Below are 53,877 nucleotides of genomic sequence, written 5' to 3' on the forward strand. Positions count from 1 at the left end.
GGCGGTCATAGCGTGGGGGAAACGCCCGGTTCCATTCCGAACCCGGAAGCTAAGGCCCACAGCGCCGATGGTACTGCAGCCGGGAGGTTGTGGGAGAGTAGGTCGCCGCCGGACATTCTTTGAGGGAGGGCCTCGCACCGTTGGGTGCGAGGCCCTTCCCGCATTTCTGGACTGCTTTCCCCGCAAGGACGGTCTGCCACAGGCTCCGGGCACTAGCCTGGTCCCCTGAGGACCCGGCCGCGAGGCCGGCACATGAGGAACAGAGACCGCGTTCCCGCGGACCGTCGCGGCGTGACGCCCAGGAAGGACACCATGGCTGAGGACACCCCCCGAGAGCGCCGCGAGGACCGCGGATCCGAGGGCCGCGGGCCCCGTGGTGGCGGTGATGGCCGGCGTCGTGGTGGTGACCGCGACGGACGTCCTCGCAGCGGTGCCGGTGACCGGCGCCGCTCCGGCGGGCCTCACGAGGACCGGCGGCGCGGCCCGGGCCAGGGGGTCGGACGCCCCGAGCGCCGCGGTGCGCCGACGGGCCCTCGTCGCGAGGACCGCGCCGAACGACCCGCGCACAATCCCGGTGACCTCCGAGCGGCGAATCGTGCGGACCAGGAGCGCTCTCCGGACATCGACCCGGACGTGACGGGCCAGGAGCTCGACCGCGGCACGCTCAAGGAGATCAACGGCCTTGACGAGCGTCCTGCCAGCTGGGTCGCCAAGCATCTCGTGATGGCCGGCCGCTACCTGGACGTCGACCCGGCGCTGGCGTTCCAGCACGCCCTCGCCGCGTCCCGCAAGGGCGGCCGCCTCTCACGCGTGCGCGAGGCAGTCGCGCTCACCGCCTACGCGGCGGGGGAGTACGCCGACGCGCTGCGCGAGTTCCGCACCTACCGGCGTATGACGGGCGATGACACCCACATCGCCGCGCAGGTGGATAGCGAGCGTGCCCTCGGCCGCACGGAGAAGGCCCTGCAGCTGGCCGCCGAGGTGGATGCCTCGCGTCTGGACCGGGCGGCGCGGGCCGAGCTGGCCATGGTCGTCTCCGGCATCCGCGAGGACGCCGGCGACCTTCAGGGTGCCCATGAGGCCCTGCAGATCCCGGAACTGGACCGGCGGCGCGGCTACCCCTTCTCTCCCCGGCTGTTCCAGCGCCAGGCCGACGTGCTGCTCGCCCTGGGGCGCCGCGACGAGGCTCGGCTGTGGGCGCGTGCCGTGCGCGTCGCGGAGAAGGCCCTCGGCGTGGGCGGGTTCGCGGACCCAGAGATCATCGACGTGGACACCGAGCCGGTCGAGGACCCCCGGAACCGCCGCCCGTCCCCCCGCGAACGGCGCCACGAGCGGTATGCGGCCGAGGCCGGTGCGGAGCCGACGGCGGACGGATCCCCGGCCGAGGAGCCGGAGGCCGCCGCGGAGCCGACCTTGGTGCCCCGACAAGAGGCCGTCGCGGAGCCGCCGGCCGCCGTCGACACGCCGGACGAGGTCGACCCGAACCAGCTGTCGCTGTTCGACGACCTCGAGGCCCCGGAGGCAGACGAGCGGTGAGCACCACGTTCTTCGACGGTCACGACGGGCTGCTGTGCGACCTGGACGGCGTCGTGTACGCCGGAGACGGTGCGATCGCCGGGGCGGTCGAGACGCTGTCGACGCTGCAGGAACGCGGCGTGCCGGTCGGGTTCGTGACGAACAACGCCTCTCGCGCGCCGGAGTCCGTGGCCGAGCATCTCCGCACGCTCGGGGTGCCCGCGGAGGCGGGGCAGGTCTTCGGCTCCGCACCGGCGGGCGTCGACCTGCTCGAGGAGACGCTCGGCCGCCGGACCGGCCGGGTGCTCGTGGTCGGCTCGGCGTACCTGCGCGCCGTGGTCGAGGAGCGGGGCTACGAGGTGGTCGCGTCCGCGGCGCAGTGTCCCGACGCGGTGATCCAGGGCTTCGACCCCGGTCTCGGCTGGGCCGATCTGGCGGAGGCCGCGTACGCCGTGCGCGCCGGGGCCACCTGGGTCGCCACCAACCTGGACACCTCGATCCCGCGCGCGGAGGGGATCGCCCCCGGCAACGGGGCCCTCGTCGAGGCGGTGGGCCGGGCCACCGGCACCGCGCCCGTCGCGGCGGGCAAGCCCGAGCCACGACTGTTCCGGACGGCGGCCGACGCCCTCGGCCTGGCCCGTCCCCTCGTGGTCGGCGACCGCCTGGACACGGACATCCGCGGCGGCAACGCGGCGGGGTTCGACACGGTGCTCGTCCTGACCGGCATCGACACGCGCGAGACCGCGGCCGCCGCCCCCGGGCCAGACCGGCCGACGTGGGTCCGTGCGCACCTGCCCGCTCTGCTCGCCGGCGGGGCCGAGGCCTCCGCGGACCCACGGCGTGGCTGAGACCGCACGCGCCGACGTCGCCCTGGCCGCTCGGGGCCTGGCACGCTCCCGCACGGAGGGCGCGGCGCTCATCCGCGCGGGACAGGTGCTCCTCGACGGCCGCCCGGTGCGCCGGCCCGCCGACCGCGTGGCCGCCGACGCCACCCTGCGCCTGCGCGACCCGGGCCCGCGGTACGTCTCCCGTGCGGCCCACAAGCTCGTCAGCGCACTCGAGGCATTCCCGGACGTGGGCGTGGCCGGCCGCCGAGCGCTCGACGCCGGGGCCTCCACCGGCGGATTCACCCAGGTCCTCCTCGAGCGGGGCGCCGAACGGGTGGCCGCCGTCGACGTGGGCCACAACCAGCTGGCCCCGCCCGTCCGGGCCGACCCCCGCGTCCTCGTGCGCGAGGGGCTCAACATCCGCGACCTCACGGCCGAGGACATCGACGGTCCGGTGGACCTGGTGGTCTCCGACCTGTCCTTCATCTCGCTGCGCCTCGTCCTCGCCCCGCTCGCGAGCGTGTGCCGACCCGGCGCCGAGCTACTGCTCATGGTCAAGCCCCAGTTCGAGGTCGGGCGGCGCGCCCTGCCGCGCTCCGGTGTCGTGACCGATCCCGACGCCCGCCGCCACGCCGTCGTGGGTGTGACCGCGGCCGCGCTGGGCGCCGGCCTCGCACCGCGCGGCCTCGCCCGATCCGGCCTGGCCGGACAGGACGGGAACGCCGAGTTCTTCCTGCGGCTCCGCCGTCCCGACGCCACCGCGGCCGACAACCCGGCAGGCGGGACGAGCCCGGCCCCGCCCGCCGGCGAGCGCGCCGCCGGGTGGGTCCGGGGCGCCCACATCGACTGGTCCTGACCCCCGACCGGGGGACACCGCCCGTCCGCGGGCGCGGGGCCACCGGTTCGCGCGTCCGGTCTCGTGGCTATCCTGGATCGCAGTGCCCGGCACCCCGGCTCGCGGAAGGAACCATGCCCTACACCCCCGGACGTCGTGTCCTCGTCCTGACCCACACGGGCCGTGAGGACGCCATCAGCGCGGCGCTGCAGGCCACCCGCATGTTCGCGGAGGAGGGCCTGGTCAGCGTCATGCTCGAACAGGACGTGGCCGCCATCCGCGCGGCCGCGGGGGACCCTCCGGAGTTCGCGCCGGAGGCCCTTGGGGTCGACTGCGAGCTCGAGGACATCACCCTCGGCCTCGTCCTCGGCGGCGACGGCTCGGTGCTGCGGGCGGCCGACTTCGTCCGCGGCCACAACGTGCCGCTGCTGGCGGTGAACCTGGGCCACGTCGGCTTCCTCGCCGAGTCCGAGCGCACCGACCTGCACCGCACCGTCCAGGCGATCGCCTCGGAGTCCTACGTGGTGATCGAGCGCATGGCCCTGGACGTCGTCGTGCACGTGGAGGGCCGCGAGGTGGCCCGCACGTGGGCCCTCAACGAGGCCTCCGTGGAGAAGTCCCACCGGGAGCGGATGCTCGAGGTGGTCGTCTCCGTGGACAATTCACCGCTGACGGCCTTCGGCTGCGACGGCGTCGTCCTGGCCACCCCCACCGGCTCCACCGCCTACGCCTTCTCCGGCGGGGGCCCCGTCGTGTGGCCCTCCGTGGAGGCCCTGCTGTGCGTGCCCATCAGCGCCCACGCCCTGTTCACCCGCCCCTTCGTGGTGGGTCCGCGCTCCACGATCGGCGTGGACGTGCTCACCCGCACCCGCGAGACCGGTGTGCTGTGGTGCGACGGCCGGCGGACCGTCGAACTGCCGCCGCAGGCCCGGATCGAGGTGTCCCGTTCGGCGGAGCCGGTGCGCCTGGCCCGTCTCAACCCGACGCCCTTCGCGGAGCGGCTCGTGCGCAAGTTCCGACTGCCCACGGACGGCTGGCGCGGCCCCGTCACCGCCCAGGAGCGGGCGGGCGTGCTCCGTGCGGTGGAGACCGTCGAGCCGCGGCACGCGGGGCCGCGTCCCGACGTCGTCGAACCGGCCACCATGCCGCTGTCGGTGCTCTCGCCCGCGGACATCCAGCGTCACCGCGACCGCGGGGCGCGTCATCCCGGGGAGGACGCATGATCGACCATCTGAGGATCTCGGGGCTCGGCGTGATCGGCGAGGCCACCGTCGACCTGGACCCCGGCTTCACCGTCGTCACCGGCGAGACCGGCGCCGGCAAGACCATGGTGGTCACCGCCCTGGGCCTGCTGCTCGGCGCTCGCGCCGACGCGGGCGCGGTCCGCCGGGGCTCGTCCCGTGCCGTCGTGGACGCCGGCGTCCGCCTGCCCGAGGCGCACGCCGCGCTCGCCCTCGCCGAGGACGCCGGGGCCGTGCTGGACGAGGCCGACGAGGGCGTCCGGGAGCTCGTCCTGAGCCGCAGCGTCACGGCGTCCGGGGAGGGGACCCGCTCGCGCGCCGCCGCCGGCGGGCGGACCGTGCCCGTCGGCCTGCTCGCCGAGATCGGGGCGACCCTCGTGGCCGTGCACGGCCAGAACGACCAGGTCCGCCTCCAGGGCGCCGACGCCCAGCGGCACGCCCTCGATGCGTTCGGCGGCGCCGAGCTCGCCGCGGCCCTGCGCGCCTACCGCGCGGACCACGCCGCCTGGACCGCCGCGCGTCGGGAGCGCGAGGAGCTCACCGCCCACCGCCAGGAGCGGGCCCGCGAGGCCGAGGCGCTCCAGCGCTCGCTCGAGGAGATCGACCTCGCCGAGCCGCGGGAGGGGGAGGACGAGGAGCTGCGGGCTCTCATCCGTCGGCTCGAGGACGTCGAGGAGCTGCGCGCCGCCTCGGGGGAGGCGCACGCCCGACTGGCCGGCCCCGACGTGGACGCGATGGACGAGACCCCCGGCGCCGTCAGCCTCGTGGAGGCGGCGCGGCAGGCCGTGCTCGCCGCCCCCGGCGACGACCCCGACCTCGCCGCCGCGGCCGCACGCCTGGCCGAGGCCGCCGTCGTGCTCACGGACATCGCCGGCGACCTGGCCCGCTACACCGCCGACCTGGACGCCGACGCGGCCTCCGACCTCGACGCGGCCCAGTCGCGGCTGGCCGAGCTCACGCGACTGCAGCGGCTCTACGGGCCGGAGCTCGCCGACGTGATCGACTGGGCCCGGACCCAACGTCCGCGCCTGGACGAGCTGCAGGGCGACTCCGGCCGCCTCGAGGAGCTCGAGGCGGAGGTCGACCGGCTGGACGCCGCGCTGCGCGAGCGGGCCGCGACCCTCACCGCCCTGCGCACCGCGGCCGCCGAGCGGCTCGAGACCGCGGTGACCGAGGAACTGCACGCCCTGTTCATGCCGGACGCCTCGTTCCACGTGGGACTGACGCCGGTCGCCGGGGACGGTCTCGGCCCGTACGGCGCTGAGGACGTCACGCTCGCCCTGCGCCCCCACGCGGGCGTCGAGCCCCGGCCCCTGGGCCGCGGCGCCTCCGGCGGCGAGCTCTCCCGCGTGATGCTCGCCCTCGAGGTGGTCCTGGCCGCCACGGACCCGGTGCCCACCTTCGTGTTCGACGAGGTCGACGCCGGCGTGGGCGGTGAGGCCGCCGTGCGGATCGGGGCCCGCCTGGCCCGGCTCGCCCGCCACGTGCAGGTCATCGCCGTGACCCACCTGCCCCAGGTCGCCGCCTACGCGGACCGGCACGTGCGGGTGGAGAAGAACTCGGACCCGGCCGCGGGTGTGACCACCTCCGACGTCGTGACGCTGACGGCCGACGAACGGGTCGAGGAGCTCGCCCGCATGCTCGCCGGGCACGGGGACTCCGCGGCGGCCCGCGAGCACGCCCGGGAGCTGCTCGAGTCCTCCGCCCGCGAACGCGGCTGACCCGGTCCGCGGACGCCGCCCCGACATGAAAGGATCGCCCCATGCCTGAGATCCCCGCGTCCGCGGGACGCTCGCCCCTGCGCGACCTGCACGTCCCCCGCCCGGTGAAGAAGTCGAAGACCGTCTACGAAGGCCGAGTGTGGGACATCGCCCGGGAGTCGTTCCGCCTGGACCCGGCGGACAAGTCCCAGGATCCCCTGACCCGGGAGCTGATGGTGCACCCGGGCGCCGTGGCGATCCTCGCGGTCCGCACCAAGCTCACCACCACCGGCCCCCGCGAGCAGGTGGCCCTCGTCCGCCAGTACCGCCACCCCGTGGGCATGGAGCTGTGGGAGATCCCGGCGGGCCTGCGGGACGTGGACGGGGAGGACCTCCACCAGGTCGCCGTCCGTGAGCTGGCCGAGGAGGCCGACCTGCGCGCCCGCGAGTGGCACACCCTCGTCGACTACTACACGACCCCGGGCGGCTCCAGCGAGGCGATCCGCGTGTTCCTGGCCCGTCAGATCGAAGAGATCCCCGACGGCGAGCGGCACACCCGGCAGGACGAGGAGGCCGCCATGCCGCTCGTGTGGGTCGGCGTCGACGAGGTGACCGACGCCGTCCTGGATGGGCGCGTGCACAACCCCTCCACGGTCGTGGCGATCCTCGCCCTGTGCGCCCACCGCGCCCAGGGGTGGCGGCGCCTGCGCCCCGTGGACGCCCCCTTCGTCCCGGACCGCCACGGCCCCGGGGCGGACTGGCCCGCGTGAGCACCGACCCGGCCGCCCGGGGGAGCGGCGAGGCCGAGGCCCGTGGGAGCCGTGGGGGCCGGGGCGCGGAGTCCGCGCTCGCGGCCCCGTTCCGCCGCCACCTGGAGCACCTGGCCGTCGAGCGGGGCCTCGCCGCGAACACGCTGGCCGCCTACCGCCGCGACCTCGAGCGCTACCGCCGCTGGCTCGAAGCCCACGGGGTGCGCGCCCCCGCCGACGTCGACCCCGGCCACGTCTCCGGCTTCCTGCGGGCGCTGGGCACCGGCGAGGACGGCGGGCGGCCCCTCGCGGTCCGCTCGGCGGCCCGCGTGCTCGCGGCCGTGCGCGGCCTGCACCGGTTCTGGGCCCTCGAGGGACTCACGCCCGCCGACCCCGCCCGCGACGTCCACCCGCCGAAGCCGGGCGACCGCCTGCCGAAGGCGCTCCCCGTGGAGCAGGTGACGGCGCTGCTGGAGGCCGTGCCCGTCGACACCCCCGCCGGACTGCGGGACCGCGCGCTGCTCGAGTTCCTCTACGGCACCGGCGCCCGCATCTCCGAGGTGGTCGGCCTCGACGTCGACGACGTGGTGGGGCTCGCGCAGACCGGGGACGACGGCGGCCAGCCCGTGGTCCGCCTGTTCGGCAAGGGGTCCAAGGAGCGCGTGGTGCCGATCGGCTCCTACGCGGCCGCCGCGCTCGACGCATGGCTGGTGCGGGGACGGCCCACGATCATGACGGGAGTCACACGCTCCACGCCCGCCCTGTTCGTCAACGCCCGCGGGGGCCGGCTCTCCCGGCAGTCCGCGTGGGCCGTGCTGAAGCGGGCGGCCGAGCGCGCCGGCCTCGAGGCGGACGTCTCGCCCCACACCCTGCGCCACTGCTTCGCCACGCACCTGCTGGCCGGCGGCGCGGACGTCCGCGTGGTCCAGGAGCTGCTCGGGCACGCGTCCGTGACCACCACGCAGGTGTACACCCTCGTCACCGTGGACTCCCTGCGCGAGGTCTACTCCGCCGCGCATCCGCGCGCGCGCTGAGCCCCGCACCTGATACGCTCAAAATCCGTGGTGAAACGAACTTCTCGTACTCAGACGTCCACGCGCGTCACCCGTCACGTGTTCGTGACCGGCGGTGTCGCCTCCTCCCTCGGCAAGGGGCTCACGGCCTCCTCGCTCGGCCACCTGCTCAAGGCGCGCGGGCTCAGGGTGGTGATGCAGAAGCTCGACCCCTACCTCAACGTGGACCCGGGCACCATGAACCCGTTCCAGCACGGCGAGGTGTTCGTCACCGAGGACGGCGCCGAGACGGACCTGGACATCGGCCACTACGAGCGCTTCCTCGACGAGGACCTCGACGGCCTGGACAACGTGACCACCGGCCAGGTGTACTCCACCGTGATCGCCCGCGAGCGCCGCGGCGAGTACCTCGGGGACACCGTCCAGGTCATCCCGCACATCACCGACGAGATCTGCCGCCGGATGCGCCTGCCCGCGGAGCCCCGCGGCGACCGCCCCGCCCCGGACGTGATCATCACGGAGATCGGCGGCACCGTCGGCGACATCGAGTCGCAGCCCTTCCTCGAGGCCGCCCGCCAGGTCCGCCAGGACGTCGGCCGCGACGACGTCTTCTTCCTGCACGTCTCCCTCGTGCCGTACATCGGCCCCTCGCAGGAGCTCAAGACCAAGCCCACCCAGCACTCCGTGGCCGCCCTGCGCTCGATCGGCATCCAGCCGGACGCGATCGTGCTGCGCTCGGACCGGGCCGTCCCCGACGATGTCCGCGGCAAGATCGCCCGCATGTGCGACGTCCCGCAGGACGCCGTCGTCAACTGCGCCGACGCCCCCTCCATCTACGACATCCCCCGCGTCATCCACGACCAGGGCCTCGACGCCCACGTGGTGCAGTCCCTGGACCTGAAGTTCAAGGACGTGGACTGGACCGCGTGGGATGCCCTCATGGACGCCGTGCACCACCCGGAGCACGAGCTCACGGTGGCGCTCGTGGGCAAGTACGTGGACCTGCCGGACGCCTACCTGTCCGTCACCGAGGCGCTGCGCGCCGGTGGCTTCGCCCACCGGGCCAAGGTGGGCATCCGCTGGGTGGCCGCGGACGAGTGCGCCACCCCCGAGGGCGCGGCGGTGGCGCTCGCGGACGTCGACGCCGTGTGTGTGCCCGGCGGCTTCGGCGTGCGCGGGCTCGAGGGCAAGCTCGGCGCGCTGCGGCACGCCCGCGAGCAGCGGATCCCGACGCTGGGTCTGTGCCTGGGCCTGCAGTCCATGGTCATCGAGTACGCCCGCAACGTCCTCGGCCTGGAGGACGCGGACTCCACCGAGTTCGACCCGGAGACCGCCTCGCCCGTGATCGCCACCATGGCCGAGCAGGAGCAGATCGTGGCCGGCGAGGGGGACCTCGGCGGCACCATGCGCCTGGGCGCCTTCCCCGCGACCCTGCGCCCGGGCTCCGTGGTGGCCGAGGCCTACGGCACCACCGAGGTGACCGAGCGCCACCGCCACCGCTACGAGGTGAACAACGCCTACCGCGACCGCCTCGAGGAGGCCGGTCTCGCGATCTGCGGCACCTCCCCGGACGGCGCCCTCGTGGAGTTCGTGGAGCTGCCCCGGGACGTGCACCCGTACTACGTGTCCACGCAGGCCCACCCGGAGTTCTCCTCCCGGCCGACCCGCCCGCACCCGCTGTTCGCCGGCCTCGTCGCCGCCGGCCTGGCCCGCCGCGCCGACGCGGCGGCCCGGCGCTGAGGGGCCGACGACCGGCCCGACACAGTGGTCACGACACGCCGTCGCCGCGCCCGGCACGCGGCGTGTCGTGACCACTCTGCGAGGGCGTCGCACCGATGACGACACGACGACGGCGGGCCGCCCCACCCGGGGCGACCCGCCGTCGTCGTGCACGCGGCACCGCGCCGCGAGCGAATGGGGCGACGTGTCGGAGGTGATCTGCGTCTACACCTCCGACAAGTCGCCCCGACCGCCCCTCACGAGGCTCAGCCCGCCGGCAGCTCCCGCTGCTCGGGGCCGTCGTAGGCCGAGAGCGGGCGGATCAGCGCGTTCGCGGCGCGCTGCTCCATGATGTGGGCGGTCCAGCCCGTGATGCGCGAGGCGATGAACAGCGGGGTGAACATCTCCGTGTCGAAGCCCATCAGGTGGTAGGTCGGGCCGGCCGGGTAGTCGAGGTTCGGCTTGATCTGCTTGGCCTCGTCCATCGCGGACTGCAGGCCGTCGTACAGCCCGAGCATCTCCTCGCGGCCGTAGTGCTCGATCATCCGGTCCAGCGCGGCCTTCATGGTGGGCACGCGGGAGTCGCCGTTCTTGTAGACGCGGTGGCCGAAGCCCATGACCTTCTTCTTCTGGGCCAGGGCGTCCTCCATCCACGCCTTCGCTCGGGCGGCGGCGTCCTGGCGGGACTCCTCCTTCCGGATGCCGATCTCGTCGAAGGTGTGCATCACGGCCTCGTTGGCGCCGCCGTGCAGGGGGCCCTTGAGCGCGCCGATCGCACCGGTCACGGCCGAGTGCAGGTCGGAGAGCGTCGAGGTGATCACGCGCGCGGTGAAAGTCGAGGCGTTGAACGAGTGCTCTGCGTACAGCACCATCGAGACGCGGAACGCGTCCACGACCTCCGGGGCGGCCTCCTCGCCGAACGTCATCCAGAGGAAGTTCTGCGAGTAGTCCAGGTCCTCGCGCGGCTCCACCACGTCCTGGCCGCGCCGGCGGCGCTGGTCGTAGGCGACGACGGCCGGGAACGCCGCGAACAGGGCCTGGGCCTTCTCCAGCTCGGCCTCGGGGGAGGAGTCCTCCGCCTTCGGGTGGTTCGCGCCGAGCACGGACACGGCGGTGCGTCCGACGTCCATGGGGTGGCAGTCGGTGGGCAGCAGGTCGATGGCCTGCTTCACCTTCGGGTCGAGGGCACGGTGCGCGCGCTCGAAGTGCTCGAACGCGGCCAGCTCCTCGTCCGTGGGCAGCTCGCCCGTCCAGAGCAGCAGCGCGACGGCCTCGAACGAAAGCTGCGCGGCCAGGTCCTGCACGGGATAGCCGCGATACAGCAGGGAGTTCGTCTCCGGGTTGACCTTGGAGATCGCCGTGGTGTCCACGACGACGCCGGCCAGGCCCTTCTTGATCTCGGTCTCGGTCATGGTGTCCCTCCTCGGGGAGTGGGGCCCGCCCGCGCACAGGCGGGCCCGGTGACGGGTCAGAGGTCGGCGTGGTTGGCGCCGATGTCGAGCGTGGGCACGTCGAAGTTGAAGATGCCCGTGTCGAAGGCGTTGTAGCCCTCGTAGTCCACCAGCTCGTAGAGGCGGGCGCGGGTGAGCATCTGCTCCACCTGCGACTGCTGGGTGCCCTCCTCCTTGATGGCGTCGAGCACGCGCTCGGCGGCGCCCATCGCGGAGCGCAGCAGGGTGACCGGGTAGATCACCATCGCGACGCCGGCGTCGGCCAGCTGCCGGCGGGTGAACAGCTCGGACTTGCCGAACTCGGTCATGTTCGCCAGGACCGGGACCCCGAGGGGCTCCAGCTCGCGACACACGGTCTCGAACTCGCCGATGTCCTTCAGGGCCTCCGGGAAGATCGCGTCCGCACCGGCCTCCACGAGCGCCTTCATGCGGGCGATCGCGGCGTCCAGGCCCTCCACGGCACGCAGGTCGGTGCGCGCCATGATGAGGAAGTTCGGGTCCCGGCGGGCGTGGACGGCGGCGGCGATGCGCTTGACCGCGGTGTCGAGCTCCACCATGTTCTTGCCGTCGAGGTGGCCGCACCGCTTGGGGTTGAACTGGTCCTCGATGTGGCAGCCGGCCAGGCCGGCGTTCTCGAACTCCTGCACCGTGCGGGCCACGTTCATCGGCTCGCCGAAGCCGGTGTCCGCGTCGATGAGGCACGGCAGGTCCGTGAGGCGGGCGATCTGCCCGCCGCGCACGGCCACCTCGGTGAGCGTGGTCAGCCCGACGTCGGGCAGGCCCAGCTCGTTCGCGAGCACGCCGCCGGAGATGTAGACACCGGGGAAGCCCTTCTCCTGGATCAGCTTGGCGGACAGCGGCGTGAACGCGCCCGGGAACTGCTGGGCGCCGCCCTGCTTGAGGGTCTCCCGCAGGTCGATCCGCTTCTGTTCGGCCGTCTTCGTCGAGTACAGCATCAGAACAGGCCCTTCGGGGCGGCGGCGAGGTCGGCCTCGGACAGGAACGCCGGGTCTGCCAGGATGTTCAGCTGGTCCAGCTCGCCGGGCTGCAGCTCCGCCACGCGCTCGGCGGCGGCCAGGAAGCGGTCCTGCTCCTCCTTCGAGACGATGCCCTCGGCCAGGGTGCGGAACTTCTGGATGTACTGCTCGCGGGCGAACGGCCGGGCGCCGAGCGGGTGGGCGTCGGCCACGGCGATCTCGTCGGTGATGACGGTGCCGTCCTTGAGGGTGATCTCCACCGCTCCGCCGAACGCCTTCTCCGCGAGGTCCAGCGAGTGGTAGCGGCGGGTCCACTCCGGGTCCTCCACGGTGGTCACCTTGTGCCACAGGGCCACGGTGTCCTCGCGCTGGGCGCGCTCGGGGGCGTAGGAGTCCACGTGGTGCCAGGAGCCGTCCTGCAGGGCCACGGTGAAGATGTAGGGGATCGAGTGGTCGAGGGTCTCGCGCGAGGCCGTCGGATCGTACTTCTGCGGGTCGTTGGCGCCCGAGCCGATCACGTAGTGGGTGTGGTGCGACGTCTTGATCAGCACCGACTCGACGTTCGCCGGGTCGGTGGCCTCCGGGTGCTCCCTGTGGAGCTTGCGGGCCAGGTCGATCCAGGCCTGGGCCTGGTACTCGGCCGAGTGCTCCTTGGTGTACGTGTCCAGGATGCCGCGCTTGGGCTCGCCCTGCTCGGGCAGCGGCACCTCGTAGGAGGCATCCGGGCCGTCCAGCAGCCAGGCGATCACGCCGTCCTCGCCCTCGTAGATCGGGACGGGCGAGGTCTGGCCGCGCATGGCGCGGTCCACGGCCTCGACGGCCATCTTGCCCGCGAACGCCGGGGCGTGGGCCTTCCACGTGGAGATCTCGCCCTTGCGGGACTGTCGGGTGGCGGTGGTGGTGTGCAGGCCCTGGCCGATGGCCTGGAAGATGGTCTCGGTGTCCAGGCCGAGCAGGGTGCCGATGCCGGCGGAGGCGGAGGGGCCGATGTGGGCCACGTGGTCGATCTTGTGGCCGTACAGGTTGATGGACTTCACGAGGTCCACCTGGATCTCGTAGCCGGTGGCGATGCCGCGGATCAGGTCCTTGCCGGAGCGGCCGGCATGCTGGGCGACGGCGAGGATCGGCGGGATGTTGTCGCCCGGGTGGGAGTACTCGGCGGCCAGGAACGTGTCGTGGTAGTCCAGCTCGCGGACGGCCACGCCGTTGGCCCACGCGGCCCACTCGGGGGAGACCTTCTGCTCCACACCGAACACGGAGGCGCCCTCGCCGCCGGTGGAGACCGGGTGGGACAGGGCCTGGGCGCGGGCGGCGACGATCGGGCCGCGCCGGAGCGAGGCGACGGCGACGGAGGCGTTGTCGATGATCCGGTTGATGATCATCTCCTCGACCTCGGGCAGCACCTCGACGCCGTCGACGGCCACCTCGGCCAGCTTCCAGGCCAGCTGGTCCTTGCGCTCGAGGTTCTCCTCGGAGCGGTGGACGCGCACGTGATGGTTCTTCATGGTCGGTCTCCTTCGGTGGGGGTCAGCAGGGTCGGGGTCTCCTCGGCGCGGCCGCGCCGGGTCAGATGGTGGAAGGCGTGGTGCAGGTGGACCCGCGTGGTCGCCTCCGCGAGGTCCGCGGCGCCCGAGCCGACGGCGTCGGCGATGTCCGCGTGCTCCGCGGCGGAGGCCGCGAGGCGGGCCGGGTCGTCGGCGGCCAGTCGGCGCAGGCGCGCCAGGTGCAGGCGCAGGGTGCGCAGGGTGGAGACGAGGTAGGGGTTCGCGGCGGCCTCGTCCAGCCGGCTGTCCAGCTCGGCCGTCATCGCGTAGTAGTCCGCGGGGTCGGTCCCGCCGCGCAGGGCCGCCTCGGCCTCCTGGAAACGGCCCGCGAGGACCGTGAACCGCTCGGCCGCCTCCGGGGTGGCCCGCTGCGCGGCCCGGCGCGCCAGGAGGGACTCGAGGGCGATGCGCAGGTCAAACAGCTGGTCCGCCTGCTCGAGGGACAGGTCGGCGACGACGATGCCCCGGCCCGGTGCCTGCTCGGCCAGGCCGTCGGCCACCAGGCGGGAGAGCGCCTCGCGCAGAGGGGTGCGCGAGATGCCCAGGCGCTCGGCCTGCTCCACCTCGCCCAGGCCCGCGCCCGGAGGGAGGGACCAGTCGAGGATCTCCGCCCTCAGGGCCTGATACGCCCGCTCACTCGCTCGCATGCCGCCAGTGTATACACAACAGTCCCGCCGAGGGCAGGGGTGTGTCCGACACTCGTGCCGGGCGACGCCGTCCATGGGGAGCGTCGTCCGGCGTGCGGGGGCTGAGGGATGCGTCCCCGACGGGGGACGCCCGTGTTCCGCCGCGCCTCCCACACGGGCCGAGAAATGTATACAGATCCCTTGCCCCGTGTGATCCACGGCACTACGCTGGGCGCATGGCGACCCACGATGCCCCCACCGAAGACCGCCCCTCCGGCGCGTACGCCGACGCCCACGCCCGCTCCCTCCGCGACCCCGAGGGGTTCTGGCTCGACGCGGCGCGCGCCATCGACTGGACCGTCGCGCCCACGCGCGCCCTCGACGACTCCGCCGCGCCCCTGTACCGCTGGTTCCCGGACGGCGAGCTGAACACCGCCTTCAACTGCCTGGACCGGCACGTCGAGGCGGGCCGCGGGGACGCCGTCGCGCTGATCCACGACTCCGCGATGACCGGCGAGGTCACCCGGTACACGTACGCCGAGCTCACGGACGCGGTGGCCCGTCTGGCCGGCGCCCTGGCCGCGCGCGGCGTCGGCAAGGGAGACCGCGTCCTCGTGTACCTGCCGATGATCCCGCAGGCCCACATCGCGATGCTGGCGTGCGCGCGGCTCGGCGCGGTGCACTCCGTGGTCTTCGGCGGCTTCGCCCCGCGCGAGCTCGCCTCCCGCATCGACGACGCCGCCCCCGACGTCGTGCTCACCTGCTCCGGCGGCATCGAGCCCAAGCGCCGGGTCGAGTACCTGCCCGCCGTGGCCGAGGCGCTCGAGACCGCCGCGCATCCCGTGCGCACGGTGCTGGTCCACCACCGCGAGGGCTTCGAGACCGCCCTCGCGGACACCGACGGGCGCGGGGGCGCGAGCTGGGAGGACTGGGGCGAGGCCGTCGCGGCCGCCGAGCCGGCCGACTGCGTCCCGGTGCAGGCCACCGACCCGCTGTACGTGCTGTACACCTCGGGCACCACGGGCAAGCCGAAGGGCGTCGTCCGGGACAACGGGGGCCACGCCGTCGCCCTGCGCTGGACCATGGAGCACATCTACGACGTCGGCCCGGGGCAGGTGATGTGCACGGCCTCGGACGTGGGCTGGGTCGTGGGGCACTCCTACATCGTCTACGGCCCGCTGCTGGCCGGGGCCACCACGGTGATGTACGAGGGCAAGCCCGTGGGCACGCCCGACGCCGGCGCGTTCTGGCGGCTCATCGAGGACCACGGCGTGCGCTCCTTCTTCACGGCCCCCACGGCGCTGCGCGCGATCCGCCGCGCCGACCCCGAGGGCGAGCTGCTCAAGGACCACGACCTGTCCTCCCTGCGGCACTTCTTCGCCGCGGGCGAGCGCCTGGACCCGGAGACGCAGCGATGGATCGAGGGCCTGCTGGGCATGCCGGTGATCGACCACTGGTGGCAGACCGAGACCGGCTGGGCCATCGCGGCGAACCCGGTGGGCCTGGAGCAGCTGCCGGTGAAGATCGGCTCGTCCTCGGTGCCCTCGCCGGGCGTCGATCTCGTGGTCCTGGACGGCCTGGGCGAGCCCGTGCCGGCCGGGACCGAGGGCAACATCGCCCTGCGGCTGCCGCTGCCCCCGGGCACCCTGCCCACCCTGTGGCGCGACGACCAGCGCTACATCGACTCCTACCTCAGCGCGTTCCCCGGCCACTACGCGACCGGTGACTCCGGCGTCGTGGACGAGGACGGCTACGTGTTCGTGCTCGGCCGCACCGACGACGTCATCAACGTCTCCGGGCACCGGCTGTCCACGGGCGTCCTCGAGGCCGCCCTGGCCTCCCACCCGGCGGTGGCCGAGTGCGCCGTGATCGGCGTCGCGGACCCGCTCAAGGGCCAGCGGCCGTCGGGCTACGTGGTCCTCAAGTCCGGCGTCGAGACGCCCGAGCCCGGCTCCGAGGCCGAGGCCGCGCTCCTGGGCGAGCTGCGTCAGGCGGTGCGCCGCGAGGTGGGCCCGGTGGCGGACTTCCGCGACGTCGTCGTGGTGGACGCGCTGCCCAAGACCCGCTCGGGCAAGATCCTGCGCAAGACCATGCGGCAGATGGCCGACGGCGAGGAGTACGCGGTGCCCTCGACCATCGAGGACCCCGCCGTGCTCGAGGCCCTCGCCGGGGTGCTGCGCCCGGCCCGCTGAGCCCCGCTCACGCGCGGCCGGCCCAGCGGTACTCCTGCTCGGGCCGGCCGCGGCCACCGTGCCGGGCCGAGCGCCGCACCCGGCGGATCCGCTCGAGGTGCTCGAGGTAACGCCGGGCCGTCACGCGGGAGATGCCCAGGCGCTCGCCCACCTCGGCCGCGCTCAGGGCGGTCTCCGCGTCCGCCCCCAGCAGCTCCACCACCTCGCGCAGGGTGCCCTCGGTCAGCCCCTTGGGCAGGGCCTCGGCGCGCCGCTCGCGGGAGACGCGGAAGACCGCGTCCACCTGCTCCTGGCCGTCGAGGGCGCCGTCGCCGGCCAGCATCGCCGAGGCGGCGCGGAACCCGCCCAGCCGATCCGCGAACTCGTCGAAGCCGAACGGCTTCACGAGGTACTGCGTCACCCCGTACGCGACGGCGCGGCGCACCACCGGCAGGTCGGTGGCCGCGGTGAGCGCCAGCACCCCGCCGTGGAAGCCGGCCGCGCGCAGTTGGCGCAGGAAGTCCAGGCCGTGCCCGTCGGGCAGGTTCATGTCCAGCAGGACGACGTCGAACGGGAAGCGCCCGTTGGCGTGCAGGCCCGCCGCGGCGACCTGCCGCGCGGCCAGCAGGGAACCGGCCACCGCGGCCACCTCGAAGCCCGGCAGCCGGTCCAGGTGCGCCACGTAGGTCTCGGCCGTCAGCTGCTCGTCCTCGACGACGAGCACCCGGTACGGGCGGGCGGTCATGTCTCCTCCTGGGGTGTGGGCTCGCGGGGCACCTCGACGGTGAACACGGTGCCGGAGTCGGTCGCGACGTCCACGACCCCGCCGGCCTCCTCCGCGATCCGCCGCGTCAGCCACAGCCCCATGCCGCGTCCGGCGGCGCCGACGGGCTTCGTCGACCAGCCCCGGTCGAAGAGCCGGCGGCGGTCCGCGTCGGAGGGTCCGGGGCCGCCGTCGGCCACCTGCACCACCAGGCCCGTGGCGTCCGAGACCACCTCGACGTCGACCCACCGGTCTACCGCGGACAGGTCCGGTGCGGCGGCCGCGTCGAGGTCGTTGTCCACCAGGTTGCCCAGCACGGTCAGCAGGTCGAGCGGGCGCAGCGGGGCGGGCGCGGTCAGCTCGGCGGACCAGGTCAGCGCCACCCCCCGCTCACGCGCCTGGGCGGCCTTCGCGTCGAGCAGGGCGGCGAGGACGTCGTCGGAGGCCTCCTCGTCCGCGGCGCGGCGGGACAGCACGGCCCGGGCCGCCTCCAGCCGGCCCGACTCCACGAGGGCGAGGGCGGTGTGCAGCTGGTTGGCGTGCTCGTGCGTCTGCGCGCGCAGCGCCGTGGTCAGGGTATGCGCCACGGTGAGCTCGTCGCCGAGCCGCTGCAGGTCGGTGCGGTCGTGCAGGACGAGCACGCGCGATCCCGCCGGGGCGGTGGTCACGCCCTCGCGGGCGGCCGCGGCGAGGGCCGTCGGCGGGACCGACCCGCCGGGGTCGGAACGGCCGGGCGCCCGCACGACACGCTGCTGCACCACGAGGACCCGCCCGCCGACGGCGAGGCTCGCCCGCGCCCTCCCAGCCGAGCAGGCGCGCGGCGGCGTCGTTGTGCAGGCGGGCCCGCCCGTCCGGGGCGAGGACCACGACGCCGGCCTCGAGCGAGTCCATGGCCGTCTCCGCCAGCAGGAACTGCTCGGCGATCTGCTCGGGGCCGCGTCCGAGCGTCACCCGGTTCAGATACCGGCCCACGAGCCAGGCGACGAGCAGGCCGACGGCGGCCACGGCGGCCGAGCCCAGCAGGATGCCGGGGATCTGGGCCTGGGCCATGATGGCGACATCGGAGATCTGCACGCCCGTCGTGACCACGCCCAGGACGGTGCCGTCCTCCGGGTCCACGACCGGTGCGAGCGCGCGCACCGAACGGCCCGCCGCACCGGTGCTCGAGAGCTCCACGACGGTGTCCCCGGCGACGACGGCGTCCACCGGCTTCGGGTAGCGGACACCGACCTGCTCGGGGCGCCAGCTCGCCAACCGCATCCCGTCCGGGTCCATCACGGTCAGCCACGAGACCTGTGCCTCGGCGATCCAGCCGTCGATCCCGGCCTGCAAGGCGGGGGCGTCGCCGGCCCGCAGGGCCGAGACGAGCGCGGGGTCGCGCGCCACGAGGGTGGTGACGCCCTGGACGTGGCGCTCCTCGACGCGCTGGGCCACCTCGCGGGCCTGGAGGTAGGCGCTCCACACGCTGAACAGGGCGATGGCCGCCACGAGCGCCACGTGGACCACGGCGATCCGCCGGGCGATCGACCACGGGTGGCGCATGCCTCTCCTCCCTCGGGCCGGCGACGCGCCGGTCCACCCCCACGATCCTGCAGTCCGTCGGCCGCCGTGACCACTATGACCGCAATCGTGACCGACACCACCCGGGGCCGCGAGAGTGGTCACATCCCTCCCGCGCCGTTGCGGACCGCTCGGCGGCGCCCCACCACCGCACAGAACGGAACGCCCGATGGCGCACACCCCACCGGCCGAGACCTCGGCCCCGCCGGCCCCGGCGACGAAGAAGGACCGCACCCACTGGCTGTACATCGCCGTGATCGCCTCGGTGGTGCTGGGCGCCGCCGTCGGCCTGTTCTTCCCCGAGTTCGGCAAGTCCCTCAAGCCGCTGGGCGACGGCTTCGTCTCCCTCATCAAGATGATGATCGGCCCGGTCATCTTCTGCACGATCGTCCTCGGCGTCGGCTCGATCGCCAAGGCCGCGACCGTCGGCCGCGTGGGCGGCATCGCCCTGGTCTACTTCATGGCGATGTCCACGTTCGCGCTGGCCATCGGCCTCGTCGTCGGCAACCTCATCCACCCCGGCGAGGGCCTCAAGCTGACGCCCTACGACCCGAACAAGCCCCAGGCCGCGGCGGACGGCACCGTCCAGTTCCTGCTGGACATCATCCCCGGCTCCCTGCCGGTGCTGCCCACCCTGTTCATCGCCCTGCTCGTGGGCTTCGCCCTGCAGCAGATGGGCCCGGCCGGCGCCCCGCTGCTGCGCGGTCTCACCCTGATCCAGGGCGTCGTGTTCCGCATCCTCATGATGGTGATGTGGGTCGCCCCGATCGGCGCCTTCGGTGCGATCGCCGCCGTCGTCGGCTCCACGGGCTGGTCCGCGATCGGCGCCATGGCGCTGCTCATGGGCGCCTTCTACCTGACCTGCATCGCCTTCATCGTGGTGGTGCTCGGCACCATCCTGAAGGTCGTGACCGGCCTGAGCATCCTGTCCCTCATGAAGTACCTGGGCCGGGAGTACCTGCTCATCTTCGCCACCAGCTCCTCCGAGGCCGCCCTGCCCCGTCTGATCGCCAAGATGGAGCATGCCGGCGTGGACAAGTCCGTCGTGGGCGTGACCGTGCCCACCGGCTACTCCTTCAACCTGGACGGCACCGCCATCTACCTGACCATGGCCGCGCTCTTCGTCTCCAACGCGATGGGCGCGGAGATGAACCTCGGCGAGCAGGTCGGCCTGCTGGTCTTCATGATCATCGCCTCGAAGGGCGCGGCCGGCGTCACCGGCGCGGGCATGGCCACGCTCGCCGCCGGCCTGCAGGCGCACCGACCCGAGCTGCTCGGAGGCATGGGAGTGATCGTGGGCATCGACAAGTTCATGTCCGAGGCCCGCGCCCTGACGAACTTCACCGGCAACGCCGTGGCCACGCTCCTCATCGGCCGCTGGGTGGGCGAGCTCGACGGCGAGCGCGCCCGGCGCGTCCTCAGCGGCGAGCTGAAGTTCGACGAGGCGACCGTGGTCGGCCATGGCGGCGCCGCGCACGACCCGCAGCAGTCCCCGACGGTCGCCGAGCAGGCCTACGAGGGCCACCCCGACTCCAGCCTGAACTTCGCGATGGCCGCCGACGGCGACCGGAACCCCACCCGCTGACGGAGGAGGCGGGCCCGCGCGGCACGCCGCATCGTCGACCACCGGCGACGCCGGGGACGAGCCTGGACACCGGCCCGTCCCCGGCGTCGCCGTCGTCCCGGGAACGCCAGGCACTAGGGTGGGGGAAGATCCGGACACGCCGACGACGGCGGCCGCGGCGCGCCGCGGCCCGCGGCCGGGCGTGCAGACCACCGTGGAAGGAGCCGGCGCCGCCGTGACCTCGAGAGAACCGATCCCCGTGATGACCATCCACGGCGAGCCCGTGCTCGGGCCCACCGGCCGGCCCAAGCACGACTTCCCCGAGCCCGCGCCCCTGACCTCGCACGGCCCGGCGCGGATCATCTCGATGGTGAACCAGAAGGGCGGCGTCGGGAAGACGACCTCCACCATCAACCTGGGCGCCGCGCTCGCGGGCTACGGCCGCAGGGTGCTCATGGTGGACTTCGACCCGCAGGGCGCCCTCTCGGCCGGCCTGGGCGCGAACCCGCACGAGCTCGACACCACGGTGTACAACGTGCTCATGGAACGGTCGGTGACCGCGAAGGACGCGATCCTGTCCACGGACTTCGAGAACATGGACCTGCTGCCGGCCAACATTGACCTGTCCGCGGCCGAGGTGCAGCTCGTCAACGAGGTGGCCCGCGAGCAGGTCCTCGAGCGTGCGCTGCGCCAGGTCCGCGACGACTACGACGTGGTCCTCATCGACTGCCAGCCCTCGCTGGGCCTGCTGACCGTCAACGCGCTGACCGCCTCGCACGGCGTGATCATCCCGCTGACCGCTGAGTTCTTCGCGCTGCGCGCGGTCGCCCTGCTCGTCGAGACGATCGAGAAGGTGCAGGACCGGCTCAACCCGGACCTGGAGATCGACGGCGTGCTGGCCACGATGTTCGACCAGCGGACCCTGCACTCCAAGGAGGTCGTGGGCTCGCTCGTGGCCGGCTTCGGGGACCGCGTGTTCGAGACCGTCATCAAGCGGTCCATCAAGTTCGCCGACGCCACGGTGGCGGCCACGCCCATCACCCTGTTCGCCGAGAACCACGACGGGGCCAAGGCCTACCGGCAGCTCGCCCGCGAGCTGATCTGCCGCGGCGGCGCGCCGTGACCGTCCGCTGACCGCCGACGACGCCGGCCCGGTCCCGTCGCGGGACCGGGCCGGTTTTCTCCGCGCTCGCGGCCGGGGGAGCGGTGGCCGGGAGACGCGACGCCGCCGATCTGCGAGAATGAAGCCGGGCGTGTCCGTCTCCGGACCGTCCCTCACCCCCTGACCCGTCCGCCGCCGGCCCGACCGGCGCCGTTGACGCGCACCCGAAAGGACGCCCTCCCCATGAACTCCCGCAAGCCGCGAGGCTCCGGACGCACCCCCGCCGTCGGTCGACGGGGCGGCCCGTTCCAGGAGCGCGATTTCCAGCGACAGATCGGTGCCCGCCGCGGCGCCGCCGCCCCCCGTGAGGAGGCCCCCTTCGACGAGGACGCCGTGCCGCGCACCCGCGGCCGCCGCGGCCGCGGCGCCGGCGCCGCCCGGGCCAAGGCCGCCCACCTCGACCGCATCCACGACGAGTCGGGCGAGCGCCTGCAGAAGGTGCTGGCCGCGGCGGGTGTGGCGTCCCGGCGCGTGAGCGAGGACCTCATCGCGGAGGGCCGTGTGGAGGTGGACGGCGTCGTCGTCACCGAGCCCGGCGTGCGCGTGGACCCGGCCCGGGCCGTGATCCGGGTGGACGGCATCTCCGTGCAGACGGACGTGACCAAGCAGTACTTCGTCTTCAACAAGCCCCGCGGCGTGATCTCCACGATGGTGGACCCGGAGGGCCGGCCCTCGATCGCCACCTACCTCAAGCCCGGGCAGGAGCACCTGTTCCACGTGGGCCGTCTGGACAACGAGACCGAGGGCCTGCTCATCCTCACCAACGACGGTGAGCTGGCCAACCGCCTCACCCACCCCAGCTACGAGGTCCCCAAGACCTACGTCGTGCAGACCCGCGGCCCGCTGGCCAAGGGCGTCTCCAACCGGCTGCGCGAGGGCGTGGAACTGGAGGACGGCGTGGCGCAGGTCGACTCGTTCAAGCTCGTCGACTCGACGCCGGGCCACGTGCTCGTCGAGGTCGTGCTGCACTCGGGCAAGAACCGCATCGTGCGTCGCATGTTCCAGGAGATCGGCCACCCGGTCGAGCGGCTCGTCCGCGTCAAGGTGGGCCCCATCCTGCTGGGCGACCAGAAGCAGGGCACCGTCCGCGCGCTCAACGCGCAGGAGCTGGGCCACCTCAAGGCCCTGGTCGGCCTGTGAGCGCGCCCGCCGAGTCCGCCGCCAAGCTCGGTGACGGCCCGGCCGGGATCCCGCAGCCCGTGCTCGTCCGGGGGACCGGTCTGCTGGGCGCCTCGATCGGCATCGGGCTGAGCGCGGCCGGTGTGGACGTGCGCCTGCACGACCCCTCGCCCGCCGCCCTGGCCGTGGCCGCGGACATCCGCGCCGGACGCCCCGCCCGCCTGGACGCCGAGGGCGACGACCTCGACGCCGCCCCGGGCCTCGTCGTCGTGGCCGCGCCGCCGGACGTGACCGCCGACGTCGTGGTGGACTCGCTGCGCCGCTGGCCCGCGGCCGTGGTGGTGGACATCGCCTCGGTGAAGGAGGCGGTCGCCGCGGGCGTGCGGGCCGCCGTCGACGAGGCCCGCCTGGCCCCGCAGGACGCCGACCGGTACCTCGGGACGCACCCGATGGCCGGCTCCGAGCGGTCCGGTCCCGTGGCGGCCCGCGGCACCCTGTTCACGCAGGCGCCGTGGGTGCTGTGCCCGACGGACACGACCCGCCCGGCCGCCCTCGCGGCCGGCCGGGCCCTCGCGCTGACGCTGCAGGCCACCCCGTACCGGATGGCCGCCCGCGCCCACGACGAGTCGGTCGCGCTGATCTCGCACCTGCCGCAGATCGCCGCCTCGCTCGTGGCCTCCCGCCTGCAGGAGACCCCGGACCAGGCGCTCGCCCTGGCCGGCAACGGGCTGCGGGACACCACCCGGATCGCAGCGTCGGACCCGCAGCTGTGGGTGCAGATCCTCTCCGGCAACGCCGGGCGGATCGTGCCGGCGCTGCACGGGCTGCGGGCGGACCTGGACCGGCTGATCCGCACCCTGGAGGACCCCTCCGCCCCCGGGGCGCGGCTGGACATGGCGCAGCTGATCGCCGAGGGCAACGCCGGTCGGGCCCGGGTGCCCGGCAAGCACGGGGCGCCGCCGCAGGCGTTCGCGGTGGTCACGGTGATCGTGGACGACGCCCCCGGGCAGATCGCGGCCCTCCTCGACAAGGTCGGCCGCACGGACGTGAACGTGGAGGACCTGCGGCTCGAGCACGCCTCGGGCCACCGGGTCGGCATGGTGGAGATCTCCGTGCTGCCCGGCCGCAGGGACGAACTCGTGGCGGCGCTGACCGCCGCCGGATGGAAGGTGGTCTGAGATGACCGAGCACACCCGCGACGACGTCGCACCCGCGCCGCTCGTGGTGGCGGTGGACGGGCCCTCGGGCTCGGGCAAGTCGTCCGTGTCCAAGGCCGTGGCCCGGCGTCTCGGCGCCGCATACCTGGACACCGGCGCCATGTACCGCGCCGTGGCGTGGCACTGCCTGCACGAGGGCGTCGACCTGGCCGATGCGGAGGCCGTGGCGGCGGCCGCCGTCGCCATGGACCTGGACCAGTCCACCGACCCGGACGTCGAGGCCGTGCGGGTCGGCGGCACGGACGTCACCGAGGCGATCCGCGGCCCCGAGGTCACGGACACGGTCTCCACCGTCGCCGTGGTCATCCCGGTGCGCGAGGAGCTGCATCGTCGCCAGCGGGCGGCGATCGCCGCCGCGGGCCGGATGGTCGCCGAGGGCCGTGACATCACCACGGTGGTGGCCCCGGACGCCCACGCGCGCGTGCTGCTCACGGCCTCCGAGGCCGTGCGCACCGCCCGCCGCTCGGGCCAGCTGGCCGCGGCGGGGGAGACCGGCGTCGATGCCGGCACGCTGCACCGTCAGGTGGCCGGGCGCGACGCCCGCGACGCCACCGTGTCCACGTTCGACCGCCCCGCCGACGGGGTGGCGCTCGTGGACTCCACCGAGCTCGACTTCGAGCAGACCGTGGCGGCCGTCCTGGCCGCCGTCGAGGACCAGGCCGGCATTCCGGCCGTGAAGGGAGGCCGACGATGACCGAGAACCCCCAGCACCGCTCCGGTGAGGACGAGTTCGTCCCCGCCGGCGACGATCAGGTGGCCGAGCGGCTCGCCGCCATGACCGAGGAGGAGGCCGAGGCGCGCGCCGCGTCGCTGCGCGCCGGCCTCGAGGACTACGAGCTCGAGGAGGACGACGCCGCCCTCCTCGACGCGTGGCAGCTCGGGCCCGACGAGGACGTCGACGCGCCCGTGCCGCCCGTGCTGGCCATCGTGGGCCGGCCGAACGTCGGCAAGTCCACGCTCGTCAACCGCATCATCGGCCGCCGTGAGGCCGTGGTGGAGGACGTGCCCGGCGTGACGCGCGACCGCGTCTCCTACGACGCCGAGTGGAACGGCCGCGAGTTCACCGTGGTGGACACCGGCGGCTGGGAGCACGACGCCAAGGGCATCCACCGTCGCGTGGCCGAGCAGGCCGAGCTGGCCGTGGACGTGGCGGACGCCGTCGTGTTCGTGGTGGACGCCACCGTCGGCATGACGGCCACGGACGAGGCCGTGGTCTCGATGCTGCGTCGCAAGGACCGCCCGGTGATCGTGGCCGCCAACAAGGTGGACGACATGGTCCAGGAGGCCGACGCCGCCACCCTGTGGTCGCTCGGCTTCGGCTACCCGTACCCGGTGTCCGCGGTGCACGGCCGCGGCGTCGCGGACCTGTTGGACGCCGCGCTCGAGGCACTGCCGGAGGAGTCCGCCCACGGCGGTCTCGTGCCGCGCGGCGGCCCGCGCCGGATCGCCCTCGTGGGCCGGCCGAACGTGGGCAAGTCCTCGCTGCTGAACAAGCTGGCCGGCTCGGACCGCGTGGTGGTGGACGACCTGGCCGGCACCACGCGCGACCCCGTGGACGAGCTCGTGGAGCTCGGCGGACGGCTGTGGCGCTTCGTGGACACCGCCGGCATCCGTCGACGGCAGCACATGGCCCACGGCGCCGACTACTACGCGTCGCTGCGTACGGCCTCCGCCCTGGACCGCGCGGAGGTGGCCGTGGTGCTGCTCGAGGCGCCGCAGGTGATCTCGGAGCAGGACGTGCGCATCCTCCAGATGGTGCTGGACTCCGGTCGCGCCCTCGTGATCGCGTTCAACAAGTGGGACCAGGTGGATGAGGATCGGCGGCTCCAGCTGGCCAAGGAGATCGAGCGGGACCTGGCGCACGTCGCGTGGGCGCCGCGCGTGAACATCTCCGCGAAGACCGGCTGGCACAAGGACCGTCTCGTCCCCGCGCTGGACCTCGCCCTGGACTCATGGGACACCCGCATCCCCACGGGCAAGCTCAACGCGTTCCTCGGCGAGCTCGTGGCGGCCCACCCGCACCCGCTGCGCGGCGGCAAGCAGCCCCGCATCCTGTTCGCGACCCAGGTCTCGAGCCGGCCGCCCAAGTTCGTGCTGTTCACCACCGGGTTCCTGGACCCCGGGTACCGCCGGTTCATCGTGCGCCGCCTGCGCGAGACCTTCGGGTTCGAGGGCACGCCCCTCGAGATCGGGATGCGCGTGCGCGAGAAGCGCGGTCGCCGCCGCTGATCCGGCCCCGCCCCGACGACGTCCCTCGGCCACCCGCGCCGGGGGACGTCGTCGTCCCGGCAAGCTCCCACCGTTCGTCCACCTTCGCCTCGTAGCCTGAGGGCATGAGCCTCATCCGACGTCGCCCCGCCGCCCTGTCCCTGGCCACCCTGGCCGCGCTCGCGCTGGCCGCATCCGGCTGTGCGGTCGACGACGGCGAGACCCGGGCCGCGCTGCAGAGCGCGGAGGACCGGCTCGCCCAGGCCGAGGACCGGATCAGCGAGCTGGAGGCGGACGCCTCGGACCGCGTGGACCTGGGGCAGCTGCGCCAGGAGGCCGAGGGCGCCCTCGCAGAGGCGGACCAGCGCGCCGCCGAGGTCGTCGAGGACCTGACGCGATCCCTGCCCTCCGGTTCGGACATCGTCGACGTCGAGGCGCTCCGGGAGGACGGAAAGGTGGTCATCGAGTACGGCCAGTCTTTGCTCGATGCCGATCCCCAGGTCCTCGAGGAGACGATGCGGGAGGCGGCGGAGCAGGCACGTGACGCCATCCCGGACCTCAAGGACGTCGAATTCCGCGTGGGGGACCGGACCTTCACGTACTGATCCTGCGGCGGGGCTCCGTGAGCCCCCCGACACGCCTCTTCGACCCGCCCGGAACGGCGGATCGGAGACGCTCGGCGTGTTAGGCTTCTCACGTGCACGACTGCACCCTCAGTCATGAGAGGGTTCGTGCAGACCGCCAGGCCCACCGGTACGCCGGGGCCGCGGTCGCTGGGGGACTCTCGGTCGGGTGGCCCTCGGTCAAGGGATGAGGGGTTCACGTCTGTGAAGAGGACGTGGGCCCCTTGTTCACGTTCCGGGGTGTCGCAGCGTTCGCCCCTGACGACGACGGCCCGGCCGGCCCGCTCCGGATTCGCGTCCGGCGGCGCGGGTGGGGTATGCTCGTCGGGTGCCGAAGCGCGGATGACCGCGATTCGTCACGGGCTATGGCGCAGCTTGGTAGCGCGCTTGACTGGGGGTCAAGAGGTCGTGGGTTCAAATCCCGCTAGCCCGACCACGTCGACTAAGCCGGAGTCCCGCAGCGCGGGCTCCGGCTTCTTCGTGTCCTGGGCCGTTCGGGGGCGTTCTCGGGTGCTATTCCCGGCGAATACCGCCCGAAACTGCCCCCAACGCGAGGGATTGGCCGCGGAGGGGTCGGCCGCGGAGGGGAACCGCGTCAGGCCGCGAACAGCACGTGCGTGTCTGGCACGACGGCCCGGCCGCCGAGGGCCGTGAGCTCCAGCAGGCAGGCCGCGCCCACCACCTCCGCGCCCCGCGCCTCGATGAGCCGTCGGCCGGCGGCGAGGGTGCCGCCCGTGGCGAGGACGTCGTCGAGCAGGAGCACCCGTGACCCGGCCCGCAGGTCCTCGGAGACCTCGATGCTCGCGGTCCCGTACTCCAGCGTGTAGTCCGCGCGGGCCGCGGGAGCCGGGAGGCGCCCGGCCTTGCGCAGCGGCACGAGGCCGGTGCCGGTCAGGACGGCGGCCGCCCCGGCGAGCAGGAACCCGCGAGCCTCGAGGCCGGCCACGAGGTCGAAGCGCCCCTCGAACGGCGCCACCAGGGCCTCGACGCACGCCCTCAGCGCGCGGGCGTCGGCGAGCAGGGGCGTGATGTCCTGGAAGGCCACGCCCGGGCTGGGATGGTCGGGGACCACACGGATGAGCGAGCGGGCACGGGCGATCTCGGAGGTGACGGACACGGCCTCCACTCTAGGACGGACGCCGCCCGGGCCGCGGATGTGATCGGCGTCACCGGTCAGGGAGTTTGCCCTGACTTCCTCGGAGGAGGACAGTGGATCGGTGGAAAATCCCCAGAATCCTCTCGCGGGCCGCGTGCCCGACGTCGAGCCGCCCGCCCGCGTGGCGGCGTCGACGGCCACCCGTCCCGACGACGCCACCCCCGACTGGCGCGGCCGCCCGTTCCTCGGCCAGCCCGGCCCGCTGGCGAACCTGTTCTCCGTGGAGCTGTGGGAGCGCTTCTCCTTCTACGGCATGCAGGCCATGCTCGTGTACTACATGTCCTGGACCGCCGCAGAGGGCGGCCTCGGGATCGACCCGGCCGTGGCCACGGGCATCGTCGGCGCCTACGGCGGCATGGTCTACGTGTTCTGCATCCTCGGCGGCTGGGTCGCCGACCGCCTGCTCGGCTCCGAGCGCACCATGTTCGTCAGCGCCGTCGGGATCATGTTCGGCCACATCGCGCTGGCCCTCGTCCCGGGGGTCCCGGGCCTGACCCTCGGCCTCGTGCTCGTCGCCGTCGGCTCGGGCGGTCTCAAGGCCAACGCCACGAACCTCGTCGGCTCCCTGTACTCCCGCGAGGACCCCAAACGCGACGCCGGCTTCTCCATCTTCTACATGGGCGTGAACATCGGCGCCCTCTTCGGCCCGCTGCTCACCGGCCTGGCACGCGACACGCTGGGCTTCCACGTGGGCTTCGGCCTCGCCGCCGCCGGCATGGCCATCGGCCTGGCGCAGTACGCCCTGACCCGCAAGAACCTGCCGAGCACCGTGCACCGGGTCCCGGATCCGCTGCCGCGGTCGCAGTACGGCCGCTGGGGCCTGATCGGCCTGGGGATGGTCGCCGTCGTCGTGGTCCTGTTCCTCACGGGCGTCGTCACCCTGGGCAACCTCTCCGACGCCGTCGTCGTGCTCGCCGCCGTCGCGGCCATCGCGATCTTCGCCGTCCTGCTGACCTCGACGAAGGTCACGGAGGAGGAGCGCTCGCGCGTGAAGGCGTTCATCCCGCTGTTCATCGGCACGTCCGTGTTCTTCGCCCTGTTCCAGCAGCAGTTCACCGTGATCGCGCTGTACTCCGAGAACCGCCTCGACCGGAACCTGTTCGGCTGGCTCATGCCCATGGAGTGGGTCAACTCCATCAACCCGATCTTCATCATCGTGTTCGCCCCGGTGTTCGCCGCGCTGTGGACCAAGCTGGGCACCCGCCAGCCCGCCACCCCGGTGAAGTTCGGCATCGGCATCGTCCTGATCGGCGTCGCCTTCCTGCTGTTCATCCCGGTGGCCGACGTCGTCGCCGTGCCGCTGCTGTGGCTGACGCTGATCCTCTTCGTCTGCACCATGGGCGAGTTGCTCGTCTCCCCGGTGGGCCTCTCCCTGGCCACCAAGGTCGCCCCGCGCAGCTTCCCGGTGATGATGGTGTCGCTGTACAACCTGTCCGTCGCCCTGGGTACGGCCCTGGCGGGCTCGCTGGCCGGCTCCTACTCGGAACAGAACGAGGTGGGCTACTTCGGGATGATCGGCGCGGTCACCCTGGGCGTGGGCCTGCTCGTGCTGGCCATCGCCAAGCCGGTGCGTCGCGGCATGCGCGGCGTGCTCTGAGCGCCCCAGTGGCGCGAATCACGTGCCGCTCGGTAGTCTGCGAGACGACGTCATCACTCCCGACCACGCAAAGGACGCGCACTCCATGAGCTCCATCCCCGAAGGCCTGAAGTACTCCGCCGAGCACGAGTGGATCGCCGAGGCCGGTGCCGCCGGTACGGTTCGCGTGGGCATCACCGACTTCGCGCAGGATGCGCTGGGTGACGTCGTGTACGTGGACCTGCCGGAGGTCGGCACCGAGGTCACCGCGGGCACCGCGGTGGGCGAGGTCGAGTCCACGAAGTCCGTCTCGGACATCTACGCCCCGGTCACCGGCACCGTGGCCGCCGTCAACGACGAGCTCGACGGCGAGCCCGGCCTGGTCAACTCCGCCCCCTACGAGGGCGGCTGGCTGTTCGAGATCACCCTCGCGGACGAGGCCCAGCTCGAGGGCCTCATGGACGCCGAGGGCTACGCCTCGCACACCAGCTGAGCCCCGTCCGCCGTCGCCCCGCCGCTGGCCGGCGGGGCGACGGCGTCCCCTTCGTCCCTCCATCCGGCCGGCGCCGCGGCGCCGGCCCTCGCACAGGAGCACCCCATGAACCAGCCCGGACGTGAACCGGACCTGTCCACCTCCGCCATCAACCTCACCGAGCTGGCGCCGCTGGTCTCGGCGGACCTCACCCGTGAGGAGTCGGACGCGATCCGCGCCCTCCCGGCCGGTTCCGCGCTGCTGCTCGCCCACGAGGGCCCGGACCAGTCGGCCCGCTTCCTGCTGGACGAGGACGTGGTCTCCGTGGGGCGCCACCCGGACGCGGACATCTTCCTCGACGACGTCACGGTCTCCCGTCGTCACGCGGAGTTCCGGGCCGAGGACGGCGGCCACCGGCTCGTGGACCTGAACTCCCTCAACGGCACCTTCGTGAACCACGACCGCGTGGACGAGATCCTGCTGCGCTCCGGGATGCACGTGCAGATCGGCAAGTACCGGCTCACGTACTACGCCGGACCGGCGCGGGGCTGAGCCGTCATCCCCGTGCCCGATCCGCGCCCGCGCCCGGACGCCGTCCCCACCGTCCGCCCTGCGGGCCGGCTGGGCATCGGCGAGGTCGTGGCCGCCCTCGAAGCAGAATTCCCCGGCGTCACCGCGTCCAAGGTGCGCTTCCTGGAGGACCGTGGCCTCGTGCTGCCCGAGCGGACCCCCGCCGGCTACCGGCGCTTCCGGCCCGAGGACGTGGACCGGCTCCGGTTCGTCCTCGCCCTGCAGCGCGACCACTTCCTGCCGCTCAAGGTGATCGCCGACCACCTGGCCGCGCTGGACCGCGGCGAACGCCCCACCGGCCTGCCCGGAACCGCGGCGGTCCCGGCGTCCTCGGACGCGGAGCGGCTCGGCCGGGAGGTCGCCGGGGGCCGCCGGTCGTGGACCCGCGCCGAGCTCGCCGCCGAATCCGGTGCGGGCGAGGAGCTGCTGGCCGAGCTGGACCAGTACTCGCTCCTGCCCGTCGATCCCGACGGCGGCTACCCGAGCCATGCGATGGACGTGGCCCGGGCCGCCGTCGTGCTCGCGGGCCACGGCCTGGAGCCCCGGCACCTGCGCCCGCTGCGGGCCGCGGCCGACCGCGAACTGGGCCTGGTGGAGCGCGCCGTCGCCCCGCTGCAGGCCCGCCGCGACGCCGGCACCCGCCCCCGCGTGGCCCGCTCGGCACGCGAGATCGCGCAGGCCAGCCTGCGGCTGCATGCGGCCCTCGTGGCCGTGGGGCTGGAGCAGTGGGATGACTGAGCCGCGCCCCGTGCCCGCCGACGACGCCGGCGACGTGCCGCTCTCCGTGCTCGGCGTGCGCGTCGAGCTGCCCGAGCAGCACCACGTGATCCTGCTGGTGGATCCGCCCGGCCGCACGATGGTCCCGCTGTGGGTGGGCGCGCCCGAGGCCGCCGCCGCCGCGCTCGCGCTCGAGGGCGTCCGCGCGCCCCGGCCCCTCACCCATGAGCTGCTCCTGGCCGCCGTCGACGCCCTGGGCGCCGAGGTCGTGCGGGTGCGGCTCACCGAGGTCCGGGACGAGGTCGTGCACGCCGAGCTCGTGCTCTCCACGGGCGCCCGGGTCGACGCGCGCGCCTCGGACGCCGTCGTGGTCGCCCTGCGCGCCGACGCCCCCGTGCTCGGCAGTCCCGCCGTCCTCGCGGACGCCGGCATGCCGGCGCGGACGGGGGAGGAGGACACCGGCCAGGAGCGCGCCGTCGAGGACTTCCGCGACTTCCTGGACACGGTGCGCCCCGAGGACTTCGCCTGAGCGGAGCCGGCGCGACACGGCGCGGTCTCGCCGCCGGCTTCGTTGACCGTCCCCGGACCCGCGCGTACCTTCGAGGGGAAGAGGGCCCCGCCACCCGGGGCGCCTCCGTCGTCCTCCCCACGGTCACCGGGGAGCGCCGCCACGGTCACCGGCGGCACACGACGGTCGCGTCCCCCTCCCCGCACCGGGGGCCCCGCACCAGGAGGTTCCCCGTGATACCCACTGCAGGTCCTGGCCGGCCCCCCGCGCTCGGCGCCCAGGGCACGCTCTTCGACGAGGGCAGGACCCAGGGCGACGACGTCGGCTTCCGCGGTCCCACCGCGTGCAAGGCCGCCGGCATCACCTATCGCCAGCTCGACTACTGGGCCCGCACGGATCTCGTGGCCCCCACGGTCCGCAGCGCCTCCGGCCCCGGCTCCCAGCGGCTGTACTCGTTCAGCGACATCCTCGTCCTCAAGGTGGTCAAGCGCCTCCTGGACACCGGCGTCTCGCTCCAGCAGATCCGCACCGCCGTGGGCCACCTGCGCGAGCGGGGTGTCGAGGACCTGGCGCAGATCACCTTGATGAGCGACGGCGCCTCGGTGTACGAGTGCACCTCGGCGGACGAGGTCGTGGACCTCGTCCAGGGCGGCCAGGGCGTCTTCGGGATCGCCGTCGGCCGCGTGTGGCGCGAGGTCGAGGGCAGCCTCGCCGAGCTGCCGCGGGAGAGCGTGATCGTCGCCCCCGAGCCGGGGGACGAGCTGGCCGGGCGGCGTCGGGCCCGCCGCTCCGCCTGACTCTCCACCGCCGGGCGCCCGCGGCCGACGCCGGCCCCGGCACGAGGCCGGGCCGGCGTCGGCGCCCCACAGCGCCGAACCAGTCATCTTTCGTCTCGCAACGGTGACTGTGCGCCACATGAGGCGGAACTCCGGCGCGGTGTGACACACTCCCAACCATGACCGCACCTGTCGAGAACTCCACCCCTCCAGAGGACGCGGCCGGGTCGACCGGAGCCGGCGCCGTCTTCTCCAAGGTCTTGGTGGCCAACCGCGGCGAGATCGCCGTCCGCGCCTTCCGCGCCTGCTACGAGCTGGGCGCCCGCACCGTGGCCGTCTTCCCCTACGAGGACCGCAATTCGATCCACCGCCAGAAGGCGGACGAGGCCTACCGCATCGGCGAGGAGGGCCACCCCGTGCGCGCCTACCTCGACGTGGACGAGATCATCCGCGTGGCGAAGGACGCCGGGGCCGACGCGATCTACCCGGGCTACGGCTTCCTGTCGGAGAACGCCGGCCTGGCCCGCGCCGCGGCCGAGAACGGGATCACCTTCGTCGGCCCGCCCGCCGACGTCCTCGAGCTGACCGGCAACAAGGTCGAGGCCCTGCGCGCGGCCAAGCGCGCGGGCATCCCCACCCTGGCCTCCTCGGACCCGAGTGCCGACGTCGAGTGGCTCCTGGAGCAGGCCGAGGAGATCGGCTTCCCCATCTTCGTCAAGGCCGTCGCCGGCGGCGGCGGCCGCGGCATGCGCCGCGTCGAGCGCCGCGAGGACCTGCGCGGCTCCCTCGAGGCCGCGATGCGCGAGGCGGACACCGCCTTTGGCGACCCCACCGTGTTCCTCGAGCAGGCCGTCTTGCGGCCGCGGCACATCGAGGTGCAGATCCTCGCCGACGGCGAGGGCAACGTCGTGCACCTCTTCGAGCGGGACTGCTCGCTCCAGCGCCGCCACCAGAAGGTCATCGAGATGGCCCCGGCACCGAACCTGGACGAGGAGATCCGGCAGGCCCTGCACCGGGACGCCGTCGCCTTCGCCAAGGAGATGGGGTACGTCAACGCGGGCACCGTGGAGTTCCTCGTGGACACGGCGGGCGAGCGGGCGGGCCAGCACGTGTTCATCGAGATGAACCCCCGCATCCAGGTGGAGCACACCGTGACCGAGGAGGTCACGGACGTGGACCTGGTGGGCGCGCAGCTGCGCATCGCCGCCGGCGCCACCCTGCCCGAGCTGGGCATCACGCAGGACGCCCTCCAGGTCCGCGGCTTCGCCATCCAGTGCCGCATCACCACCGAGGACCCGGCCAACGGCTTCCGCCCGGACACCGGCACCATCACCGCCTACCGCTCGGCCGGCGGCTCCGGTGTGCGCCTCGACGGCGGCACCATCTACGCCGGTGCGGAGATCAGCCCCCACTTCGACTCGATGCTGGTCAAGCTCACCTGCCGCGGACGCGACTACGCCACGGCCGTGCGCCGCGTGCGCCGCGCCCTGGCAGAGTTCCGCGTGCGCGGCGTGGCCACCAACATCCCGTTCCTGATGAACGTGATGGACGACCCGCAGTTCGTCAGCGGCGACGTCGCCACGGACTTCATCGACAAGCACCCCGAGCTGGCCACGGTGAACCGCTCCCAGGACCGCGGATCCAAGGCCCTGCAGTACCTCGTGGACGTCACCGTCAACCAGCCGCACGGCCCGCGCGTCGAGGGCATCGACCCCCGTGACCGCCTCCCGGAGCACCCAGGCGACAAGCACCAGGAGCCGGACCGCTCGCCCTTCGACGGCCCGAGCCGGAACGAGGACGCGGTGCCCCCGCACGGCTGGCGTCAGGTGCTGCTGGAGCAGGGCCCCGAGGGCTTCGCCCGCACCCTGCGTGAGCAGACCGCGCTGGCCGTCACGGACACCACGTTCCGCGACGCCCACCAGTCCCTGCTGGCCACCCGCGTCCGCACCCGCGACCTGCTGGCCGCCGCCCCCGCCGTCGCGCATACCCTGCCGGGGCTGCTCTCCGTGGAGGCCTGGGGCGGGGCGACGTACGACGTCGCGCTGCGCTTCCTCCACGAGGACCCGTGGCAGCGCCTCGAGCTGCTGCGCGCGGAGCTGCCGAACATCCCGATCCAGATGCTGCTGCGCGGCCGCAACACGGTGGGCTACACGCCGTACCCCACCGAGGTGACGGACGCGTTCGTGGCCGAGGCCGCGGCGTCCGGCGTCGACGTGTTCCGCATCTTCGACGCCCTCAACGACGTCGAGCAGATCACCCCGGCCATCGAGGCGGTACGTGCCACGGGCACCGCCGTGGCCGAGGCGGCCCTGTGCTACACGGGCAACATGACGGATCCCAAGGAGACGCTCTACACGCTCGACTTCTACCTGGGCCTCGCCCGCCGGATGGTCGACGCCGGCGCCCACGTCCTGGCGATCAAGGACATGGCGGGCCTGCTGCGGCCCGCCGCCGCGCGCGAGCTGGTCACCGCCCTGCGGGCCGAGTTCGACCTGCCCGTGCACCTGCACACGCACGACACCGCCGGCGGTCAGCTGGCCACCCTGCTCGCAGCGGCGGAGGCCGGCGTGGACGCCGTCGACGCGGCCACCGCGTCCATGGCGGGCACCACCAGCCAGGTGCCGCTGTCCGCCCTGGTCGCGGCGCTCGAGCACACGGAGCGGGACACCGGTCTCGGCCTCGAGGCCGCCACCGCGATGGAGCCCTACTGGGAGTCCGTCCGCTCGGCGTACGCGCCCTTCGAGGCGGGGCTGCCCGCCCCGACCGGCCGCGTGTACCACCACGAGATCCCGGGCGGCCAGCTGTCCAACCTGCGCACGCAGGCGATCGCGCTCGGCCTGGGGGAGCGGTTCGAGGCCATCGAGTCGATGTACGCCGCGGCCGACGACCTGCTCGGCCACCTCGTCAAGGTCACCCCGTCCTCCAAGGTGGTGGGCGATCTGGCGCTCCAGCTGGTCGGCTCCGGCGTGGACCCGAAGGAGTTCGCGGAGCGTCCGCAGGAGTTCGACATCCCGGACTCCGTGATCGGCTTCCTGCGCGGCGAGCTCGGCGACCCGCCCGGCGGCTGGCCGGAGCCCTTCCGGACCAAGGCCCTCCAGGGTCGCCGCGAGGGCGCGGGCATGGTGGAGATCTCCGCGGAGGACTCGAGGGCCCTCGCCGAGGCCGGACAGACCCGCCGGGCGGTGCTGAACCGCCTGCTCTTCCCCGGCCCCACGAAGGAGTTCGAGGCGCACCGCGAGGAGTTCGGGGACACCGTCACCCTGCACACCCGCGACTTCCTCTATGGCCTCGTCCCCGGGCGTGAGCACGTCATCTCGCTCGGCCGCGGTGTCCGGCTGCTCGCCACCCTCATGTCCGTCTCCGAGCCGGACGAGAAGGGCATGCGCACCGTGATGGTCACCCTGAACGGCCAGCTGCGCCAGATGACCGTCCGGGATCGCTCGATCGAGTCCACCGTGCGGACCGCGGAGAAGGCGGACCCCGGCACCCCCGGCCACGTCGCCGCCCCGTTCGCGGGCTCGGTCACCGTCCAGGTGGCGGAGGGCGACGCCGTCGAGGTCGGCCAGGCGGTGGCGACGATCGAGGCGATGAAGATGGAGGCCGCGATCACGGCCCAGGTCGCGGGCACCGTGCGCCGCGTGGTCACGGAGGGCATCACGCCCGTCAACGGCGGGGACCTGCTGCTCGTGATCGAGTGAGCCCCGCGTGAGCCCGCCGTCGGCGGGCAGCCCCACGGGCCCGGACGCCACTGCGTCCGGGCCCGTGCCTATCCTGGAGGGCATGGCCACCCCTGAGGAACACCACGACCTGCTCATCATCGGATCCGGATCGGGGAACTCCCTGATCAGCGAACACTGGAAGGGCCGGAGCGTCGTGATCGCCGACTCCGGCACGTTCGGCGGCACCTGCCTGAACGTCGGCTGCATCCCCACCAAGATGTACGCCTACCCGGCCGGCCTGGCCGCGCTGCCCCCCGAGGCCCGGAGCCTCGGGGTGGGACTGGAGTTCACGGGCGCCGACTTCCCGGCCATCCGGGACCGCATCTTCACACGCATCGACGGCATCAGCCGGGACGGGCTGCGCTACCGCCGGGACGATCTGGACTACACGAGCGTGATCCAGGAGGAGGTGCGCTTCGTCGGCCCCCGCCGCGTGCGCACCGCCTCGGGCCGGGAGATCACGGCGGACCAGGTCGTGGTCGCCGCAGGGTCGCGGCCCACCCTCCCCGAGATCCCGGGCCTGGACCTGCCGTCGGTGCACACCTCGGACACCGTGATGCGACTGGATCGGCTGCCGCGGCGGCTGCTCGTGGTGGGCGGCGGGTTCATCGCCTGCGAGTTCGCGTCCGTCTTCGCCGGGCTGGGGACCGAGGTCGTCCAGGTCAACCGCGGCCACCGGCTGCTCAAGCAGCACGACATGTCCGTGTCCACGACGTTCACGAAGATCGCGGCCCGACGGTGGGACCTGCGCACGGGCTGGACCCCGGCCGGGATCGAACCGGTCGAGGACGCCGAGCGGGCCGCGGACGGCTGGGTCCGGGTGCGCCTGGATCGCGCGGAGGGACAGGAGCAGACCGGCATCGTGGAGGAGGCCATCGAGGCGGACGCGGTGCTGATCGCGGTCGGCCGGACGCCGAACACGGATCGCCTCGACCCCGCCGCCGCGGGACTGGACGTCACCGACGACGGCGTCCTGGCCAGCGACGAGCATCAGCGCGCGCTCTCCGACGGTGCGCCGGTGGAGGGGGTCTACGTGCTCGGGGACGTCGCCAACACGTGGCAGCTCAAGCACGTGGCCAACCACGAGGCCCGCGTCGTCGCGCACAACCTGGAGCATCCGGACGACCTCCGAGCCAACACGCTCGGTCCCGTGCCGGCGGCCGTGTTCACCCATCCGCAGGCGGCCTCCGTCGGGCTCACGGTGGAGCAGGCGCTCGCCGACTACGGCGCGGACGCGATCACGGTGAAGACCCAGTCCTTCGGGGACGTCGCCTACGGCTGGGCCATGGAGGACACCGAGGGCGTGTGCACCGTCGTCGCGGAGAAGGCCACGGGACGGATCCTCGGCGGGCACATCCTGGGGCACGAGGCCGCGAACCTCATCCAGCCGCTCGTGACCGGCATGGCGTTCGGCATCGACGCCCACCGGCTCGCGCGGGGCCAGTACTGGCCCCACCCGGCCCTCACCGAGGTCGTCGAGAACGCGCTGCTGGGCCTGGACGTGCCGGACTCCGGTCTGCTCTGACCGGACCCGCGGGGACGACGACGCCCGGCCGCGGGGGCCGGGCGCCGTCGTCGAGGGGGCGTTCAGCCCTGCGGGGCGGGCTCCCCGTAGATGTCCGCGATCTGCGCGGCGAAGTCCTTCATGATCGCCGACCGGCGCATCTTCAGGGACGGGGTCACATGGCCCTCCTCCAGGGAGAAGTCGCGGTCGAGGATGCGGAACTCCCGGATCCCCTCGGCGCGCGAGACCAGGCTGTTGGCCTTGTCCACGGCCTCCTGGATGTGGCGGCGCACCGCGTCCTCGCGTGCGGCCGCGGCGACGTCGAGGTCCTTCGGCAGGCCGTTCGCGGCGAGCCACGCGGGCAGGGTGTCGGTGTCGAGGGTGACGATCGCCGCGATGAAGGGCTTGCCGTCGCCGACCACCATCACCTGGGAGATGAGCGCGTCGCTGCGGATCGCGTCCTCGAGCATCGCCGGTGCCACGTTCTTGCCGCCGGCCGTCACCAGCAGCTCCTTCTTGCGGCCGGTGATCCTGAGGAAGCCGTCGTCGTCCAGGGCTCCGAGGTCTCCGGTGCGGAACCAGCCGTCCTCGAAGGCCTCCTCGTTCGCCTCCGGCCGGTTGTGGTAGCCGCGCATCAGCGACGTGCCGCGCGTGAGGATCTCGCCGTCCTCGGCGATCCGCACCTGGTTGCCGCCGAGGGGGTGTCCGACCGTGCCGATCTTCAGCCGGTCCGGCCGGCCCACGGTGATGGGGGCCGTCGTCTCGGTGAGGCCGTAGCCCTCGAGGATGGTCACGCCCACGCCGCGGAAGAAGTGCGCCAGGTCGGGGGAGAGGGGGCCGCCGCCGGAGACCGCGTACGCGAGCCGGCCGCCCATGGCCGCCCGGATCCGGCGGTAGATCAGCGCGGAGTAGAACGCGCGCTGCAGCCGCAGGGGCGCCGTCATCTGGCCCGAGTCCAGCGCCCGGGACCAGCGGATCGCCACGTCCGCGCCACGGCGGAAGATCTTCTCCTTGCCGCCGCTCTGCGCGTTGAGCAGCGCCGCGTTGTAGATCTTCTCGAACACGCGCGGCACGGCCAGCACGAAGCTCGGCTGGAAGGTCTGCAGCGAGACCGAGAGCCGCTTGATGTCCGAGACGTGCCCGGTGCGTGCGCCCGCGGCGACGGTGAGCACCGAGACGAAGCGCGCGAACACGTGCGCCAGGGGGATGAACAGCACGGTGGAGGTGTCCGAGCGGACGACGTCGCCGAGCGAAGAGGACAGCGTCTGGTTGACGAGCTCCGCGAAGTTCTCATGCGTGAGCTCACAGCCCTTGGGTCGGCCCGTGGTGCCGGAGGTGTAGATGATGGTCGCCAGGTCGGCCAGGCCGGCGGAGGACCGGCGCGTCTCGAGCTCCTCATCGGTGACGTCCGCGCCCAGGGCGACGAGCGCCTCGAGGCCGGAGCCGGGGGCGCCGTCGGCCGGGTCCATCGTCCACAGGCCGATCAGCTCCGGCAGGCCCTCGCGCTGCACCGCGTCCCGCACCGTCTTGGCGAGGTTCTCGTTCCCGGTCACGACAGCGCGCACGGCCGAGTCCTCGATGATCCAGGACACCTGGCTGACGGAGGAGGTCTCGTACACGGGCACGGTGACCGCGCCGGCGTACCAGATGGCGAAGTCGACCAGTGTCCACTCCAGGCGGGTGGAGGCCAGGAGACCGACCGACTCCCCGGGCTGGATCCCGGCGGCGATGAGCCCCTTGGCCAGGGCCCGCACGCGCTCGCGGGCGTCCCGGGCGGAGACGTCCGTCCACTGGTCCTGTGCGTCGGGCACCGCGAAGAGGCCGTGGTCGGGACGCTCCGTGGCCTGGCGTTCCAGGAAGTCCGTGATGTTCGCCTCCGGGGACAGGCGGGGCTGGTACGGCTCGCTGATCTCGTGCATGGGACTCCTCGGGTGTTGGGTCGGTCCCGCCGACCGGTGGTCGGCGGAACGGAAGTATGTGTGAGTCGTGTCACGCACACTCTACAACCGGGAGCGGTGGGGTCCGGGCGCGACTCAGTGCGTCGTCATGGCGGCGACCGCGCTCCGGCCGTGGTCGATCAGCAGCGGCAGGTCGTGGTCGAGCGTGGCGACGTGGCGGCTGCGGGGCAGTCCCACCACCTCCACGGGGGCCTGGCGCAGGCCCCGCACCAGGGTCCGGTGGCTCGAGGCGGGCACGACGGCGTCGCGGGCGGACCGGTAGACCGTCACGGGAGCGGTGATCCGCGGCAGGGCGCGGCGGGCGGCCCGCTGGATGCGGCCGAGGGCGGCGACGCCGGCCACCGGCGTGCGGGGGTAGGCGCGCTCGCGCGCCGTCGGGTCCGCGATGTCGTCCGCGATCGGGGCGACCGTGGGGACGAACGGGGCCAGCAGCGGGGCGAAGGGGGCGAGCGGGCTGGCGAAGCGCAGCGCGGGGTTCACCACGAGCACCCCGGCCACGGGTCGGTGGGCGGCGGCGTCGAGCGCGAGGGCGCCGCCCATCGAGATGCCCGCCATGACCACGCGGCCGTGTCGGGCGAGCTCGAGGTCCACGACGGCCCGGACGGCGGCGCGGATCTCGTCCGCACCGGTGGCGGCGAGGTCCTCCCACCGGGTGCCGTGCCCCGGCAGCAGGGGCACGCTCACGGGGGAGCCGCCTGCCGCGAGCCCCTCGGCCCAGGCGCGGACGGAGGCCGGAGTCGAGGTGAACCCGTGCAGGAGCACGACGCAGTGGTCGCGCCGGGCGGGAGCGGCGGGCATGAGGCGCAGGGAGAGGTCTTCGGGGGCGACGGCGACGGGGCGGGGCATGGTGCCAGGGTAAGGCAGGCGGACCATACGATGGGCAGGCACCCGACCGCCCCGACCGGAAGGCCCTCGTGTCCACGTTCTACTGGTCCGCCAAGACGTTCGCCGTGGCTCCGGCCACCCGCCTGCTGTTCCGCCCCTGGGTGAAGGGCCTCGGGAACGTGCCGGCCGAGGGCCCGGCGATCCTGGCCAGCAACCACCTGTCCGTCTCGGACTCGGTGTTCATGCCGGCCATGCTCGACCGCCAGGTGCACTTCCTGGCCAAGCACGAGTACTTCACCGGCCCGGGCGTGAAGGGCTGGGTCACCCGCCGGTTCTTCGAGGCGGCGAACCAGCTGCCCATGGACCGCTCCGGCGGAGAGGCGTCCCTGCGCTCGCTGGACGCGGGCCTCGAGGCGCTGCGGGAGGGCCGGCTGCTCGGGATCTACCCGGAGGGCACCCGCAGCCCGGACGGGCGGCTGCACCGCGGCAAGATCGGCGTGGCCAAGCTCGCGCTGGCCTCGGGCGCGCCCGTGGTGCCCATCGCGATGATCGGCACGGACCGGGTGCAGCCGATCGGCCACGTGCTGCCGCGGATCCGGCGCCTGGGCATGATCTTCGGCGAGCCGCTGGACTTCTCCGACCGTGCCGAGGCCGCCGGCGACCCCCGGGTGCTGCGGGAGGTGACGGACGAGATCATGGAGGCCATCCGGCGCCTGTCGGGCCAGGAGTACGTGGACACCTACGCGGCGGACGTGAAGGCGGGCCGTACGGCCGCTCCGCCACGCGCCCGCGACTGAGCGGGGCCCGCGCGTCGTCATCCGGGGACGCTCAGACCGGGGCGCGGCACGCGGCCCCTAGCCTGGTGCACATGACTGAAGACCCCCGCGAGAAGATCCTGGCCTTCGGCACCGCCATCTCGGAGGGCGCCGCCGACATCCCCGGCCTGGACCACTGGCGCTCGCTGCCGATCGCGCAGGCACCGTCCTGGGCGGACGAGGCCGATCACCGCGCCGCCGTCGCCGAGCTGAGCGCCCTGCCCCCGCTCGTCTTCGCGGGCGAGGTCGACCTGCTGCGCGCCCGTCTGGCCGATGTCGCCCAGGGTCGCGCGTTCCTCCTGCAGGGCGGCGACTGCGCCGAGACGTTCGCCGGGTCCACCGCCAACCGGATCAGCGCCCGGGTGAAGACCATCCTGCAGATGGCCGCGGTGCTGACCTACGGCGCCTCCATGCCGGTCGTGAAGATGGGCCGGATCGCCGGCCAGTTCGCCAAGCCGCGGTCCTCGGACACGGAGACCCGCGACGGCGTCACGCTGCCCAGCTTCCGCGGTGAGATCGTGAACGGCTATGAGTTCACCGAGCAGGCACGCCGGCACGACGCCCGACGGATGGTGCAGGCGTACCACACCTCCGCCTCCACCCTGAACCTGGTCCGCGCCTTCACCCAGGGCGGCTTCGCCGATCTGCGCAGCGTGCACCAGTGGAACCAGGGCTTCATGGCCAACCCGGCCTACGCCCAGTACGAGGAGATGGCCGCCGAGATCGACCGCGCGGTCCGTTTCATGAACGCCGCGGGCGTGGACTTCGAGGCCATGCGCCGCACCGAGTTCTACTCGGCCCACGAGGCGCTCCTGCTCGACTACGAGCGCGCCCTGACCCGCGTGGACTCGCGCAGCGGCGACCCCTACGCCACGAGCGCCCACTTCCTGTGGATCGGTGAGCGCACCCGCCAGGTGGACGGCGCCCACGTCGACTTCCTCTCCCGGGTCCGCAACCCGATCGGCGTGAAGCTCGGCCCGACCACCACGGTCGCGGACGCCCTCGAGCTCGCGGAGCGGCTGGACCCGGAGCGCGAGCCGGGCCGCCTGACCTTCATCACCCGCATGGGCGCGGAGCGGATCCGGGACGTGCTGCCCGGCATCGTCGAGGGCGTCCGTGACGCGGGGCTGGAGCCGGTGTGGGTCACCGACCCCATGCACGGCAACACCGTGACCGCGGCCAACGGCTACAAGACCCGCCGGTTCGAGGACGTGATGGACGAGGTCAGCGGCTTCTTCGAGGTGCACCGCGGGCTCGGCACGCACCCGGGCGGCATGCACGTCGAGCTGACCGGCGACGACGTCGCCGAGTGCCTGGGCGGCTCCGACCCGATCAACGAGGCCGACTTCGACGCCCGCTACGAGACGCTGTGCGACCCGCGGCTGAACCACCAGCAGTCCCTGGAGATGGCGTTCAAGGTCACCGAGGCCCTCTCGCACCCCGAGCGTCGCGCGTCGCGGGCCTGACCGCGCGGCCGGGCACGCCCCGGCTCAGCCGACCCAGGCGTGGACCGCGGTGCCCTCGGGCAGGGCGGTCCCGGCGGCGGGGGACTGGTGCAGGACCCGGGACTCGCCCCGGCCGGAGAGCGGCAGCGGCAGGCGATGCACGCGGGCGTCCCAGCCGTCGTCCGCCAGCGTCGTGCCCGCCGTCTCCGGATCCTGCCCGGTCACGTCCGGCACCGGGCGCACGGCGCGGCCCTCGGAGAGCACCACGCGGACCGCGGTGCCCGGCGTCGCCTGCTCGCCGGGGGCCGGGTGCTGCTCGATCACGGCCCCGGCCGGCACTGCGGGATCGGTGCGGCGCTCCGCGACCTCCACGGTGAATCGGGCGTCCCGGGCCACGCCGTGGGCCCGCCGGATCACGACGCCGGTCAGGTCCGGCACCGGCACCGGCGCGGGGCCGGCGGAGACGGTGAGCTCGACGGGGGTGCCGCGCCCCGCCGGCTCCCCGGCCGCGGGCGAGCTGGCGACGACCGTGCCCTCCGTGCGGAGTTCGTCGTGCCGGGCCGTGACCGCCGCGGTGAAGCCCGCGGCGGTCAGCCGTTCCTCCGCCGCCTCCCGGGCCAGCCCGTCGAGGTCGGGGACCACCGCCACACCTCCGACTCCGAGGCCGCCGGAGCCCAGCGTCCAGCCCAGCAGCAGGGCGACGCCGGTGAGCAGCAGGGTCACGGCCGCGCCGATCGCGGCGGTCCGGCCGGTGCCCTGGCCGAGGTCGAGCGCGGGGCGGCGGGCCGCCCGACGCAGCCGCCGCTGGGAGCTGCGCCCCGGATGCCGGTCCGCCGGAGCGGGGTCGAGCCCGAGCGGGCCGATCGGCTCCGCCGGGCGCGCGGCGGGCCGCCGGTCGCCCCCGTGCGTCGCCACACGGGTGTCGATGACGTCGGTCATGTCCTCGTCGAGGTCGGACTCGGCCAGGGCGGGGAGCACGCGCGTCGCGTGGTGGTCGCCGGCGTCGAGGGCCCGGGTCTCCAGGTCCCCGTCCGGGGCCGCGTCCTCGAGGCCATTGGCGGCGGGGCCGGCCGGCGCCGGGTCCGCGCCCGGGCCCTCGGCGGGGCGGCGGTCCGGTGCGTCGGGGTCCAGGCCCGCCGCCACGGCGTCGATGCGGTGCAGGAGCTCGCCGGCACCGGCGGGCCGGTCGGCCGGGTCCGGCTCGGTGCACCACAGCACGAGGTCGTCGAGGTCCTCGGGGAGCCCGGGGTGCAGCGTGGACGGCACGGGGACCCGCTCGTGGACGTGCCGGTAGGCGACCTGCAGCGCGGTCGCCGCGGTGTACGGCTGGCGGCCCGTGAGCAGTTCGAACAGGATGATGCCCACGGCGTACACGTCGGAGCGGGCGTCGGCGGGCGCCCCGGCGATGTGCTCGGGGGCGAGGTAGGCGGGCGTGCCCACGACGGCCTGCCCGGCCATGGTGTGGGCCGTGGCGGCGCGGGACAGGCCGAAGTCCGCGACCGTCACCCGGCCGTCCTCGCGGACGAGCACGTTCTCGGGCTTCACGTCCCGGTGCACCAGTCCGGCGCGGTGCGCGGCGGCCAGGCCGTCGACGAGCGGACGCAGGTACCGCAGCGCCTCCCGGGGCGAGAGCGGTGCACGGTCCCGGATGACGGTGCGCAGCGTGCGGCCGGGCACGTGCTCCATCACGAGGTAGGCCAGCACGTCGCCGTCCTCGGCCTCGGTGTGGCCCTGGTCCAGGACCGCGACGACGTGCGGATGGGACAGCCGCGCCGCCGTCTTGGCCTCCTGCTCGAACCGGCCGACGAGGACGGGGTCCTCCGCCAGGTGCGGGTGCATGACCTTGAGCGCCACCTCGCGGTCGAGACGCTCGTCCACGGCCAGGTAGACGGTGGACATGCCGCCCCGGGCCAGCCGCTCGACGACCCGGTAGCGGCCGTCGACGATGCCCCCCACGAGGGGGTCTCGGCGTGCGCTGCTCATCGTCCCAGGGTAGGACAGGCGGCGGACCCCCTCGGGGCGGTCCGCCGCCGGCGGATCAGAACATCGCCATCGCGGCGCGCACCTTGGCCACGTAGTCCCGTGCCTCCGGGTTCAGGCCGCTGTCCAGCACTCCGCCGAGGCCCTGGTAGTAGGCCCCGATGCCCTCATCGAGCGTGGGGGTGCGGTCCTGCACGTACTTGATGAACGCGACGCCGGCCACCGCGTTGTCGTAGGGGTCCAGCAGGTTCAGCTCGCGACCCACCAGCTCCGAGGCGAACTCGCCCGTGATCGGGATGACCTGCATCGCCCCCACGGCGTTGCCGGGGGAGACCGAGGCCATGCGGAAGCGGGACTCGGTGTACGCATGGCCCAGGGCCAGGCGGGGGTCCACGCCCATCCGCTCGGCGGTCTCGCGGACGATCTGCTGCATCTGCTCGGGGGTGGGCTGCGGGACGGAGCGCAGCAGGCGCAGGTTCTCGTTCGCCGAGGCCGTGACGTGCGGCGCGTAGGTGCGCCCGAGGAAGGTGTCGCCGACCGCCTGGACGCCGGAGACCGGCTCCACCTCGAGGGTGCCGTCGGAGATCACGAGCACGTCGCCGGGATGCAGCGTCGAGGCCCGCGTCAGGCCGTTGAGCTCGCGCAGACGGGGGATGGAGACCTCGAACCGCTGGGAGATCCCCCAGAGGGAGTCGCCGGAGACCACGGTGTACCGGACCGTCCCGCCGGCCGCCGCCGGGGCCGTCGACGCCGGCGCGGAGGCCGGGGTCGTGGCCGGGGTGGTCGACGTGGGGGCCTTCGGCGCGGGGCCCGTGCGCTGCGTGGTGAGGACCATGCCCGGGTGGAGCATGCTCGACGCGCTCATGCCGTTAAAGCGCTGCAGCTGCTCGGCGGAGACGCCGGTGCGGCGGGCGATGATCCACCACCCGTCGTTCGGCTGCACCGTGTAGGTCCCGGCGGCCGGGGCCGGGGCCGCCGCGCCGGTCAAGCGGAGCTCGTCACCCGGGTAGAGCACGGTCTCCAGGCCCAGGCCGTTGAACCGCAGCAGGTCGGCGACGGAGACGCCGCGGGCGGCCGAGATCCGGGTGAGGGTGTCGCCCGGGCGCACGGTGTGCACCGCCGCCTCCTGGGCGTGGGCCTGGGCGGGCAGACCGGTGAGCAGCAGCAGGGGCACCGCACCGCCGGTCAGGGCGGAGCGCAGTCGGCGGGAGCGGACGGGGGTGTGGGACACGGCAGACCTCGGCATCGGATCGGACGGATGGAACACGACGGGGAAGTGACGGGTGGGACCCGTGGCCCCCCGCGGTCGACCGACGACGTCGGCGCCCGACCGTGGAGCCTCGGCGATGTTATCGGAATGTGATCTTCGTGACCATACTGAGATCCATGCCGTCCGGGGCGCGGTGAGCCGGGCCCGTCGGCGGCCACGTAGGCTGGCGCCCGTGAGCACCACTTCCTCCGACACCCCGGTCCCCGCTGACGCGATCCCCGCCGAGCTCGACGCCCTCGTGGGCGAGTGGCTCTCCGTGCCCGACGTGGCGGAGCGCCTCGACCAGCGCGTGACCCGCGTCCACAACCTCGTGCATGATCGCCGCCTGCTGGCCGTGCGACGCCCCGAGCCCGCGGTGCGGTCCGTGCCGGCCCTGTTCCTCACCGAGTCCGGCGTGCTCGACTCCCTGCAGGGCACGCTCGTGCTGCTGGCCGACGCCGGCTTCTCCGATGAGGAGGCCCTCCGTTGGCTGTTCACCGAGGACGAGTCGTTGCCCGGCCGGCCCATCGACGCGCTCCGGGACGGTCGGAAGACCGAGATCCGGCGCCGCGCCCAGGCCCTGGCCTGGTGAGCCGGCCCCGCGGGCGACGATCCGCCCGCGGGGTCCGTCGCCGCTCAGTGGCGGCGCGACGTGTAGGCGTCGATCAGCTGCGTGAGCTCGGCGCTGACGTCCTCGGGGACGCCGTGCGCGAGCAGGCCCGCCACGGCCCCGGCCGCCTCGTGCGAGAGCGCCGCGACCCGCTCCTCGACGGCCCGGCGCGCGCCGCACGCCTCGAGGACGCCCTGCCAGTGGGCCACCCGGTCCGCACCGAGGTCCGGGTCGCCGAGGTCCGCGTCGAGTGCAGCGGCCTCGTCCGGGGCGAGCAGCTCGACGGCGCGGGCGATGAGCACGGTCTGCTTGCCCTCCCGCAGGTCGTCGCCCGCGGGCTTGCCCGTGGTCGCCGGATCGCCGAACACGCCGAGCAGGTCGTCCCGGTACTGGAAGGCCATGCCGAACGGCAGCGACACCCGGGCGAACGCGGTCACCAGCCCGTCGTCCGCCCCCGCCAGCAGCCCCCCGAGGGCGAGCGGGTGCACCGCCGAATAGCGCGCCGACTTGTGCTCCACCACCGCCTCGGCGGCCGCCTCGGCCTCGCGGGCGTCGCGCGCCGCCGGGGCCATCTCGGCCACCACGTCGAGGTACTGACCCGCCATCACGCCGAAGCGCATCCGCTCGAGCTCGACCCGCGCCCGGTCCTCCCGGGGCGTGCCGGCGAGCACGCGCGCGAAGGCCGTCTCGCTCATCCCCAGCGCGACGTCGCCGGCGAGGATCGCGGCGGAGACGCCGAAGTGCTCCGCGGCGTGCCGCCAGCCCGCCTCCCGGTGGAGGGACTCGAAGCGGCGGTGCACGCTGGGCATCCCGCGGCGGGTGTCCGAGCGGTCCAGGATGTCGTCGTGGATCAGCGCCGCGGCCTGGAACAGCTCGAACGCCGCCCCCGCCTCGGCGATGCGGGGGTCCTCCGCCTCGCCACCGGCCGCCCGCCAGCCGAGCCAGGCCAGGACGGCGCGCAGGCGCTTGCCGCCCGCGGTCAGGTCCGCGATCGCGTCCACGAGGGGCGCGGTCAGCGGGTGGACGTCCCGGGCGAGGTCCCGGTGCTCCGCCAGCAGGCGGTCGAGGGCGTCGGCGACGGCGGCGCGGAAGCGGTCCTGGTCGGCGGGACGGGGGCGGGGGACGGCGACGTCGGCGGGCATGGCCCCACCCTAGCCGCGCCGCGCGACGGATCGCCGGTCCCGATAGGCTCGGTCCATGTCCGAGACCGCGCCCGCTGCACCCCGCGATGAGGCGACGATCCTCCACGTGGACATGGACGCCTTCTTCCTGTCCGTCGAGCTGCGCGAACGGCCCGACCTCGAGGGGCGTCCCGCCGCCGTCGCCGCCCCGAGCGGCCGGTCCGTGGTGCTCTCCGCCTCGTACGCGGCGCGGGCCTACGGGGTCCGTTCGGCGATGCCCCTGGCGCACGCCCGCGCCCTGTGCCCGCCCCTCGTGGTCATCCCGCCGCGCCAGCAGCTCTACCGGGCCGTCTCCGCCGAGGTGATGGCCGTGCTCGCGGACGTGACCCCCGTGATGGAGCAGCTCAGCGTGGACGAGGCGTTCCTCGACGTCGCCGGCGCGCTCCGTCGGCTCGGCCCGCCCGAGCACATCGGCCACCTGATCCGAGAGCGCGTGCGCTCCGCGCTGGGGCTGCCGTGCACCGTGGGCGGCTCGGCCGTGAAGTTCGTGGCCAAGACGGCGTCCACCGCGGCCAAGCCCGACGGCCTGCTAATCGTGCCGCCGGAGCGCACCCTGGACTTCCTTCATCCGCTGCCCGTGGGCCGGCTGTGGGGCGTGGGCCCCAAGGCGGCCGAGCGGCTCGCCCGGCGGGGGGTGGCGACCATCGGCGACCTCGCCCGGGTGGACCCCGCGCGGCTGGAGGCGTCGTTCGGGGCCGCCGGCCGGGAGTGGGCGTCGCTGGCCCGGGGCATCGACCCGCGTCTCGTCGCCCCGCGCCCGGCGGCCCGCAGCATCGGCGCGGACCACACCTTCGACGTCGACCCCGTCGACGTCGCGGGCGTCGACCCGGAGGTCCTGCGCCTGTGTCACCGGGTCGCGGCCCGGCTGCGCGCGGAGCAGGTCACCGCCGGGGCGGTCACGGTCCGCCTCAAGGCGCCGGACGGGTCCGTGCGCAGCCGCACCGCCCGCCTCGCCCGGCCCACCGCCACGGGCCACGACCTCCTCGGCCCGGCGCGGCGGCTCGTCCGTGAGCTGCACGCCGAACGGCCGCATCCGGTCCGGCTCGTGGGCGTGCGCGCCGAGCGCCTCGGGGACGCGGCCGATCGGCCCCCGGCCCAGGAGGCGCTCTTCGGCGGTCCCGGCTGGGGGACGGAGGACGAGGCGGCGGAGGCGGGCGACTGGGCCGGTGCTGAGGCCGCCCTCGACGCCGTCGCCCGGCGCTTCCCGACGGCGGCCGTGCGGCCGGCGTCCCTGCTGGATCGCCGCGAGGCCCGCGCCGACGCCCGCCGGGACGCGCCGCGGCCGGGCACGGGCGGCCCGGACCGGGAGTGAGGGGCTCCGGGGCCGGCGACGCCGTCACCTGGCTGGGGTGGGGCGGCAGGTCCTATCCTGGAGGGCAAGTCGGACGCGCGGGCGTCCCCTCCCGGTCCCGGAGGCGTCGGAGGCCGCGTTTGAAGGAGTCGCCATGCCCCTCTCAGAGCATGAGCAGCGGATGCTGGACCAGCTGGAGCAGCAGCTGCGCACCGAGGACCCCCGGCTGGCCACCCAGATGGCGGACACGGGGCGTCATCGGCTGCCTGTGGGCCGCGTGGTGGCCGGGGCCATCCTCGGGGTGGTCGGGCTGCTCGTCGTGGTCCTCGGGGTCGCCCACCACGCGATCCTCCTGGGCGTGCTCGGCGTCGTCGTCATCGGGGCCGGCATCTTCCTGCTGACCACGCGGCCGCGCGCCGCCGCCTCCGGGGCCTCGGGCCCGGCGGCCCGACGATCGGGCGCACCGCGGCGGCAGGGGAGCGGCGACTTCATGGGCCGCCTCGAGCGGCGCTGGGACGAGCGACGCGCCCGAGGCGACTGAGCCCGGCCCGCCGGGCCCCCACCCTCCTCCACTGCAGGCCCCGATCCGCGTCGGATCGGGGCCTTTCCGCTGCCCGCGGCACCCGTCGTCACCCCGGCCCCCCACTTCCCTCCACGGCGACGCCCGTCCCGGGATCCGCGGGATGGTGCGCCGAACCCGGAAGCCTCGACACGCCCGTGGCGCCGTGGCCCGCGCTGTGGGGTTGATGGTGGAGGGAAGTGGGGTAATGTGGAGGAAAGGAGAGAGCATGGGTCCCGACCTTGGTCGGGAGGGACCGCTCGACGAGTCAGGGGGTGTGCCGTGTTCTTGGGTACGTACACCCCCCGGCTCGACGAGAAGTCCCGGCTGATCCTCCCCGCCAAGTTCCGTGAGGAGCTGGCGGAGGGGCTGGTCCTGACCCGGGGTCAGGAGCGCTGTATCTACGTGTTCAGCGCTCGTGAGTTCGAGCGGGTCCACGAGCAGATGAGGTCGGCTCCACTGTCCTCCCGCCAGGCCCGTGACTACATCCGCGTCTTCCTCTCGGGGGCGTCGGACGAGGTCCCGGACAAGCAGGGTCGGGTGACCGTGCCGGCGCCGCTGCGGCAGTACGCGGGGCTGGACCGGGACGTGACCGTGATCGGCGCGGGGACGCGAGTGGAGATCTGGGACTCGGAGTCCTGGAACACCTACCTCGCCGAGCAGGAAGCCGCCTTCTCCGAGACCGACGAGGACGTCCTGCCCGGCGTCTTCTGACCGTGACCACCCGACCTCGAGCGAGACCTCCAGCCGACGCCGCCGCACCTGACCCGTCTTCCCCTGGGCCAGGCGCGGCGGCGGACGGATGGGGATCCCGCCCGAGGTCCGCCAGGACCGCGATGTGAGCAGGAGGTCGAGAGTGGACGCAGGCCAGCCGCGCCCCGAGGACCGCCACCTGCCCGTGATGCGGGACCGCGTCGTCGACCTCCTCGCCCCCGCCATCCAGGCCGCGCTCGAGGCCGGCCGCACGCCCGTCGCCGTCGACGGCACCCTGGGCATGGGCGGGCACACCGAGGCCCTGCTGACCCGGTTTCCCCAGCTGCGCGTCATCGGCATCGACCGCGACGCCCACGCGCAGGCCATGGCCGCCGAGCGCCTCGGCCCCCTCGCCGACCGTCTGGTCCCCTTCCACGGCACCTACGACCGGGTGCCCGAGGCCATGGCCGCCGCGGGCGTCACGAAGGTCGACGCCGCGCTCTACGACCTCGGCGTGTCCTCCTACCAGCTGGACGACCGGGAGCGTGGCTTCGCCTACTCCTACGACGCTCCGCTGGACATGCGCATGGACGACACCGCCGAGCGCTCCGCCGCGACGCTCGTGGCGGAGCTGGACGAGCAGGAGCTGCGCCGGATCATCCGTCGCGACGGTGAGGAGCGCTTCGCCGGCCCCATCGCACGGGCCATCGTCCGGGCCCGCGCCGAGGCCCCCATCGAGACCACCGGCCGCCTCGTCGAGGTGATCCGCTCGGCCGTCCCCGTCGCCGCGGGGGCCACCGGCGGGCACCCGGCCAAGCGCACCTTCCAGGCCCTGCGCATCGCCGTGAACGAGGAGCTCGACATCCTCGACGCCGCCGTGCCCGCCATCCTCGACGCCCTCCACGTGGGCGGGCGCCTCGTGGTGATGAGCTACCACTCCCTCGAAGACCGCATCACGAAGCGGCACCTGAGCGCGTGGGCCACGTCCACGGCGCCCCCGGGGTTCCCAGTGGTGCTGGAGGAGCACGAACCCGTGGTGCGGGTGCTCACCCGCGGCACCGAGAAGCCCACCGAAGAAGAAATCTCCGAGAACCGTCGCGCCTCCTCCGCGAGAGTGCGTGCGGTTGAGAAGATCAGGACGTCCAGGACCACGGCATGACGCTGCACGAGGAGATGAGCATGGCCGCACACGCACGGATCGCAGAGTCGCTGCGCCCCGGGTCGACCCCCGTCGCCCCTGCGCGGCCGACTCCGCAGGAGCGCACGCCGCTCTCGGTGGTGCCCGCCCCGCTGCCCCGATCCCGCTCCGGCGTGACCGTGCTGTGCGTCCTCGTGGTGCTCGCCGCGCTCGCGGCGGTGCTCGTCATGAACATCACGATGTCCAACCGGCAGTACGCCCTCCTGGACCTGCGCCAGGAGCAGCAGGCCGTCACCGAGACCAATGAGCGGCTGGCCGAACAGGTGGGCCACCTCGAGGCGCCGCAGAACCTGGCCGCGCGCGCCGACGCCCTCGGGATGGTCGCCCCCGCCGGCACCGCCTCCGTGGACGCGGGCACGGGCCAGTTCAGCGGCGAGGCCCAGGCGGCCCAGGACGGCGACATCTCCGCCACCTACGTCGCGCCGCCGGCGGACGCGGACGCGGTCCGCCAGGGGACGGCCGGCGACGGCCAGGACGAGATCGAGGGACCGCGCACCCTCGGCGGCGAGGACGCCTCCGCCGCCCCCGACCAGGACGCCGCCGACCGTTGATCGACCGTCCCGCCTCGCACCTTCCCCGCGGCGGATCGACGGTCGGGCCCGCTCCCGGGCACCCCGCCGTGCGCACCCGCATCCTTCTCCTGCTCGTCTTCGTCCTGCTCGGCGGGCTCGCACTGCGGCTCGTCTACGTGCAGGGCATCGACCCCACGGGGCAGGCCGCGGCGGCCATGGACCAGCGCCTGACCCACCAGGAGACCCTGCCGCAGCGCGGGTCCATCCTGGACCGCGACGGCGACGTGCTGGCCGCCAGCGTGCGCCGCTACGACATCGTCGTGGACCAGCGCCTCGTCAAGGACTTCAACGAATGGGACCGCGAGGCCCGGGAGACCGTGCTCGTGGACGTGGACTCCCGCCTGGCCAGCCTGGCCGAGGTGCTCGGCATGACGGAGGAGGAGGTGCGCGAGGCCACCATCGGCTCCCGCCCGTACGCCGTGGTGCGTCGCTCCGTGACCCCGGAGGTCCGGGACAAGGCCATGGCGCTCAACGTGCCGGGCCTGCTCTCCGAGGCGGTGGACCGCCGCACCTACCCGAACGGGTCGGTCGCCGGCAGCATCATCGGCTTCATGGGCGGTGACGGCACCGCCCTCGAGGGCCTCGAGCTCAGCCAGGACGACGTCATGACCGGCACCCCGGGCACCCGCACGTTCGAGGTGGGCGCAGACGGCATCCGCATCCCCAACGCCCCGCTCGAGGAGGTTCCGGCCGTGGACGGCGCCGACCTGCGCCTGACCGTGGACAAGGACGCCCAGTGGTTCGCGCAGGAGACCCTCGGCGCCCTCGCCGCCGAGTACGACGCGGAGTGGGCGAACGCCGTCGTGATGGACGTGAAGACGGGCGACGTGATCGTCATGGCGGACTCCACCACGGTGGACCCCGCCGACCCCGACGCCACCGAGGGGAACTTCCGCACCTCCACCGTGATGAGCACCCCGTACGAGCCGGGCTCCACGGGCAAGGCGCTGCCGATCGCGGCCGCCGTCGACGCCGGGAAGGTCACCGCCACGGACGGCTTCACCGTCCCCAGCAGCCAGGACTTCGACGGGCAGACCATCCGGGACTTCTCCCCGCACCCGACGTTCGACATGACCGTCGCAGGCATCTACGCGCGCTCCTACAACACGGGCACGGTGCAGATCGCCGAGAAGATCACGGACGAGCAGCGCTACGAGTACATGCGCTCCTTCGGGGTCGGCCAGCCCATCGACCTCGGCCTGCCGCAGCAGGCGGGCAGCGTCCTCGTCCCGCCCGAACAGTGGGACGGCCGCCAGCGCCTGACCACGGCCTTCGGCCAGGGCTACACCCAGACCACCCTGCACACCGCCCAGATGTATCAGGCCCTCGCCAACGGCGGCGTGCTGATCCCGGCCCGGCTGATCGACGCCACGGTGGACGGCGACGGCGCGGAGAAGCGCTGGGAGTCGTCCGCGGAGCCCCACCGCGTGGTCTCCGAGGAGACGGCGGCGCAGATGCTCCGCATGATGGAGACCGTCGTGACGCAGGGCACCAGCAAGGCCGCCGCGATCCCCGGGTATCGCGTGGGCGGCAAGTCCTCCACCGCCGAGGCTGCGAGCGACACCGGCACGTACGACGGCTACAACCTCGGCTTCACCGCCGTCGCCCCGCTCGACGACCCCCGCTTCGTGGTGTCCGTGTCCATGCATCGGCCGCCGTCCAAGCAGGGCTCCCGGGACGTGTCCGTCGCGGCCGCCACGATCATGGAGTACATGCTCCGCCAGGCGGACGTGCCCGCCACCGGAGCCGAGCCGAACGACTACCGCGTCTTCGTGGACGATCCACAGGACCGGCCGTGGTGACCCACGCCGCCGGCCCCGAGCACCCCAGGACTGTCTCTTAGACACATATGACGCTGCCGACGATCGCTTAAAGATGGAAAACACTGCTCCGCATTTCAATTAAAATTAGAACATAAT

Annotated in this window: 46 protein-coding genes, 1 tRNA gene and 1 rRNA gene; 35 read left to right on the forward strand and 13 right to left on the reverse strand. The window is 73.8% G+C overall.

Annotation, left to right across the window (positions count from 1 at the left end):
* The 9 genes from rrf to FLM69_RS03755 all read left to right on the forward strand — a co-directional run.
* Positions 1-114: ribosomal RNA gene (rrf, locus tag FLM69_RS03715) — 5S ribosomal RNA — on the forward strand; the annotation flags it as partial.
* A 519-nt stretch (positions 115-633) separates the two neighbouring features.
* Positions 634-1,536 carry a hypothetical protein gene (locus FLM69_RS03720; protein WP_230297582.1) on the forward strand — a complete coding sequence of 301 codons (903 nt, stop codon included), beginning with the start codon at positions 634-636 and terminating at the stop codon, positions 1,534-1,536.
* Positions 1,533-2,363 (forward strand): HAD-IIA family hydrolase, encoded by an 831-nt coding sequence (locus FLM69_RS03725; RefSeq protein WP_078025588.1) that lies wholly within the window; start codon positions 1,533-1,535, stop codon positions 2,361-2,363. Before FLM69_RS03720 ends, FLM69_RS03725 begins: the two co-directional genes overlap by 4 nt.
* Positions 2,356-3,198 carry a TlyA family RNA methyltransferase gene (locus tag FLM69_RS03730; RefSeq protein WP_078025589.1) on the forward strand — a complete coding sequence of 281 codons (843 nt, stop codon included), beginning with the start codon at positions 2,356-2,358 and terminating at the stop codon, positions 3,196-3,198. Before FLM69_RS03725 ends, FLM69_RS03730 begins: the two co-directional genes overlap by 8 nt.
* A gap of 113 nt (positions 3,199-3,311) precedes the next feature.
* Entirely contained in the window at positions 3,312-4,400 is a 1,089-nt protein-coding gene (locus tag FLM69_RS03735) for an NAD kinase (RefSeq protein ID WP_135039639.1), read from the forward strand.
* Complete coding sequence (recN, locus tag FLM69_RS03740) at positions 4,397-6,139, forward strand: DNA repair protein RecN (protein ID WP_141843100.1); 1,743 nt, start codon at positions 4,397-4,399, stop codon at positions 6,137-6,139. The genes FLM69_RS03735 and recN overlap by 4 nt, the downstream gene beginning before the upstream one ends.
* Positions 6,140-6,180: 41 nt before the next feature.
* Positions 6,181-6,888: an NUDIX hydrolase gene (locus FLM69_RS03745; protein WP_044659884.1), complete on the forward strand. Its 708-nt coding sequence runs from the start codon at positions 6,181-6,183 to the stop codon at positions 6,886-6,888.
* On the forward strand, positions 6,885-7,901 hold the full coding sequence (gene xerD / locus FLM69_RS03750) for a site-specific tyrosine recombinase XerD (protein ID WP_036315732.1): 1,017 nt from the start codon (positions 6,885-6,887) through the stop codon (positions 7,899-7,901). Before FLM69_RS03745 ends, xerD begins: the two co-directional genes overlap by 4 nt.
* 9 nt (positions 7,902-7,910) lie before the next feature.
* Complete coding sequence (locus FLM69_RS03755; RefSeq protein ID WP_080695883.1) at positions 7,911-9,620, forward strand: CTP synthase; 1,710 nt, start codon at positions 7,911-7,913, stop codon at positions 9,618-9,620.
* Between the two features lie 245 nt (positions 9,621-9,865).
* Here the strand turns inward: FLM69_RS03755 and FLM69_RS03760 are convergent, their stop codons facing one another.
* From FLM69_RS03760 to FLM69_RS03775, 4 genes are read right to left on the reverse strand one after another with little or no spacing between them, the layout of a single operon-like run.
* Positions 9,866-11,011: a bifunctional 2-methylcitrate synthase/citrate synthase gene (locus FLM69_RS03760; RefSeq protein WP_078025593.1), complete on the reverse strand. Its 1,146-nt coding sequence runs from the start codon at positions 11,009-11,011 to the stop codon at positions 9,866-9,868.
* Positions 11,012-11,067: 56 nt separating this feature from the next.
* The gene (gene prpB, locus FLM69_RS03765; protein ID WP_141843101.1) at positions 11,068-12,006 is read right to left on the reverse strand and encodes a methylisocitrate lyase; all 939 of its coding nucleotides are present in this window, start codon (positions 12,004-12,006) and stop codon (positions 11,068-11,070) included.
* A complete protein-coding gene (locus FLM69_RS03770; RefSeq protein WP_141843103.1) occupies positions 12,006-13,532 on the reverse strand; it encodes an MmgE/PrpD family protein in 1,527 nt (508 codons plus the stop codon). The genes prpB and FLM69_RS03770 overlap by 1 nt, the downstream gene beginning before the upstream one ends.
* Entirely contained in the window at positions 13,529-14,218 is a 690-nt protein-coding gene (locus FLM69_RS03775) for a GntR family transcriptional regulator (RefSeq protein WP_020628108.1), read from the reverse strand. Before FLM69_RS03775 ends, FLM69_RS03770 begins: the two co-directional genes overlap by 4 nt.
* Positions 14,219-14,433: 215 nt before the next feature.
* On the opposite strand from FLM69_RS03775, the gene FLM69_RS03780 reads away from it, so the two are divergent.
* Positions 14,434-16,389: an AMP-binding protein gene (locus FLM69_RS03780; RefSeq protein ID WP_141843104.1), complete on the forward strand. Its 1,956-nt coding sequence runs from the start codon at positions 14,434-14,436 to the stop codon at positions 16,387-16,389.
* A 7-nt stretch (positions 16,390-16,396) separates the two neighbouring features.
* Here the strand turns inward: FLM69_RS03780 and FLM69_RS03785 are convergent, their stop codons facing one another.
* Genes FLM69_RS03785 through FLM69_RS03790 form a run of 3 tightly spaced genes read right to left on the reverse strand, consistent with a single transcriptional unit; the run spans position 16,397 to position 18,673 of the window.
* Complete coding sequence (locus FLM69_RS03785; protein WP_020628106.1) at positions 16,397-17,113, reverse strand: response regulator; 717 nt, start codon at positions 17,111-17,113, stop codon at positions 16,397-16,399.
* Positions 17,110-17,607 (reverse strand): sensor histidine kinase, encoded by a 498-nt coding sequence (locus FLM69_RS11510; RefSeq protein WP_246836811.1) that lies wholly within the window; start codon positions 17,605-17,607, stop codon positions 17,110-17,112. The genes FLM69_RS03785 and FLM69_RS11510 overlap by 4 nt, the downstream gene beginning before the upstream one ends.
* Entirely contained in the window at positions 17,522-18,673 is a 1,152-nt protein-coding gene (locus tag FLM69_RS03790; RefSeq protein WP_255502698.1) for a cache domain-containing protein, read from the reverse strand. Before FLM69_RS03790 ends, FLM69_RS11510 begins: the two co-directional genes overlap by 86 nt.
* 187 nt (positions 18,674-18,860) lie before the next feature.
* Here FLM69_RS03790 and FLM69_RS03795 point away from each other — a divergent pair, with 187 nt between their 5' ends.
* The 8 genes from FLM69_RS03795 (at position 18,861) to FLM69_RS03830 (ending at position 27,020) form a co-directional block, all read left to right on the forward strand.
* Entirely contained in the window at positions 18,861-20,276 is a 1,416-nt protein-coding gene (locus tag FLM69_RS03795; protein WP_141843106.1) for a cation:dicarboxylate symporter family transporter, read from the forward strand.
* A gap of 241 nt (positions 20,277-20,517) precedes the next feature.
* The gene (locus tag FLM69_RS03800) at positions 20,518-21,378 is read left to right on the forward strand and encodes a ParA family protein (RefSeq protein ID WP_036315755.1); all 861 of its coding nucleotides are present in this window, start codon (positions 20,518-20,520) and stop codon (positions 21,376-21,378) included.
* A gap of 222 nt (positions 21,379-21,600) precedes the next feature.
* Complete coding sequence (locus tag FLM69_RS03805; protein WP_041102683.1) at positions 21,601-22,557, forward strand: pseudouridine synthase; 957 nt, start codon at positions 21,601-21,603, stop codon at positions 22,555-22,557.
* Positions 22,554-23,714, forward strand: coding sequence for a prephenate dehydrogenase (locus FLM69_RS03810; protein WP_141843108.1), 1,161 nt, complete (start codon positions 22,554-22,556; stop codon positions 23,712-23,714). Before FLM69_RS03805 ends, FLM69_RS03810 begins: the two co-directional genes overlap by 4 nt.
* A 1-nt stretch (position 23,715) precedes the next feature.
* Positions 23,716-24,447 carry a (d)CMP kinase gene (gene cmk, locus FLM69_RS03815; protein WP_002857424.1) on the forward strand — a complete coding sequence of 244 codons (732 nt, stop codon included), beginning with the start codon at positions 23,716-23,718 and terminating at the stop codon, positions 24,445-24,447.
* Positions 24,444-25,982 (forward strand): ribosome biogenesis GTPase Der, encoded by a 1,539-nt coding sequence (der, locus tag FLM69_RS03820; RefSeq protein WP_020628099.1) that lies wholly within the window; start codon positions 24,444-24,446, stop codon positions 25,980-25,982. The genes cmk and der overlap by 4 nt, the downstream gene beginning before the upstream one ends.
* Positions 25,983-26,086: 104 nt before the next feature.
* Positions 26,087-26,566, forward strand: coding sequence for a hypothetical protein (locus tag FLM69_RS03825; protein WP_036383303.1), 480 nt, complete (start codon positions 26,087-26,089; stop codon positions 26,564-26,566).
* Between the two features lie 377 nt (positions 26,567-26,943).
* A tRNA-Pro gene (locus FLM69_RS03830) sits at positions 26,944-27,020 on the forward strand.
* A 159-nt stretch (positions 27,021-27,179) separates the two neighbouring features.
* Here FLM69_RS03830 and FLM69_RS03835 read toward each other — a convergent pair.
* Complete coding sequence (locus FLM69_RS03835) at positions 27,180-27,701, reverse strand: adenine phosphoribosyltransferase (RefSeq protein WP_141843110.1); 522 nt, start codon at positions 27,699-27,701, stop codon at positions 27,180-27,182.
* Between the two features lie 100 nt (positions 27,702-27,801).
* Between FLM69_RS03835 and FLM69_RS03840 the strand changes: the two genes are divergently transcribed.
* From FLM69_RS03840 to FLM69_RS03875, 8 genes are all read left to right on the forward strand, one after another.
* Positions 27,802-29,337 (forward strand): peptide MFS transporter, encoded by a 1,536-nt coding sequence (locus tag FLM69_RS03840; RefSeq protein ID WP_141843112.1) that lies wholly within the window; start codon positions 27,802-27,804, stop codon positions 29,335-29,337.
* 85 nt (positions 29,338-29,422) lie between these two features.
* On the forward strand, positions 29,423-29,809 hold the full coding sequence (gene gcvH, locus FLM69_RS03845) for a glycine cleavage system protein GcvH (protein WP_087113986.1): 387 nt from the start codon (positions 29,423-29,425) through the stop codon (positions 29,807-29,809).
* 105 nt (positions 29,810-29,914) lie between these two features.
* Complete coding sequence (locus tag FLM69_RS03850; protein ID WP_002854606.1) at positions 29,915-30,340, forward strand: FHA domain-containing protein; 426 nt, start codon at positions 29,915-29,917, stop codon at positions 30,338-30,340.
* 12 nt (positions 30,341-30,352) lie between these two features.
* Positions 30,353-31,096, forward strand: coding sequence for a MerR family transcriptional regulator (locus FLM69_RS03855; RefSeq protein ID WP_141843114.1), 744 nt, complete (start codon positions 30,353-30,355; stop codon positions 31,094-31,096).
* Positions 31,089-31,604, forward strand: a complete 516-nt coding sequence (locus FLM69_RS03860; RefSeq protein WP_141843115.1) for a bifunctional nuclease family protein — start codon at positions 31,089-31,091, stop codon at positions 31,602-31,604. The genes FLM69_RS03855 and FLM69_RS03860 overlap by 8 nt, the downstream gene beginning before the upstream one ends.
* Before the next feature lie 212 nt (positions 31,605-31,816).
* On the forward strand, positions 31,817-32,380 hold the full coding sequence (locus FLM69_RS03865) for a MerR family transcriptional regulator (RefSeq protein ID WP_141843117.1): 564 nt from the start codon (positions 31,817-31,819) through the stop codon (positions 32,378-32,380).
* Between the two features lie 158 nt (positions 32,381-32,538).
* Positions 32,539-36,057 (forward strand): pyruvate carboxylase, encoded by a 3,519-nt coding sequence (locus tag FLM69_RS03870; RefSeq protein WP_141843119.1) that lies wholly within the window; start codon positions 32,539-32,541, stop codon positions 36,055-36,057.
* 82 nt (positions 36,058-36,139) lie between these two features.
* Positions 36,140-37,603 (forward strand): mycothione reductase, encoded by a 1,464-nt coding sequence (locus FLM69_RS03875; protein ID WP_141843121.1) that lies wholly within the window; start codon positions 36,140-36,142, stop codon positions 37,601-37,603.
* A gap of 62 nt (positions 37,604-37,665) precedes the next feature.
* Here the strand turns inward: FLM69_RS03875 and FLM69_RS03880 are convergent, their stop codons facing one another.
* Together FLM69_RS03880 and FLM69_RS03885 are read right to left on the reverse strand one after the other, a co-directional pair.
* Complete coding sequence (locus FLM69_RS03880; RefSeq protein ID WP_141843122.1) at positions 37,666-39,501, reverse strand: long-chain fatty acid--CoA ligase; 1,836 nt, start codon at positions 39,499-39,501, stop codon at positions 37,666-37,668.
* 114 nt (positions 39,502-39,615) lie between these two features.
* Positions 39,616-40,386, reverse strand: a complete 771-nt coding sequence (locus FLM69_RS03885; RefSeq protein WP_141843124.1) for a carboxylesterase — start codon at positions 40,384-40,386, stop codon at positions 39,616-39,618.
* 68 nt (positions 40,387-40,454) lie between these two features.
* Between FLM69_RS03885 and FLM69_RS03890 the strand changes: the two genes are divergently transcribed.
* Both FLM69_RS03890 and FLM69_RS03895 read left to right on the forward strand, forming a co-directional pair.
* On the forward strand, positions 40,455-41,162 hold the full coding sequence (locus tag FLM69_RS03890) for a 1-acyl-sn-glycerol-3-phosphate acyltransferase (RefSeq protein ID WP_036316678.1): 708 nt from the start codon (positions 40,455-40,457) through the stop codon (positions 41,160-41,162).
* 71 nt (positions 41,163-41,233) lie between these two features.
* Positions 41,234-42,646, forward strand: a complete 1,413-nt coding sequence (locus FLM69_RS03895; RefSeq protein WP_141843126.1) for a class II 3-deoxy-7-phosphoheptulonate synthase — start codon at positions 41,234-41,236, stop codon at positions 42,644-42,646.
* A gap of 24 nt (positions 42,647-42,670) precedes the next feature.
* Here FLM69_RS03895 and pknB read toward each other — a convergent pair whose 3' ends face one another.
* Complete coding sequence (gene pknB, locus FLM69_RS03900; RefSeq protein ID WP_255502700.1) at positions 42,671-44,608, reverse strand: Stk1 family PASTA domain-containing Ser/Thr kinase; 1,938 nt, start codon at positions 44,606-44,608, stop codon at positions 42,671-42,673.
* Between the two features lie 55 nt (positions 44,609-44,663).
* Complete coding sequence (locus FLM69_RS03905; protein ID WP_141843127.1) at positions 44,664-45,836, reverse strand: LysM peptidoglycan-binding domain-containing protein; 1,173 nt, start codon at positions 45,834-45,836, stop codon at positions 44,664-44,666.
* A 211-nt stretch (positions 45,837-46,047) separates the two neighbouring features.
* On the opposite strand from FLM69_RS03905, the gene FLM69_RS03910 reads away from it, so the two are divergent.
* Positions 46,048-46,446, forward strand: a complete 399-nt coding sequence (locus FLM69_RS03910; RefSeq protein ID WP_141843129.1) for an Rv2175c family DNA-binding protein — start codon at positions 46,048-46,050, stop codon at positions 46,444-46,446.
* Between the two features lie 44 nt (positions 46,447-46,490).
* Here the strand turns inward: FLM69_RS03910 and FLM69_RS03915 are convergent, their stop codons facing one another.
* Complete coding sequence (locus tag FLM69_RS03915; protein WP_063189733.1) at positions 46,491-47,606, reverse strand: polyprenyl synthetase family protein; 1,116 nt, start codon at positions 47,604-47,606, stop codon at positions 46,491-46,493.
* A gap of 55 nt (positions 47,607-47,661) precedes the next feature.
* Between FLM69_RS03915 and dinB the strand changes: the two genes are divergently transcribed.
* The 6 genes from dinB (at position 47,662) to FLM69_RS03945 (ending at position 53,760) form a co-directional block, all read left to right on the forward strand.
* A complete protein-coding gene (gene dinB / locus FLM69_RS03920) occupies positions 47,662-48,957 on the forward strand; it encodes a DNA polymerase IV (protein ID WP_141843131.1) in 1,296 nt (431 codons plus the stop codon).
* 133 nt (positions 48,958-49,090) lie between these two features.
* Positions 49,091-49,477, forward strand: coding sequence for a DUF3040 domain-containing protein (locus tag FLM69_RS03925; RefSeq protein ID WP_141843133.1), 387 nt, complete (start codon positions 49,091-49,093; stop codon positions 49,475-49,477).
* A gap of 300 nt (positions 49,478-49,777) precedes the next feature.
* Positions 49,778-50,209, forward strand: a complete 432-nt coding sequence (gene mraZ, locus FLM69_RS03930) for a division/cell wall cluster transcriptional repressor MraZ (RefSeq protein ID WP_002854575.1) — start codon at positions 49,778-49,780, stop codon at positions 50,207-50,209.
* A gap of 142 nt (positions 50,210-50,351) precedes the next feature.
* Positions 50,352-51,347 (forward strand): 16S rRNA (cytosine(1402)-N(4))-methyltransferase RsmH, encoded by a 996-nt coding sequence (gene rsmH, locus FLM69_RS03935; RefSeq protein ID WP_141843135.1) that lies wholly within the window; start codon positions 50,352-50,354, stop codon positions 51,345-51,347.
* Positions 51,344-51,937, forward strand: coding sequence for a hypothetical protein (locus FLM69_RS03940; protein ID WP_036314150.1), 594 nt, complete (start codon positions 51,344-51,346; stop codon positions 51,935-51,937). Before rsmH ends, FLM69_RS03940 begins: the two co-directional genes overlap by 4 nt.
* A gap of 68 nt (positions 51,938-52,005) precedes the next feature.
* Positions 52,006-53,760: a penicillin-binding protein 2 gene (locus FLM69_RS03945; protein WP_235186536.1), complete on the forward strand. Its 1,755-nt coding sequence runs from the start codon at positions 52,006-52,008 to the stop codon at positions 53,758-53,760.
* The last annotated feature ends 117 nt before the right edge of the window (positions 53,761-53,877 follow it).

The sequence above is a fragment of the Micrococcus sp. R8502A1 genome (assembly GCF_006704135.1).
Classification (GTDB): domain Bacteria; phylum Actinomycetota; class Actinomycetes; order Actinomycetales; family Micrococcaceae; genus Micrococcus; species Micrococcus luteus.

What these genes read in the sequence shown, in the direction of transcription:
- recN (WP_141843100.1), top strand. Translation starts at nt 4,397, where the DNA reads ATGATCGACCATCTGAGGATCTCGGGGCTCGGCGTGATCGGCGAGGCC.
- FLM69_RS03795 (WP_141843106.1), top strand. Translation starts at nt 18,861, where the DNA reads ATGGCGCACACCCCACCGGCCGAGACCTCGGCCCCGCCGGCCCCGGCG.
- FLM69_RS03800 (WP_036315755.1), top strand. Translation starts at nt 20,518, where the DNA reads ATGACCATCCACGGCGAGCCCGTGCTCGGGCCCACCGGCCGGCCCAAG.
- pknB (WP_255502700.1), bottom strand. Translation starts at nt 44,608, where the DNA reads ATGAGCAGCGCACGCCGAGACCCCCTCGTGGGGGGCATCGTCGACGGC.
- FLM69_RS03760 (WP_078025593.1), bottom strand. Translation starts at nt 11,011, where the DNA reads ATGACCGAGACCGAGATCAAGAAGGGCCTGGCCGGCGTCGTCGTGGAC.
- FLM69_RS03860 (WP_141843115.1), top strand. Translation starts at nt 31,089, where the DNA reads ATGACTGAGCCGCGCCCCGTGCCCGCCGACGACGCCGGCGACGTGCCG.
- FLM69_RS03735 (WP_135039639.1), top strand. Translation starts at nt 3,312, where the DNA reads ATGCCCTACACCCCCGGACGTCGTGTCCTCGTCCTGACCCACACGGGC.
- cmk (WP_002857424.1), top strand. Translation starts at nt 23,716, where the DNA reads ATGACCGAGCACACCCGCGACGACGTCGCACCCGCGCCGCTCGTGGTG.
- dinB (WP_141843131.1), top strand. Translation starts at nt 47,662, where the DNA reads ATGTCCGAGACCGCGCCCGCTGCACCCCGCGATGAGGCGACGATCCTC.
- FLM69_RS03915 (WP_063189733.1), bottom strand. Translation starts at nt 47,606, where the DNA reads ATGCCCGCCGACGTCGCCGTCCCCCGCCCCCGTCCCGCCGACCAGGAC.
- FLM69_RS03885 (WP_141843124.1), bottom strand. Translation starts at nt 40,386, where the DNA reads ATGCCCCGCCCCGTCGCCGTCGCCCCCGAAGACCTCTCCCTGCGCCTC.
- FLM69_RS03785 (WP_020628106.1), bottom strand. Translation starts at nt 17,113, where the DNA reads ATGACCGCCCGCCCGTACCGGGTGCTCGTCGTCGAGGACGAGCAGCTG.
- FLM69_RS03875 (WP_141843121.1), top strand. Translation starts at nt 36,140, where the DNA reads ATGGCCACCCCTGAGGAACACCACGACCTGCTCATCATCGGATCCGGA.
- prpB (WP_141843101.1), bottom strand. Translation starts at nt 12,006, where the DNA reads ATGCTGTACTCGACGAAGACGGCCGAACAGAAGCGGATCGACCTGCGG.
- FLM69_RS03770 (WP_141843103.1), bottom strand. Translation starts at nt 13,532, where the DNA reads ATGAAGAACCATCACGTGCGCGTCCACCGCTCCGAGGAGAACCTCGAG.
- FLM69_RS03775 (WP_020628108.1), bottom strand. Translation starts at nt 14,218, where the DNA reads ATGCGAGCGAGTGAGCGGGCGTATCAGGCCCTGAGGGCGGAGATCCTC.
- FLM69_RS03780 (WP_141843104.1), top strand. Translation starts at nt 14,434, where the DNA reads ATGGCGACCCACGATGCCCCCACCGAAGACCGCCCCTCCGGCGCGTAC.
- FLM69_RS03790 (WP_255502698.1), bottom strand. Translation starts at nt 18,673, where the DNA reads ATGCGCCACCCGTGGTCGATCGCCCGGCGGATCGCCGTGGTCCACGTG.
- FLM69_RS03745 (WP_044659884.1), top strand. Translation starts at nt 6,181, where the DNA reads ATGCCTGAGATCCCCGCGTCCGCGGGACGCTCGCCCCTGCGCGACCTG.
- der (WP_020628099.1), top strand. Translation starts at nt 24,444, where the DNA reads ATGACCGAGAACCCCCAGCACCGCTCCGGTGAGGACGAGTTCGTCCCC.
- FLM69_RS03850 (WP_002854606.1), top strand. Translation starts at nt 29,915, where the DNA reads ATGAACCAGCCCGGACGTGAACCGGACCTGTCCACCTCCGCCATCAAC.
- FLM69_RS03880 (WP_141843122.1), bottom strand. Translation starts at nt 39,501, where the DNA reads ATGCACGAGATCAGCGAGCCGTACCAGCCCCGCCTGTCCCCGGAGGCG.
- FLM69_RS03870 (WP_141843119.1), top strand. Translation starts at nt 32,539, where the DNA reads ATGACCGCACCTGTCGAGAACTCCACCCCTCCAGAGGACGCGGCCGGG.
- FLM69_RS03940 (WP_036314150.1), top strand. Translation starts at nt 51,344, where the DNA reads ATGACGCTGCACGAGGAGATGAGCATGGCCGCACACGCACGGATCGCA.
- FLM69_RS03895 (WP_141843126.1), top strand. Translation starts at nt 41,234, where the DNA reads ATGACTGAAGACCCCCGCGAGAAGATCCTGGCCTTCGGCACCGCCATC.
- FLM69_RS03925 (WP_141843133.1), top strand. Translation starts at nt 49,091, where the DNA reads ATGCCCCTCTCAGAGCATGAGCAGCGGATGCTGGACCAGCTGGAGCAG.
- FLM69_RS03825 (WP_036383303.1), top strand. Translation starts at nt 26,087, where the DNA reads ATGAGCCTCATCCGACGTCGCCCCGCCGCCCTGTCCCTGGCCACCCTG.
- FLM69_RS03805 (WP_041102683.1), top strand. Translation starts at nt 21,601, where the DNA reads ATGAACTCCCGCAAGCCGCGAGGCTCCGGACGCACCCCCGCCGTCGGT.
- gcvH (WP_087113986.1), top strand. Translation starts at nt 29,423, where the DNA reads ATGAGCTCCATCCCCGAAGGCCTGAAGTACTCCGCCGAGCACGAGTGG.